Origin of the sequence: Thermobifida fusca YX, assembly GCF_000012405.1 — a bacterium.
GTDB classification, from domain to species: Bacteria; Actinomycetota; Actinomycetes; order Streptosporangiales; family Streptosporangiaceae; genus Thermobifida; species Thermobifida fusca.
Map to the genome: position 1 here is coordinate 2,705,590 of NC_007333.1, position 57,497 is coordinate 2,763,086.

Annotated in this window: 51 protein-coding genes and 2 tRNA genes (2 of these 53 only partly in view); 26 read left to right on the forward strand and 27 right to left on the reverse strand. The window is 67.7% G+C overall.

What is annotated here, in order from left to right:
- Together TFU_RS11380 and TFU_RS11385 are read left to right on the forward strand one after the other, a co-directional pair.
- Positions 1-55 carry the final stretch of a MarR family winged helix-turn-helix transcriptional regulator gene (locus TFU_RS11380; RefSeq protein ID WP_278360462.1) on the forward strand. The gene continues 332 nt to the left of window position 1, outside the view, so only the last 55 of its 387 coding nucleotides appear in the window; the start codon falls outside the window, past its left edge; its stop codon occupies positions 53-55.
- Positions 56-868, forward strand: a complete 813-nt coding sequence (locus tag TFU_RS11385; protein ID WP_041428143.1) for a (2Fe-2S)-binding protein — start codon at positions 56-58, stop codon at positions 866-868.
- On the opposite strand, the gene TFU_RS11390 is transcribed toward TFU_RS11385, so the two are convergent.
- Positions 865-1,212 (reverse strand): Cd(II)/Pb(II)-sensing metalloregulatory transcriptional regulator CmtR, encoded by a 348-nt coding sequence (locus TFU_RS11390; protein ID WP_011292722.1) that lies wholly within the window; start codon positions 1,210-1,212, stop codon positions 865-867. The genes TFU_RS11385 and TFU_RS11390 overlap by 4 nt on opposite strands.
- 101 nt (positions 1,213-1,313) lie before the next feature.
- On the opposite strand from TFU_RS11390, the gene TFU_RS11395 reads away from it, so the two are divergent.
- The 6 genes from TFU_RS11395 to TFU_RS11420 all read left to right on the forward strand — a co-directional run bounded on the left by TFU_RS11395 (position 1,314) and on the right by TFU_RS11420 (position 7,565).
- Positions 1,314-2,216 (forward strand): cation diffusion facilitator family transporter, encoded by a 903-nt coding sequence (locus TFU_RS11395; RefSeq protein WP_011292723.1) that lies wholly within the window; start codon positions 1,314-1,316, stop codon positions 2,214-2,216.
- Positions 2,217-2,528: 312 nt separating this feature from the next.
- Positions 2,529-3,773 (forward strand): Na+/H+ antiporter NhaA, encoded by a 1,245-nt coding sequence (nhaA, locus tag TFU_RS11400; RefSeq protein WP_011292724.1) that lies wholly within the window; start codon positions 2,529-2,531, stop codon positions 3,771-3,773.
- 142 nt (positions 3,774-3,915) lie between these two features.
- Positions 3,916-5,325 carry a TrkH family potassium uptake protein gene (locus TFU_RS11405; protein ID WP_011292725.1) on the forward strand — a complete coding sequence of 470 codons (1,410 nt, stop codon included), beginning with the start codon at positions 3,916-3,918 and terminating at the stop codon, positions 5,323-5,325.
- A gap of 17 nt (positions 5,326-5,342) precedes the next feature.
- Entirely contained in the window at positions 5,343-6,011 is a 669-nt protein-coding gene (locus TFU_RS11410) for a potassium channel family protein (protein ID WP_011292726.1), read from the forward strand.
- 86 nt (positions 6,012-6,097) lie between these two features.
- Positions 6,098-7,033, forward strand: a complete 936-nt coding sequence (locus TFU_RS11415; RefSeq protein WP_011292727.1) for a zinc ABC transporter substrate-binding protein — start codon at positions 6,098-6,100, stop codon at positions 7,031-7,033.
- A gap of 298 nt (positions 7,034-7,331) precedes the next feature.
- The gene (locus tag TFU_RS11420) at positions 7,332-7,565 is read left to right on the forward strand and encodes a DUF397 domain-containing protein (protein WP_011292728.1); all 234 of its coding nucleotides are present in this window, start codon (positions 7,332-7,334) and stop codon (positions 7,563-7,565) included.
- Between the two features lie 208 nt (positions 7,566-7,773).
- Here the strand turns inward: TFU_RS11420 and TFU_RS11425 are convergent, their stop codons facing one another.
- Positions 7,774-8,604: a helix-turn-helix domain-containing protein gene (locus TFU_RS11425; protein WP_016189075.1), complete on the reverse strand. Its 831-nt coding sequence runs from the start codon at positions 8,602-8,604 to the stop codon at positions 7,774-7,776.
- Between the two features lie 236 nt (positions 8,605-8,840).
- The gene (locus TFU_RS11430; protein WP_011292730.1) at positions 8,841-9,386 is read right to left on the reverse strand and encodes an ATP-binding protein; all 546 of its coding nucleotides are present in this window, start codon (positions 9,384-9,386) and stop codon (positions 8,841-8,843) included.
- A 419-nt stretch (positions 9,387-9,805) separates the two neighbouring features.
- Here TFU_RS11430 and TFU_RS11435 point away from each other — a divergent pair, with 419 nt between their 5' ends.
- The 3 genes from TFU_RS11435 to TFU_RS11445 all read left to right on the forward strand — a co-directional run bounded on the left by TFU_RS11435 (position 9,806) and on the right by TFU_RS11445 (position 13,046).
- On the forward strand, positions 9,806-10,564 hold the full coding sequence (locus TFU_RS11435) for a beta-ketoacyl-ACP reductase (RefSeq protein ID WP_011292731.1): 759 nt from the start codon (positions 9,806-9,808) through the stop codon (positions 10,562-10,564).
- 116 nt (positions 10,565-10,680) lie between these two features.
- A complete protein-coding gene (locus TFU_RS11440; protein ID WP_011292732.1) occupies positions 10,681-11,916 on the forward strand; it encodes an acyl-CoA dehydrogenase family protein in 1,236 nt (411 codons plus the stop codon).
- The gene (locus tag TFU_RS11445) at positions 11,913-13,046 is read left to right on the forward strand and encodes an acyl-CoA dehydrogenase family protein (protein WP_011292733.1); all 1,134 of its coding nucleotides are present in this window, start codon (positions 11,913-11,915) and stop codon (positions 13,044-13,046) included. The genes TFU_RS11440 and TFU_RS11445 overlap by 4 nt, the downstream gene beginning before the upstream one ends.
- Before the next feature lie 52 nt (positions 13,047-13,098).
- Here TFU_RS11445 and TFU_RS11450 read toward each other — a convergent pair whose 3' ends face one another.
- The 7 genes from TFU_RS11450 to hrpA all read right to left on the reverse strand — a co-directional run bounded on the left by TFU_RS11450 (position 13,099) and on the right by hrpA (position 22,245).
- Complete coding sequence (locus tag TFU_RS11450; RefSeq protein ID WP_011292734.1) at positions 13,099-14,049, reverse strand: serine hydrolase; 951 nt, start codon at positions 14,047-14,049, stop codon at positions 13,099-13,101.
- Between the two features lie 132 nt (positions 14,050-14,181).
- Entirely contained in the window at positions 14,182-14,778 is a 597-nt protein-coding gene (locus TFU_RS11455; protein ID WP_011292735.1) for an energy-coupling factor transporter transmembrane component T family protein, read from the reverse strand.
- Entirely contained in the window at positions 14,775-15,458 is a 684-nt protein-coding gene (locus TFU_RS11460) for an energy-coupling factor ABC transporter ATP-binding protein (RefSeq protein WP_011292736.1), read from the reverse strand. Before TFU_RS11460 ends, TFU_RS11455 begins: the two co-directional genes overlap by 4 nt.
- A complete protein-coding gene (locus TFU_RS11465) occupies positions 15,455-16,063 on the reverse strand; it encodes a biotin transporter BioY (protein WP_016189080.1) in 609 nt (202 codons plus the stop codon). Before TFU_RS11465 ends, TFU_RS11460 begins: the two co-directional genes overlap by 4 nt.
- A gap of 216 nt (positions 16,064-16,279) precedes the next feature.
- Complete coding sequence (locus TFU_RS11470) at positions 16,280-17,341, reverse strand: lactonase family protein (RefSeq protein WP_011292738.1); 1,062 nt, start codon at positions 17,339-17,341, stop codon at positions 16,280-16,282.
- 117 nt (positions 17,342-17,458) lie between these two features.
- A complete protein-coding gene (locus tag TFU_RS11475; RefSeq protein WP_011292739.1) occupies positions 17,459-18,187 on the reverse strand; it encodes a thioesterase II family protein in 729 nt (242 codons plus the stop codon).
- Positions 18,188-18,270: 83 nt separating this feature from the next.
- Positions 18,271-22,245 (reverse strand): ATP-dependent RNA helicase HrpA, encoded by a 3,975-nt coding sequence (hrpA, locus tag TFU_RS11480; protein WP_011292740.1) that lies wholly within the window; start codon positions 22,243-22,245, stop codon positions 18,271-18,273.
- 64 nt (positions 22,246-22,309) lie between these two features.
- Here hrpA and TFU_RS11485 point away from each other — a divergent pair, with 64 nt between their 5' ends.
- A complete protein-coding gene (locus TFU_RS11485) occupies positions 22,310-22,711 on the forward strand; it encodes a PPOX class F420-dependent oxidoreductase (RefSeq protein WP_011292741.1) in 402 nt (133 codons plus the stop codon).
- Positions 22,712-22,740: 29 nt separating this feature from the next.
- Here the strand turns inward: TFU_RS11485 and TFU_RS11490 are convergent, their stop codons facing one another.
- From TFU_RS11490 to TFU_RS11515, 6 genes are all read right to left on the reverse strand, one after another.
- On the reverse strand, positions 22,741-23,754 hold the full coding sequence (locus TFU_RS11490) for a hypothetical protein (protein ID WP_011292742.1): 1,014 nt from the start codon (positions 23,752-23,754) through the stop codon (positions 22,741-22,743).
- Between the two features lie 328 nt (positions 23,755-24,082).
- Positions 24,083-24,158 (reverse strand) — tRNA-Lys (locus tag TFU_RS11495).
- Between the two features lie 31 nt (positions 24,159-24,189).
- Positions 24,190-25,641, reverse strand: coding sequence for an MFS transporter (locus TFU_RS11500; protein WP_011292743.1), 1,452 nt, complete (start codon positions 25,639-25,641; stop codon positions 24,190-24,192).
- A gap of 337 nt (positions 25,642-25,978) precedes the next feature.
- Positions 25,979-26,054, reverse strand: a tRNA-Lys gene (locus TFU_RS11505).
- Between the two features lie 130 nt (positions 26,055-26,184).
- Positions 26,185-26,370: a hypothetical protein gene (locus TFU_RS11510; RefSeq protein ID WP_011292744.1), complete on the reverse strand. Its 186-nt coding sequence runs from the start codon at positions 26,368-26,370 to the stop codon at positions 26,185-26,187.
- Between the two features lie 96 nt (positions 26,371-26,466).
- A complete protein-coding gene (locus TFU_RS11515; RefSeq protein WP_011292745.1) occupies positions 26,467-27,441 on the reverse strand; it encodes an N-acetylglucosamine kinase in 975 nt (324 codons plus the stop codon).
- Positions 27,442-27,784: 343 nt separating this feature from the next.
- Between TFU_RS11515 and TFU_RS11520 the strand changes: the two genes are divergently transcribed.
- Together TFU_RS11520 and murQ are read left to right on the forward strand one after the other, a co-directional pair.
- The gene (locus TFU_RS11520; RefSeq protein WP_016189083.1) at positions 27,785-28,723 is read left to right on the forward strand and encodes a MurR/RpiR family transcriptional regulator; all 939 of its coding nucleotides are present in this window, start codon (positions 27,785-27,787) and stop codon (positions 28,721-28,723) included.
- A gap of 97 nt (positions 28,724-28,820) precedes the next feature.
- Positions 28,821-29,735: an N-acetylmuramic acid 6-phosphate etherase gene (murQ, locus tag TFU_RS11525; RefSeq protein WP_011292747.1), complete on the forward strand. Its 915-nt coding sequence runs from the start codon at positions 28,821-28,823 to the stop codon at positions 29,733-29,735.
- A 41-nt stretch (positions 29,736-29,776) separates the two neighbouring features.
- Here the strand turns inward: murQ and TFU_RS11530 are convergent, their stop codons facing one another.
- Positions 29,777-30,415 (reverse strand): SanA/YdcF family protein, encoded by a 639-nt coding sequence (locus tag TFU_RS11530; RefSeq protein WP_255266163.1) that lies wholly within the window; start codon positions 30,413-30,415, stop codon positions 29,777-29,779.
- A 294-nt stretch (positions 30,416-30,709) separates the two neighbouring features.
- On the opposite strand from TFU_RS11530, the gene TFU_RS11535 reads away from it, so the two are divergent.
- From TFU_RS11535 to TFU_RS11550, 4 genes are all read left to right on the forward strand, one after another.
- On the forward strand, positions 30,710-32,845 hold the full coding sequence (locus TFU_RS11535; protein ID WP_011292749.1) for a 3'-5' exonuclease: 2,136 nt from the start codon (positions 30,710-30,712) through the stop codon (positions 32,843-32,845).
- A gap of 223 nt (positions 32,846-33,068) precedes the next feature.
- Complete coding sequence (locus TFU_RS11540; RefSeq protein WP_016189085.1) at positions 33,069-33,773, forward strand: hypothetical protein; 705 nt, start codon at positions 33,069-33,071, stop codon at positions 33,771-33,773.
- Positions 33,774-34,226: 453 nt separating this feature from the next.
- Positions 34,227-35,294 (forward strand): hypothetical protein, encoded by a 1,068-nt coding sequence (locus tag TFU_RS11545; protein WP_016189086.1) that lies wholly within the window; start codon positions 34,227-34,229, stop codon positions 35,292-35,294.
- 552 nt (positions 35,295-35,846) lie between these two features.
- A complete protein-coding gene (locus TFU_RS11550) occupies positions 35,847-37,637 on the forward strand; it encodes a UvrD-helicase domain-containing protein (protein WP_016189087.1) in 1,791 nt (596 codons plus the stop codon).
- Between the two features lie 96 nt (positions 37,638-37,733).
- Here the strand turns inward: TFU_RS11550 and TFU_RS11555 are convergent, their stop codons facing one another.
- A complete protein-coding gene (locus tag TFU_RS11555; protein ID WP_011292753.1) occupies positions 37,734-39,089 on the reverse strand; it encodes a DUF6114 domain-containing protein in 1,356 nt (451 codons plus the stop codon).
- A 4-nt stretch (positions 39,090-39,093) separates the two neighbouring features.
- Positions 39,094-39,708, reverse strand: coding sequence for a DUF6230 family protein (locus TFU_RS11560; RefSeq protein WP_011292754.1), 615 nt, complete (start codon positions 39,706-39,708; stop codon positions 39,094-39,096).
- Between the two features lie 222 nt (positions 39,709-39,930).
- On the opposite strand from TFU_RS11560, the gene TFU_RS11565 reads away from it, so the two are divergent.
- On the forward strand, positions 39,931-41,799 hold the full coding sequence (locus tag TFU_RS11565; RefSeq protein WP_011292755.1) for a GMC oxidoreductase: 1,869 nt from the start codon (positions 39,931-39,933) through the stop codon (positions 41,797-41,799).
- Here TFU_RS11565 and TFU_RS11570 read toward each other — a convergent pair.
- Positions 41,768-42,529 (reverse strand): MerR family transcriptional regulator, encoded by a 762-nt coding sequence (locus TFU_RS11570; RefSeq protein WP_011292756.1) that lies wholly within the window; start codon positions 42,527-42,529, stop codon positions 41,768-41,770. The genes TFU_RS11565 and TFU_RS11570 overlap by 32 nt on opposite strands.
- Before the next feature lie 239 nt (positions 42,530-42,768).
- Here TFU_RS11570 and TFU_RS11575 point away from each other — a divergent pair, with 239 nt between their 5' ends.
- Entirely contained in the window at positions 42,769-43,680 is a 912-nt protein-coding gene (locus TFU_RS11575) for an AurF N-oxygenase family protein (protein WP_011292757.1), read from the forward strand.
- Entirely contained in the window at positions 43,677-44,000 is a 324-nt protein-coding gene (locus TFU_RS11580) for a DUF4873 domain-containing protein (RefSeq protein WP_011292758.1), read from the forward strand. Before TFU_RS11575 ends, TFU_RS11580 begins: the two co-directional genes overlap by 4 nt.
- A 210-nt stretch (positions 44,001-44,210) precedes the next feature.
- On the opposite strand, the gene TFU_RS11585 is transcribed toward TFU_RS11580, so the two are convergent.
- The gene (locus TFU_RS11585) at positions 44,211-45,557 is read right to left on the reverse strand and encodes a four-carbon acid sugar kinase family protein (protein ID WP_011292759.1); all 1,347 of its coding nucleotides are present in this window, start codon (positions 45,555-45,557) and stop codon (positions 44,211-44,213) included.
- A 636-nt stretch (positions 45,558-46,193) separates the two neighbouring features.
- Here TFU_RS11585 and TFU_RS11590 point away from each other — a divergent pair.
- The 3 genes from TFU_RS11590 to TFU_RS11600 all read left to right on the forward strand — a co-directional run bounded on the left by TFU_RS11590 (position 46,194) and on the right by TFU_RS11600 (position 49,639).
- Positions 46,194-47,540 (forward strand): ABC transporter substrate-binding protein, encoded by a 1,347-nt coding sequence (locus tag TFU_RS11590; RefSeq protein WP_011292760.1) that lies wholly within the window; start codon positions 46,194-46,196, stop codon positions 47,538-47,540.
- Between the two features lie 66 nt (positions 47,541-47,606).
- Entirely contained in the window at positions 47,607-48,593 is a 987-nt protein-coding gene (locus tag TFU_RS11595) for a carbohydrate ABC transporter permease (protein WP_011292761.1), read from the forward strand.
- Positions 48,590-49,639 (forward strand): carbohydrate ABC transporter permease, encoded by a 1,050-nt coding sequence (locus TFU_RS11600; protein WP_011292762.1) that lies wholly within the window; start codon positions 48,590-48,592, stop codon positions 49,637-49,639. The genes TFU_RS11595 and TFU_RS11600 overlap by 4 nt, the downstream gene beginning before the upstream one ends.
- Before the next feature lie 102 nt (positions 49,640-49,741).
- Here TFU_RS11600 and TFU_RS11605 read toward each other — a convergent pair whose 3' ends face one another.
- The 5 genes from TFU_RS11605 to TFU_RS11625 all read right to left on the reverse strand — a co-directional run bounded on the left by TFU_RS11605 (position 49,742) and on the right by TFU_RS11625 (position 54,537).
- Positions 49,742-50,605: a fructosamine kinase family protein gene (locus TFU_RS11605; RefSeq protein ID WP_011292763.1), complete on the reverse strand. Its 864-nt coding sequence runs from the start codon at positions 50,603-50,605 to the stop codon at positions 49,742-49,744.
- Between the two features lie 11 nt (positions 50,606-50,616).
- Entirely contained in the window at positions 50,617-51,132 is a 516-nt protein-coding gene (locus tag TFU_RS11610; RefSeq protein WP_011292764.1) for a low molecular weight protein-tyrosine-phosphatase, read from the reverse strand.
- A gap of 84 nt (positions 51,133-51,216) precedes the next feature.
- On the reverse strand, positions 51,217-51,648 hold the full coding sequence (locus TFU_RS11615; protein ID WP_011292765.1) for a response regulator: 432 nt from the start codon (positions 51,646-51,648) through the stop codon (positions 51,217-51,219).
- A gap of 28 nt (positions 51,649-51,676) precedes the next feature.
- Positions 51,677-53,338: a sensor histidine kinase gene (locus tag TFU_RS11620; protein ID WP_011292766.1), complete on the reverse strand. Its 1,662-nt coding sequence runs from the start codon at positions 53,336-53,338 to the stop codon at positions 51,677-51,679.
- A gap of 5 nt (positions 53,339-53,343) precedes the next feature.
- Entirely contained in the window at positions 53,344-54,537 is a 1,194-nt protein-coding gene (locus TFU_RS11625) for a PP2C family protein-serine/threonine phosphatase (protein ID WP_049754969.1), read from the reverse strand.
- 522 nt (positions 54,538-55,059) lie between these two features.
- Between TFU_RS11625 and TFU_RS11630 the strand changes: the two genes are divergently transcribed.
- Positions 55,060-55,752 carry a heme oxygenase (biliverdin-producing) gene (locus tag TFU_RS11630; protein WP_011292768.1) on the forward strand — a complete coding sequence of 231 codons (693 nt, stop codon included), beginning with the start codon at positions 55,060-55,062 and terminating at the stop codon, positions 55,750-55,752.
- Between the two features lie 46 nt (positions 55,753-55,798).
- Positions 55,799-56,452 (forward strand): TetR/AcrR family transcriptional regulator, encoded by a 654-nt coding sequence (locus TFU_RS11635; RefSeq protein WP_011292769.1) that lies wholly within the window; start codon positions 55,799-55,801, stop codon positions 56,450-56,452.
- A 163-nt stretch (positions 56,453-56,615) separates the two neighbouring features.
- On the opposite strand, the gene TFU_RS11640 is transcribed toward TFU_RS11635, so the two are convergent.
- Positions 56,616-57,497: the 3' portion of a 3'-5' exonuclease gene (locus TFU_RS11640; RefSeq protein WP_011292770.1), read on the reverse strand. The gene runs 60 nt beyond the window's last position; the window shows 882 of its 942 coding nt (coding positions 61-942); its start codon lies off the right edge, out of view; its stop codon occupies positions 56,616-56,618.

A 57,497-nucleotide genomic window follows, 5' to 3' on the forward strand; every position in this document is an offset into this window, starting at 1 on the left:
GTATGCGGCGCTGCTACGGTCTTCTCCGAGCACGTCAGCCGGCTGGGAGAGGTGAGTGAGGGTGTCCCCCGGAGAGCAGTCGGCCGCACAGGCGCGGGAACAGGAGGTGCTCGCCGCACTGGCCGCGCTGGGCGGCTACTTCGACCTGCGTCTCCTTACCGCGGATGCAGCCCCCGCCGGCTTGCGCTCTTTTGCCGAACTGTATGACTGCCCTGACGTGGTGGCGGCCCGGATGGCGTGGGTGGCGGACCGGTTCGGTCCGGTGGAACCGCGGGTGGCCGCTTCAGTGACCCACTTGGGTTTCGCTGCCCGTCTCGTCTCCCCAGCGCTGGCCGCGGCCTGTGCCGGGGTAGTGGTGGACATCCCACCGGCCTCGCTGCTGTGGGAGCCGAACACCGAGCAGGTCACCTCGTGGTTGTCCGGCCCCTACCGTTTCGCGGCTGCTCCGGCAGCAGCGGCGGAGGTCGCTCAAGCGTTGGCGGGGACTCTGCTCGAACGCCACTTGGTTCCGCTCGGTGCGGCCGTGCGCGACAGGACCCGGATCTCCCCTCGCCTGCTGTGGGGCAATGTGGCCGCGGCGGTCGGCGGCGCTGTGATGATGATCTCGCTGCACCGTCCAGAGTGGGCGGACCGTGCCGCTGCTGTTGCCGCAGCGCTTCTCGAACGGCCGCCGCTGGCGGGTTTGGGGCGGCTCGTCCAACCCGACGCGGGGCGGCCGCACCGGTTTTTTGTGCGCCGCTCGTGCTGCTTGTACTACCGGGCACCGGGCGGCAGCAAGTGCGGGGACTGTGCCTTGCTGGATGAGGACACCCGGGCCCGCCAGTGGCAGGAGATCCTGTCCGCGGGGGAAGGCTCCGCACAGGCCTAGTCGATCGGCACGGGAACCGTCTCGCCTGGGGGGACGTGGGCGACGGCGACGCCCCAGACCACGCGCAGCAGATCTTCGAGGGCGTGGCGCAGGGAGTCGTCCACCAGGGAGTAGCGGGTCTGCCTTCCTTGGGAGCTTGCCCGGACTAGTCCGCATTCCCGCAGGCACGACAGGTGGTTGGAGACGTTCTGCCGGGTGAGTCCTAGTTGCTCGGCGAGTTGTGCAGGGTATGCGGGACCGTCGAGCAGGACCAGCAGCAGGCGACATCGCGTGGGATCGGCGAGCGCCCGTCCCAGGCGCCGGATCGCGGAGAGACGCTGGTCGGATGTCAGCATAATCACCATATTACACTCTTTACTGTATAGACAGTGCAGACTGTATAAACAGTGATGGCTGAACTATCGCTGCCGCTTCGGCCCCACCAGACCGGAACGAAAGGGAAGGTATGGGTCACCACCACCATCACACCGCCGCGGGCGCCCACCGCGGGCGTCTCCTGCTGGTCCTCGCGCTGACCCTCAGCGTCATGGCGTTCCAGGTCGTCGGGGGCCTCGCTGCGGGCAGCCTGGCACTGCTCGGTGATGCCGGGCACATGGCGGTCGACGCCTTCGGGATCTTGGTGGCGCTGTTCGCGATCTGGATCGCCAACCAGCCGTCCACCGACGAACGCACGTTCGGTCTGAAACGGGCGGAAATCCTCGCGGCCGCGCTCAACGCCCTCCTCTTGTTCGCGCTCTGCGGCTTCATCGGCTACGAGGCTGTCCGCCGACTCCTGGACCCCCAACCGGTGAGCGCCTCCACGATGGTGGTTTTCTCGACCGTCGGCCTCCTCGCCAATCTCATCGCCCTCGGGCTGCTGCGACGCGGCCAGGCCGAGAGCCTGAACTTGCGCGGTGCCTACCTGGAAGTGCTGGGCGACCTCCTCTCCTCAGCGGGTGTCGTCGTCACCGCCCTCATCATCTGGCTCACCGGGTGGCACTGGGCGGACTCTGTGGTGTCGATCGCTATCGCCCTGTTCATCGCGCCGCGAGCCTGGCATCTGCTCAACGAGGCCCTTCGCATTCTGTTGGAAGCAACCCCCCGCGGCCTCGACCTCAGCGAAGTCCGCCGCCACTTGCAGACCCACCCCAATGTGGTCGACGTCCACGACCTTCACGCGTGGACCATCACCTCGGGCATGCCGGTGCTCTCCGCCCACGTCGTAGTCGAGGATTCCGCTCTGGCCGACAGCGGACGCCTCCTGGCCCGGCTCCACGACTGCCTGTCGACGCACTTCTCCATCGACCACTCCACCATCCAAGTGGAGCCGGTGGGGCACGCCCACCACGAGAACGCCTGCCGCGCCTGAGCCCCTGCTGCCCGAGCGCAGCGCCCCGCCGCAGCAGCGCACCCACCGGAAAGGCTCGCACAATGGCACGCTCGGACAGGGACAGCCGGAGCAGCCCGGCTCCGCTGCGGCGCACACCCCGGACTTTGAAGACCTCGTATTTCCGGGGGGACGGTCCACAGCCTGCGGGCCAGACCGGCATCATTCTGGACAGCCCGGCCACAGTCCTGGCATAGTTCCGTCCCAGCCCGAGGCAGCACGGCTGTAGCCTCGGCATGGGTGTGCCGGGAAGTCTGGTCGGCGTGGTGGTCAATCAACCTTGGGGGGACAGCCATGCCCACGCGTCCGGCCCGCAGCGGGCTGCACTCGCTTGCTCAACTGCTCCGCTCCGACGTGGTGGGCGGCTTTCTCCTCATCGGAGGCGCGCTTACCGCGCTGATCTGGGCCAATTCCCCGTTCGGGCACGTCTATGAGGCCCTGCGGAGCTTCTCCTTCGGACCGGAAGCACTCCACCTGCACCTCACCGTCGAAGCGTGGGTTGCCGACGGTCTGCTCGCCATCTTCTTCTTCGTCGTCGGCAACGAGCTCAAACAAGAGTTCGTCCACGGAGAGCTGCGCAACCCCCGCCGGGCGATGCTCCCTATCGTCGCTGCCGTGTGCGGGATGGCGGTTCCTGCCCTGATCTACGCGGCCTTCAACGCGGGTGATCCGGCCCGCCTCCCCGGGTGGGGAATCCCGATGGCCACCGACATCGCCTTCGCGGTCGCGATCCTGGCGGTGGTCGGCCGCCACCTGCCCTCCCCGCTCCGCACATTCCTGCTCACCTTGGCCATCGTGGACGACCTCGGTGCAATCATCGTCATCGCGGTCTTCTACACCGCTTCCCTCTCCTTCCTGCCCCTGATCGGTGCGGGGATGCTGCTCGCGGTCTTCGGCTACCTGCAGCGCGGGCGGGGCGTGGCGGCCCGCCTCAACTCCGCGGCCCTGCCCAACTGGGTGGTCTACCTTCCGCTCGCCGGCGTGATCTGGGCCCTCGTCCACGCCAGCGGAGTGCACGCCACGATCGCCGGGGTCGCCATGGGGCTGCTCATGCGCACGGTGCCGCTCGCCGGAGAAAAAGAGTCCCCCAGCCACCGTCTCGCCCACCTTCTCGGCCCGTGGTCGTCCGGGCTGGTGCTTCCGGTGTTCGCGGTGATGTCCGCAGGCGTCGTTTTTGCGGGCGGGCTCGGCGCGGTACTCGACGACACGGCCGCGCTCGGCATCATCGCCGGTCTCGTCGTCGGGAAAACAGTGGGTATCGCCGGCGGCTCCTGGGTGACCACCAAACTCACTGCCGCGGAACTGAGCCCGGCGCTGCGTTGGATCGACATCACCGGCATGGCCCTGCTGGCGGGGATCGGGTTCACCGTCTCCCTGCTGATTACCGACCTGTCTTTCCCCGACTATCCGGAGGCGCTGGTGCACGCGAAAGCCGGGGTGCTGTTGGCCTCGCTGCTGGCCACCGTGCTGGGGGCCGTGGTGCTGGCCGTGCGCAACGCCCACTACCGGAAGCTGCGCCAGGCGGTTTCCCCGCAATGACGACGGCCGTGCTAGCCCAAGAGGGCTCCTCTCCCCTGCGCAAGCGCACGTCGGCTCGCCCCACTGGAGGCGCAGCGCTAGGTTGGAACGTCACGGACCGGCCATAGTCGGCAATCACTGAGGTGGAAACGGCAGGCCAAGGATGGGGGAACGACTACGGGGTCTGCGCAGCAAGGCGGTACGCCTGTCGCACCGCCTCCCGTTCGGGGTGCTCTTCCCCCGTGCTTCCCGCATCCTGTGGGGCAAGCCCGCCCGGATCCTGGCGTCCCTGTTCGGCGCGGTGATCCTGCTCGGTACCGGGCTGCTCCTGCTCCCGGTAGCGCAGCAGACCCAGGTCTCCCCCGTGGAAGCCCTGTTCACCGCGACCAGTGCGCTGTGTGTGGCCGGGCTGAGCATCACCGATCCTGCTCACGACTGGTCGTTCTTCGGGCAACTGGTCATCCTCGGGCTGATCCAGGTCGGCGGCATCGGCATCATGACCCTGGCCTCGCTCCTGGGGATGGTGGTGATCCGCCGCTTCGGGCTGCGCATGCAGTTGTCGGTGCAGAGCGAGCAGCGCACGCTGAACGTGGGTGGCACCCGCGAAGTCGTGTGGCGTATTGCTGCGACCAGCGTGATCTGCGAGGCTGTCCTCGCGCTTCTCCTCATCCCCCGGATGTGGCTAGGCCACGGGCTGCCGTTGCCGGAGGCGGTCTACAGCGGTGTCTTCCACTCTGTGTCGGCCTTCAACAACGCTGGCCTGTCCCTCTACCCCGACAGCCTCACCCGGTTTGCGGGGGACCCGCTGGTCTTAGTCCCCATCATGGCGGCCACAGTGCTCGGCGGCCTGGGGTTCCCGGTCCTTTTGGAGCTGCGCAAGCATCTGCGCACCCCGCGGCGGTGGAGCCTGCACACGAAGATGACGGTGTGGACGTCGCTCCTCCTCTTTGTCGGTGGCATGGTCGTGGTGACCGCCTTGGAGTGGGGGAACCCCGCGACCCTGGGGCCGCTTCCCTGGCCGCACAAGCTGCTCGACGGCGCGTTCCACGGGGTGATGCCGCGCAGCGGCGGGTTCAACGTGGTGCCGGTGGACGCGATGGAGTCCCACACCCTCCTCGTCACGATCATGCTGATGTTCGTGGGCGGGGGAAGCGCGGGGACCGCCGGCGGGATCAAGGTCAGCACGTTCGCGGTGATCTGGCTCGTGGTGTGGGCGGAGATCCGGGGCCACCCGCAGGTGCACGCGTTCGGCCGCAGGCTGTCTGCCGGGGCGATCCGCCAGGCGCTGAGCCTCACGTTCCTGTCGATGACGGTGATCGCTCTTGCGACGGTCTATTTGACCGCGGTCTCCCCTTTCTCTTCCCAGGAGGTCCTGTTCGACGTGGTCTCGGCTTTCGGGGTGGTCGGCCTGTCGACGGGGGTCGCTGCCGGACTGCCCCAGCACGGCCAGGTCCTGTTGGTCATACTGATGTTCGCGGGACGGCTCGGTCCGATTACTTTTGCGTCTGCCCTCGCGCTGCGGGAGCGCACTCGGCGCTACGACCTGCCTGAGGGCCGTCCTGTCATCGGCTGACACCACGAGGAGCGGTAGTGCCACGCAGTTCAGCAGACGACCGGCGGGTGCTTGTCATCGGTCTTGGCCGGTTCGGTGGTTCATTGTCCGAGGCACTGGTGTCTCACGGCTGGGAAGTGCTGGGCGTGGACAACAATCCCCGCCGCGTGCAGTCCTATGCCGACATCCTCACGCACACCGTGGTCGCTGACACCACGGACGACGAGACGCTGCGCCAGATCGGCGCGCACGAGTTCTCCCGGGCAGTGGTGGCGATCGGCAGCCATCTCGAGGAGAGCATTCTCACCACGTCCTTGCTGGTGGACATGGGGGTGCCCCATATCTGGGCGAAGGCCGTCAGTCGGCGCCACGGCCGCATCCTCCAGCAGATCGGCGCCCACCACGTCGTCTTGCCCGAGCACGACATGGGAGAGCGGGTAGCCCACCTGCTGTCGGGGCGGATGCTCGACTACGTGGAGATTGAAGAGAACTTCGCGTTGGGGAAGACCCGGGCTCCGATGGAGATCGTCGGCCGCAGGCTCGGGGAGAGTGGGGTGCGGTCCAGCCACGGCATCACCGTGGTGTCGATCAAGCGGCATGGCGGGTCGTTCACCTATGCCACCGCGGACACCGTCCCGCAGAAGGGGGACATCATCATCGTCGCCGGGAGGACCGAGGACGTGGAGCGGTTCGCCGAGCTGCAGTAGTCCCGGCAAAGCAGACAAACCCCGAGATTGACAATGATTTTCACTTTCACGACAATGTTTTCATGCATTCTGGGATACCGACAAAAGTGCTCACGGCAGGGGTCGCGGGGACACTGCTCGCCAGCCTCACCGCGTGCGGAAGCGGCAGCGCGAGCGGCTCCGGGGTCCACATCGTCACCAGCGTCTACCCCCTAGAGTGGCTGGCCTCCCAGGTCGGCGGCGACGCTGTCACGGTCACCAACCTCACCGAGGCCGGAGCCGACCCGCACGAAGTAGAGCTGAGCCCGCGCCAGATCGGTACGGTCGCCGACGCCGACCTCGTCCTCCACATCCGGGGGTTGCAGCCTGCAGTCGACGACGCAGTGGACCAGCACGCCGCAGACCGCTTCCTGGACCCAGCGGACGTGGTGGACCTGCTTCCGGTATCCAGCGCAGACCACGAGCACGACGGCCATGCCGAGGAGCAGCACAGCGGAGCCGACTCCCACAGCCACGGTGGAAAGGACCCGCACCTGTGGCTGGACCCGGAGCGGTTAGCCGAGGTCTCCGCAGCGCTCGCCGACCGGCTGAGCGACATCGACCCCGACCATGCAGCGGCCTACCAGGAAAACCATGAGACGGTCGCCGGAGAGTTGAGCGACCTGAGCGCCGCCTACACCGAAAGCCTGGACACCTGCGCCCGGCGCGAGATCGTGGTCACCCACGCCGCCTTCGGCTACCTGGCTGAGATGCACGACTTGGAGCAGATCAGCGTTACGGGGATCGACTCCCACCACGAGGACCCCTCCCCCGCCCGGATCGCTGCGGTCGTGCGCGAAATCGACGAGCACGGCGTCACCACGGTGTTCACTTCTCCGCTCGCCGACCCCGCGATCGCTGAGACGATTGCGTCAGAGACCGGGGCTGAGATCGCGCTCCTGGACCCCCTCGAAAGCCTCACCGACGACTCCCCAGGTACCGATTACCTCTCGGTGATGCGGGCCAACCTCGACGCTCTGGTCTCCGCCTTGGGCTGCTCCTGACCCTTGTTCCGCTGCTGCCTTCCGCGCCCTCCCGCCCCTTTTCCGGAAAGATAACGATCGCGCCACAGCCACCCAATCTTTCATCCCTTTTGTCAGCTTTACACGCCTAAAATCCGAAAATTTCGGGCACGCATCCGCTCTTTCCTCCCGGCGGGAGGCGCCATCATCTCAGCGATTTCTCGGAGAACTCTCATACTCATGCGCTATCCTGAACGAAATCCAATGCGCGTGCACGTGCATTTGGCGGTGCATACGAACGGGTGTATTCCCGCACGAACGCTGACAGAGGGAGCGTGCAGTGAACGCTTACAATGGCATTTCCGCCGCTGAACTGGGCGATGTCACCTGGCAGAAGAGCCGCCGCAGCAACTCGATCGGCAACTGTGTGGAGATGGCCAGGCTGGCCGACGGCTCTATTGCCGTGCGCAACTCCCGCTTCCCCGACGGCCCCGCCCTGATTTACACCCAAGCCGAGATCAACGCCCTGATCCTGGGCATCAAGGACGGTGACTTCGACAACCTGCTCGGCTAGACGACGGGCATCGGCCCCGGCGTGAAAGCGCCGGGGCTTTTGCTGTTCTGCGCTTGACCTGCAGCACAGCCTGCCGGCGCACCCGCGGCGCAATCGGTCCGCGCGGGCGGGCTGCACACGGCGCTGCGGTCCCCGCCCGAGGACAGCTCAGCTTGCTGGCCCGCGGGACGCGGTCATGCCTCCCGCGGCCCCGGGCGTACGGACCGCTTTACTCCTCGAGCTCCTTGATCATCTTCTGGAGCATCTTGCGTGTCTGGTCCGGGCGCTCCGCAACCACCGCCAGCCACTCCAGAGTCATGGTGTACTGCTCGACGTCAGCGCGCTTCTCCTGGAAGAGACAGCTCGTCAACTGCTCCACGTAGACCACGTCGGGCAGGTCGTACTCCGGGTAGCGCAGGATCGTGAACGACCCGGTCTCCGCCGCGAACACGCCCTGGTGGAAGGGGACGATCTGCAGCGTGATGTTGGGGGCCATGCTGAGGTCGTACAGGTGCTCCAACTGGGCGCGCATCACCTCAGGCGTGCCCACTGGTCGCCGCACCGCGGGCTCATCGATGATCACCCACAGCTTGACATTGTGGTTCTTCCGGATGCGCTCCTGCCGGCGCATGCGTGTGGCGATCCGGTGCCGGGCCGCATCGTCCAGCTTCTTCCTACCGCCGCGGGTCACCACCGCGCGGGCGTAGTCCTCGGTCTGCAAAAGCCCTGGGACGAACTGGGTCTCATAGACCCGCAGTTGGGTGGCGGCTTCCTCCATGCCCACGTAGGACTGGAACCAGCTCGGCAGGGAGTCGCCGTACTGCTGCCACCAGCCAGGCTCGTTGGCTTCGCGCGCCAGCTTGAGGAATGAGTCGCGAACCGCCTCGTCCTCCACTCCGTAGAACGTCAGCAGGTCCTCGACGTCACGGGTTTTGAAACCGACGCGGCCCAGCTCGATGCGGCTGATCTTGGATTCGGAACCGCGGATTTTGTACGCGGCGTCAGCTCGGGAGATCCCTTTGGCTTCCCGCAGCCGGCGGAGCTGGGAACCGAGCAGCATGCGCCGTACTGTCGGGCCGCTCCCCGGCTCTGGCTGAGCCACATTCACCGCTGCTTCCTCCCCACCCAGTGGCTCGTCAAAAACCCATTCCCGCGGGACTCTCTCCCGTACCACGTTGTTCTAATGGTTACACGATATCGCCTAAGAGTCCGGGTTTTCCGTGGTTCTATGCCGCAATCACCTGAAAAAGCCCCACGGACCGGAAGGCTGCGGTTTCTCCGGCTCACTCCCCTGGGTCACCCGAAAAGCGCCCAGACGAACTTGCCGCCCGCCACGGTCGGGACCACGCCCCAGCGGCGGCTGAAACAGGAGATGAGCTGGAGCCCTCGCCCAGTTTCTGCCATAAAGTCCGGTTCTCTGCGCTGCGGTATTAAGTCGCTGCTATCGCGGACCGCGCAGATGAATTCTGCTCCGCGGCGCATCACGCTGAGCTGGATGATGTTCTCCTGCTCTTTCCCGATCCGGGGGACGGCGTGTCGCAGCGCATTGGTGACGAGTTCGGAGACCACGAGCTCGACGTCGCTGGCGTACCGGACCATTCCCCACTCACGCAGGGCTGCCATAGCGAGTTCGCGGGCGAGCTTCACGGCACCGTAATCCGGGGCCAAGCTCCACAGCAGGCTGTCGTAGCTGGCTGTCCCCGGGTAGGAGTTCCACCGTGACAGCCCATTGCGCAGCGGGGTAAGCCACCAAGCGCGCTCTGCCGCGACAAGAGTTGGTGTTGGCGCCGCTTCCTGTCCGGGCGTCCTCTTGACAAACCTCTGGGAAGAATGTCCGGTCACCGCGATCCCCTTGCCGTCGTCTCGAGCGCTCGCAGGTAAGAGGACTATGCAAATGCAAGGATCGTATGCACGTGCACGTGCCTCTCGGAAGGCATCCTAGAACATTCGCTCCGGTTATCTGTTGAAGAGCGAACAAAAAAGGCTGCGATTCTGCCGCACTTTCCAGGACAGCAGTGAACTTTCCTGGCACCACCTAATACGAACTGGGAAGACTCCACCCCGTGGCCCACACCGCGCCGGCGGTGCCTGCTCCGCTGAATGCTGTATCCCATCCCGCCTTGCGGGCGTTCCCACAGCAGGCGCACAGGAAACCACCCCTGACATACCATCCAGTCGGTACGACTGGTTAGGATCGCCTCAACCGTGCACTGGACGGCCGGGTCCGGACCGGTTCACCGACTGTCATTGGAGGAGACACCATGCCCCAGACCCCTCGTGTCGCAATCGTCACGGGTGCGGCCCGTGGAATCGGCGCCGCCACCGCGCAGCGCCTGGCCGCCGAAGGGCACGCGGTCGCAGTACTCGACCTCACCAAGGAGAGCGCGCAGGCCACGGTGGACGCGATCACCGAAGCCGGAGGCAAAGCGATCGCCCTCGGTGCGGACGTCAGCGACACCCAGCAGGTTGAAGCCGCGGTCAAGGAGACCGCAGAACGGCTCGGCCCGCCGACCATCCTGGTGAACAACGCCGGGGTGATCCGCGACAACCTGCTGTTCAAGATGACCGACGATGACTGGGACACCGTGATGCGGGTCCACCTGCGCGGTGCGTTCCTCATGTCGCGGGCAGCCCAGGCCTATATGACCGAGCAAGGCTGGGGCCGCATCATCAACCTGTCCAGCAGCTCGGCGCTAGGCAACCGCGGACAGGCCAACTACTCCGCAGCCAAAGCCGGCCTGCAGGGCTTCACCAAGACGCTGGCGATCGAACTCGGGAAATTCGGCGTCACCGCCAACGCGGTCGCTCCCGGATTCATCGTCACCGACATGACACGGGCCACCGCCCAGCGGATCGGCGTGGACTTCGAAGAATTCAAGGCGGCCCGCGCCGCCCAGATCCCGGTGCGCCGGGTCGGTGTGCCTGAGGACATCGCCGCCACCGTGGCTTTCCTCGCCAGTGAAGAAGCCGGCTACATCTCCGGACAGGTGATCTACGTCGCCGGCGGCCCGCTGGACTAGTTCCGCCCGCGGAGGACGGCAGCGCGGACCGCTTCGCCCCCGCGCGGCCAGTACCGCTGCCCCTCCCGTTTTGAGCCGCGCGGGGGACCGGGACGGCCCTGGTCCTCCCGCGCGGAATGCCCCTCCCGCTCCTCCAGGAAGGTTGTGACGTGACCCCGTCCTCTGAGGCTCCACCGGATGCCGCGGAACTACGCGCCCGCGTCGCCGCATTCGTCGCGGAACACGACCCCGCCACCACCGACCAGACCGAGTTCCTCGCCGCCCGGTACGACGCGGGCCTTGCCTGGGTGCACTTCCCCAAAGGCGCGGGCGGGCTCGGCGCTCCCTGCGCGTTGCAGAACGTCGTCGACGCGGAGTTCGAACGCTTCGGTTTCGTCCCCGTCGACCGGGAAGGCCTCGTGATCGGCCTGGGCATGGCGGCCCCCACCATCGCTGCCTTCGGCACCCCGGAGCAGCGTGACCGCTTCCTCAAACCGATCTACACCGGGGAAGAAGTCTGGTGTCAGTTGTTCAGCGAGCCCGGAGCCGGATCAGACCTGGCCGCCGTCGGCACCCGCGCGGTCCGCGACGGAACAGACTGGGTGATCGACGGCCACAAAGTGTGGACCTCGCTGGCGCACCGGGCCCAGTGGGCCATCCTGCTGGCCCGCACCGACCCGGACGTGCCGAAGCACCGCGGCCTGACCTACTTCCTCTGCGATATGACCGCCCCGGGGGTCACGGTGCGCCCGCTGCGCCAGATGACCGGGGAAGCCGAATTCAACGAGGTATACCTGGACGAGGTGCGGATCCCCGACAGCCTCCGGCTCGGCGGGGTCGGGGAAGGGTGGAAGGTCGCGCAGACCACGCTGATGAACGAGCGGGTCTCCATCGGCGGCCGCCCCGAACCCCGGGAAGGCGGGCTCATCGGCATAGTCAGCGACCTGTGGCGGAGCCGTCCCGACCTGCGCACCCGTGGACTCCACGAGGAGCTTCTGCGGCTGTGGGTCGCCGCGGAAGCCGCCCGGTTGACCAAGGAGCGGCTGCGCCAGCAGCTCGCCGCGGGCCAGCCCGGCCCTGAAGGATCGGCGACCAAACTCTCCTTCGCTGAACTCAACCAGCGCATCAGCGGTCTGGAACTGGAGCTCCGCGGGGTGGAAGGACTCACCTACGACGACTGGACCTTCCGCCGCCCGGAGAAACCGGACCTGCTGGGTCGGGGCCCCGGCTTCCGCTACCTGCGCGCCAAAGGCAACTCGATCGAGGGCGGAACCTCAGAGATCTTGCGCACCATCATCGCCGAACGCGTCCTGGGACTGCCCCCGGAACCCCGGGCCGACAAAGACCTCGCCTGGAAGGACCTGCCCCGTTGAGCGAATCCGAGCTGAATCTGCTGTACAGCGAGATCGAGCAGGAGCTGCGCGCCAGCGTCCGGGAGCTGCTGGCCCACCGGTGCCCATGGCAGTCCGTCCTCGACCGTGTCTCGCACCATGCTCCGGCAGAGGTCACCGACCGTGCCCTGTGGCAGGAACTGGCGGAGCTGGACGTCCTCGGCCTCTTCGTTCCCGAAACGCTCGGGGGCGCCGGCGCTACGGCACGGGAGGCGTCGTCCGTCGCTGAAGAGCTGGGCCGGGCCGTAGCCCCGGTCCCGTTCCTCGGCAGCGCCGTGCTGGCCACCGGTGCCCTGGTGGCGCTGGGCACTGCAGAGGAGCAGGTGCGCGCCCTGCTCACGGACCTGGCAGCCGGGCAGCGCTGCGCCACACTGGTAGTGCCGCTACCCACGGCCCCCGGGTCTGGCTTCCCCTCCCAGGTCCGCGCGGACGGCTCCCAGTTGACGGGCACGGTTCCCGGCGTGGTGGACGCGCTCAGCGCGGACGTGCTGGTCGTGCCCGCTCTCGGCGCGGAGGGACCCGGCCTGTACCTGCTCCCCGCCGACCAGGCGACCCTGAGTCCTGTGGTGAGCCTGGACCAGACCCGGCCGCTCGCCGAAGTGACCCTCACCGGTGCCGAAGCGACCAGGGTGGCCGTCGGCCAGCAGGCGGTCGACGCAGTGGAGGCCGCACTGCTCACCGGCGCGGTCCTGTTGGCCGCAGAGCAGCTCGGCACTGCTGAGTGGGCGTTCGACACGACCGTGGCCTACCTGAAGGAGCGCGTGCAGTTCGCCCGCCCGATCGGTTCTTTCCAAGCGCTCAAGCATCGGGTTGCCGACCTGTGGGTACTGCTCGCCCAAGCCAGAGCCGTGGTGCGGCATGCGGCGAGTGCGCTCGCCGCTGACTCGGAGGACCTCCCGCTTGCTGCGGCGCTCGCTCAAGCCTTTGTGTCCGAGGTCGCGGTGAAGGTCACGGAGGAAGCAGTGCAGTTGCACGGGGGGATCGGCTTCACCTGGGAGCATCCGGTCCACCTGTACCTGAAGCGCGCCAAGAGCGCGTCGCTCAGCCTGGGGACGGCGGACCGGCACCGGGCGCGGATCGCGGATCTCGTGGGTCTTCCTCCCGCCCCGTGACGGGGGTGCCGGGGCCTGAGGGGGGCGGTCCCGGCACTTTTCCTCGGCCGGGTCACTGTCTCGTTGCGTCGCTGAGCGCGGCGGCCACCTCGGCAACGACGTGTTCGATGCGGGCGATGCCGCCGGCGTAGTCGCGGTGGCGGTCGGAGAGCACGACGATCAGGTATTCGTGTTCTGCCCCCGCGACTCGGCCCGCGCTGGTGAGCACCCACCGGTCTCCGTCGCTGCTCCGGGGCACCCAGCCGTTCTTCAGTTCCACGGTGTCGCCTTCGCTTGCCGCCGCGGAGATCCCCCAGGCTTGCTCCGGTGCCACGGTGCCGAGCAGTTGACTGGCGTAGTCGCGGCTGCGTTCGGAGAGCGGGCTGTCCCCGGTGAAGACGATGCGGAGCAGCCGCAACTGGTCGGCGGCGGTGGTCTCGGTAGCGCCCCAGACACCGCGCCCGCTGGGCCTGGTGGCGTGCAGGCCGAGCCGCTCGTTGCCGCGGGCGAACCCTGCGTCGAAGCCGATCCGCGCATAGAGGTCGTTGGTGGCGTCGTTGTCGCTGTAGCGGATCATCTCGGCAGCCAGCCGCTCCTCTTCAGCGGACAGTTCCCGGCCTTCATCTTCGGCGCGGAGCAGGAGCAGCACGAGGATGTTGAGCTTGACCAGGCTCGCTGTGGTGTAGGTTTCCCCGGCCCGGTAGGAGTAGGTGGCGCCGCTCGCCAGGTCGTGGAGGGCGAGGGAGAGCCGGCAGTCCTCTCCGGCGAGGTAGTCGTCGATGACGCGGGTGAGGCGGTCGTATTCGGCGGGGCTCAGCGGCGGTGGCTGCGGGGTTTCGGTGGGGGGCGGGCTCGGCCGTGGGGTGGGGGCCGGTGCCGGGACGGGCGGCTGCGCGGGCGGTCCGCTGGCATGCCGCGGGGTGAGCAGCGCGAGCACGGTGACGGCGGCTAGGAAGGCCAAGGTGAGGAGGAAAGCCCTGCGCGCTGGGGCAGAGTGGGCGGGTGCCGCTGAATGCTCTCGCATGCCGACCGCCTTCGCCGAGAAGACCGGACTCCGCGATCGCGGACTCGTGCCCCCAACCTTGCCACAATCTGCCCGAATTCATCACCTTTGCTCCCCATAGTCGGGGGCGAGGAGGACCCAAGGCGAGGGCTGCTAGTCGAGCCCTCGGGCGCTCAACGCCAATCCGAGCGCTTCAGCAGAGCGGATCAGGTTCACGATGACCGGGACCACCATGCGGTGCGCCCCGCCACGCAGCCCACGCGCCACATACGCTTCGCGGGAGGCCCGCCACGCCTCCGCCACCATGGGGATGCAGCGGATGGTCAGTGCGAGGACCAGTCCCACCCGTTCCGGCCGCACCCCCACGTGCTGCAGCGGACGGGCCAGCCTGGTGAACAGGTCGAGCATTGCGCTGACCGGGGTCGTGCGGGTGACCAGTCCGGCCAGCAGGATGACCGCGGTGAGCTGGGAGCACACCCGCACCGCGGTGTGCACGTCGGTGAAGACAGCGTGGAAGACCGCGATGGCGACCAGGAACAGCAGCACCGGCCGGAACGCGTGCCACAGGTGGGCGGCCAGTCCCCACAGGATGTAGAGCAGGACCACTGCGAGCACGGCGCCTAGCGACACCCACGGGTCGGCGAGGACCACCAGCACGGTGACCGTGCCCAGCAGGGCGAGGAGTTTCACGCCTGCCGGGATCCGGTAGGGCAGCGAGGTGCCCGGCACGTAGAGCCCGACAGTGTTCACGGCCGCTGCTCCATCAACGCGACGTAGTAGGCGACGGCGTCCTCGGGTGCCCCGTCGAACACGATCTTCCCGGCGTCCATGACCAGCACCCGGTCGAAGCCGCTGAGCGTGTCGAGGTGGTGGGTGAGCAGGATGACCTGCTGGGGCAGGGTGCGCAGGGTCTCCGTGATGATCCGCACGTTGCGCAGGTCCAGCAGGGTGGTGGGTTCGTCGCAGACGAGGATCTGCGGCTCGGTGACCAGGACCGAGGCCAGGGCCAGCATCTGCTTCTGCCCGCTGGACAGCAGGTGGGCGGGGTGGTCGCGATGTTCGAGCAGTCCGTGCCGGGCGAGGGCCTCATCGACCCGGGCCTCGATCTCGTCGCGGCTGAGCCCGCTGTCCCGCAGTCCGATCCGCACGTCCTCGGCGACCGTCGGCATGATGATCTGGGTGTCTGCGTCGGGGAAGACGAAGCCGACCCGGCGCCGGATCTCCTTGACGTGGTCGCGCGTGTCCAGGCCGTCGACCAGGACCCGACCCGTATCGGGCACGATCAGGCCGTTGACCATGCGGGCCAGAGTTGATTTACCTGAGCCGTTGGCGCCGATCAGCCCGATACGGTGCTCCCGCAGGTCAAGGGAGACGTCGTCGACGACGACGCGGTCGCCGTAGGCGTGGGTCACATGCTCTATCCGGATCATGAGCGCGGTCCTGCAGCGGAGACCCGGTGCCCGGCGGGAGGAACCGGGTAGGCGCGGTGCACGCTGGCCGCGATCAGCGTGGCGACGACCGCTTTGATGACGTCGCCGGGAACGAAAGCGGCGAGCGCGATCAGCGCGGCCGTGGCGTCCAGCCCGGCGACGACAGCCATCCACGGGCCGCCGATCAGGTAGCACACGCCGATCCCGCCGACCAGGTTGATGAGCAGGCCCGGCCAGAACCGGTATGCGGGCAGCATGCGGTCGGTCAACAGCCCGATGACCAGGGCCACGAAGATCCAGCTGATGAGGAATCCGCCGGACGGTCCGGCGAAGGAGGCCAGTCCTCCCCCGCCTCCAGACAGGATGGGGAGTCCGGCGAGGGCCAGCGCGAGGAAGGTGGCGATCGCCAGCACCCCGCGTTTGGCGCCGAGAATGGCGGGGGCGAGCATGACGATCAAGGTCTGGAGAGTGATCGGCACACTGCCCACCGGGATTCCGGGTACCAGGCTCATCGCGGCGAGCAGTGCGGCGAACAACGCGATCAGTGCGAGGTCGCGCGCTGTCAGCCCGCGGTAACGGGGGGACGACGATGGGGAGACAGTCATAGTCCAAGTCCTTGGTCCGTATACGGTTTTGGAGGAAATCTCCAAGCCCATTGTGGCCACCCGATCTTGAGCAGCAGATATGCGGCCTAGAACAGCTTTCTACAATCGGGCCTTATGGGGTTCCTCCAAAAAATTCCGCTTTTCCGTTCCTCGCCGTGTGGTGGGCCACACGGAGGTATGGCGCACCGCACGGCGCGAAGACGGACCGTGGACGGGTCATTCGACCGCGGCAGGCAGGACGCACACCGGCGTCGGCAGGTCCAGGGTGGAACACGCCGGTCCAGGAATCCCGCTCTCCGCGTCGATGGGGAGGACGGTCAACGTCTCAGAGTTCTGGTTGGCGACGACAAGGTAGCCGTCGACCAGGGCGAAGTGGCGGGGCCACGCGCCCCCGGTGGGGGTGTCAGCTAGGCGGCGGATCCGCGTACCGTCCGCGGACACTTCGAAGGTGGCGATCGTGTCCGCTCCCCGGTTGGCGACGTAGAGGCGACGCTCGTCCGCAGAAAGCGCGATCTCAGCTGGATAGTTGTCGTCGGCGGCCCCGGTGGCGGGCACCGCGTCGAGGATCTCGGCCTGGGCCGTGGCAGGGTCGAACCGCAGCACGTAGACCCGCGAATCCAGTTCTCCGGCCACATACAGGTGCCCGGAGGAGTGGATCGCTAGATGGCGCGGTCCGCTGCCCGGTTCCAGGCGGGCCGCGATGTGCTGAGGGCCGGCAGGCTGGTCCGCCTCCGGGGCGAAGGGGAAGCACCGCAGTTCGTCGGTGCCGAGGTCGACGACCAGCAGGTGGGTGCCACCCGGGGCCACGTAGACGCTGTGGGCGTGCGGACCTTCCTGCCGGTCGGTGCGGGGGCCCGCCCCGGTGTGGGTCAACCGCTGCACTGGTGCAGTGGGGACGCCGGCCGGGTCGAGGGCATGCACGCTCACGCTGCCGTCCCCGTAGTTGGCGACGATCAGGTGTCGCCCCGCGGGGTGGTACAGCAGGTGGCAGGGGTAGGAGCCGCCGGTGATGGCGCTGCCTGCCTCGGTGAGCTGCTGGGTGTCGTGGACTGCGAAGGCGGTGACCCGTCCCGCGGCGAGCTCGTTGACGGCGTAGACCATCGTCTGGTCCGTGGCGGGGACGACAAAGGAAGGCCCGCTGGCGGGCGCCGCCAGTTCCGCTTTGCTCAAGGCTGCGGTGTCCGTGTCGAACCAGACACGCTGCACCCCCGCCGCGTGACCCGCGATACCGGAGTCAGGGGTGTAGGAGCCGATCCACAGCAGTCGGCGTCGTGTCATCGAGGGGATCCTCCTGAGTGTCGTCAACCCCGGCTCTCGGGGCCAGCGCCACTCTAGTTCCCCGGTTCTTTGACTGACAGTGGCCGCCCGTAACCGTAGGAAACCTCCGGAGGGGGTTCACGGCAACAGCGCGTGGAGACGGCGGCGCTCCTCAGCGGTGAAGAAGTGCCCGCCGGGCAGCCGCTCCAACCGGAACGGGCCGGTGGTGTGCTGCTGCCAGGCACGCAGTCCAGCGTCGGTGACGACCGGGTCGTCGAGGCCGCCAACCACCGTGAGCCGCACGTCGAGCGGCGGACCGGGCTGCCAGACATAGGCGTCGGCCGCGGCGAACCCGGCCCGCATCTCGGTGCCGAACACGTAGGCCAGCTCGTCGTCGTGGAGGAGCTCTTCGGGAATCCCGCCGAAGCAGGCGGCGGCCGCGTGCACGAGGGCCACCGGGTCGTCCGGGAAGGTGATCTCCGGTTTCAGGTGTGGGGCGTCCCTCCCGCTGACCACCAGGTGGGTGATTTCGCGCCCTCTCCGCCGCAGCTCCCGTGCGGTCTCGTAGGCGGAGAGGGCGCCCAGGCTGTGCCCGTAGAGGGTCAGGGGTCCCCGCAGGCTGGCCACGGCGTCAGCCTGCCGCTGGGCGTAGACGTCCCACATCGGCGCGGTGCCGGCTGCACAGTCGCGGTGGTCCACGGTGGCGACCCACACGGTGAACCGGTCGCCGACTTCCGCGGCCCACGGCTGGTAGGCGGTGGGCAGGCCGCCCGCGTGCAGGAAGCAGACGAGGTGGGCGCCGGGGGAGGACCTCGAGAAACGGTGGAGGCCGGGGCGTCCCGTCGCAGCGGTCCGTGCGTGGTTCACCGGGCTTGCTGCCCTCTGGGACGGGGTTGCCCCGCCATCTCCGGTCCCTGGGGTAGAGGGGCTACCGGGCCCCGGGTGTGCCCTCACGACCGTGCCCCTTCGCGCATGCGGGCTTCGACCTCGCTGATCGCTTTGAGGACGCGTTTCTCGGAGACGCTGTAGGCGGTGCCGACCTCCTGGGCGAAATAGCTGATCCGCAGTTCTTCCAGCATCCAGCGGATGTTCTCGTGTGCTGGGCCGGGCGGCACTCCCGGGGGGAGCCGGTCGAGCAGTTGCTGGTAGGCCTGGCGCAGCTGCTCGATCTTGGCCATGTTCACCTGGTCGCGGCGGGGGTTGCGGGGCAGCCGCTCCAGGCGCACCTCGATCGCTTTGAGGTAGCGGGTCAGATCCCGGAGCCGCTGGTAGCCGGCGGCGGTGACGAACCCGGGGCCGATGAGCGCGCCGAGCTGGTTCTGGATGTCGGTGATGGACGGCAGGACTGCCAGGCTCGTGACGCTCTTGAGCTGTTTCTCCACCCGCTGTGCCGTGGCGAGGATCTTCTCCACGACCGGGAGGAGCTCCATGACCCGCTCCACCAGGTTCACCCGCACGTGCTCGCGGAGCTTCGCGAACGACTCCGGGTCCCACACCGGTCCGCCCGCCTCGGCGACCAGCGAGTCCACTGCGCAGCCGATGCAGTCGTCGAAGAGGGCGGCGACTGAGCCGTGCGGGCTGCGACTGAACACCAGTGTGGTCTGGTTGCTCAGATGCCCTCGGAGGAACTTGGCCGGGGAGGGCACGGTGAGCATGAGCAGCCGCCGGGTTCCTGCGACCATGGCCTGCTGCTGGGCTGCCGCATTGTCGAAGATGCGCACCCCAACGGTGGTCCCCTCGTCCACGAGGGCCGGATAGCCGCGGACTATGTGCCCGGCAGTGCGGCGTTCGAACGTCCGGGGCAGCGGACCGAAGTCCCAGGAGGTCAGCCCGGTGCGTTCGATGCTCGCGGCCTCCGCCGAGATCGCTTTGCGAAGCCGGGGCTGCAGCCGGCGTCGCAGCTCCTCCAAGTCTTTCGCTTCGGCGAGCGTGCGGCCTTTGTCGTCGACCGCGCGGAACGTCATCCGCAGATAGTCGGGGACCCGGTCGAGCTGCCAGTCGTCCACGGTGACCCGGGGGCCGCCCATCGCGGTGAGCTCCCGCGACAGCGCTTCCAGCAGCGGCTCAGAGTAGGGTTTCAGCCGTTTCAGCACGTCGGCGGCGTAGTTGGGCACGGGAACGAAGCTGCGCCGGATCGCTTTGGGCAGTGACCGCATCAAGGCCACCACCAGTTCTTCCCGCAGGCCGGGGATCTGCCAGTCGAACCCTTCCGGGCTGACCTGGTTGAGGACGTTCAACGGGATGTGGACGGTCACCCCGTCGGCCGCGTCCCCCGGTTCGAACTGGTAGGTGAGCCGGAAGCGGTGCTCGCCTTGCTGCCAGAAGTCCGGGTAGGCCTCTTCGATGCCTTCGCCGGCGTCCTCAGCGACGAGCATCGACTTGTCGAAGTCGAGCAGGCGCGGCTGCTGTTGGCGCACCCGCTTCCACCAGCTGTCGAAGTGCCGGACGGAGACCACTTCAGCGCCGACCCGCTGGTCGTAGAAGTCGAAGAGGACGTCGTCGTCGACGAGGATGTCACGGCGGCGCACCCGGTGCTCGAGTTCTTCGACCTCCTGCAGCAGCTTCTGGTTGCGGCGGAAGAACGCGTGGCGGGTATCCCATTCCCCTTGGACGAGGGCGTGCCGGATGAACAGCTCCCGCGCGGTCTTCGGGTCGATGCGGCCGTAGTCGACTTTGCGCTGAGTGACGATCGGCACGCCGTAGAGGGTCACCCGCTCGTACGCCATGACCGCGCCCCGCTTCTTCTCCCAGTGCGGTTCGCTGTATGTGCGTTTCACGAGGTGGCCGGCGAGCTCTTCCACCCATTCGGGTTCGATGCGGGCATTGACGCGCGCCCACAGCCGCGACGTCTCTACCAGCTCGGCTGACATCACCCAGCGCGGCTGTTTCTTGAACAGCGCCGAGCCGGGAAAGATCGCAAACCGGGCGCCCCGCGCCCCCAGGTACTCGTGTTTCTCCGGGTCTTTGAGCCCGATGTGGGAGAGGAGCCCGGCAAGCAGGGACAGGTGGATGCGCTTGGCGTCGGCAGGGGCGGTGTTGACCTTCATCCCCAAGGACTGCACGATCTGGCGGAGCTGCGCATAGATGTCCTGCCACTCCCGCACCCGCAGGTAGTTGAGGAACTCTTCGCGGCACATTTTGCGGAACTGGTTGCCGGACAGTTCCTGCTGCCGCTCGTTCAGGTAGTTCCACAGGTTCAGGTAGGCCAGGAAGTCCGAGTCGGGGACGGCGAAACGGGCGTGCTTCTGGGCTGCGGCCTGCTGCTGTTCCACCGGGCGTTCGCGGGGGTCTTGGATGGACAGCGCAGCAGCGATCACCATGACCTCGTGGAGGCAGCCGTTGCGGTCGGCTTCCACCACCATGCGGCCCAGGCGCGGGTCGATGGGCAACTGGGCCAGGGTGCGCCCCAGCGCGGTGAGGCGGTGCCGTCCGTCCTTCGCGGGCTGGAGGGCGCCGAGCTCGGTGAGGAGTGCGACACCGTCTTTGACCTGGCGCCGGTCGGGGCCGTCGACGAACGGGAATTCTTCGACATCCCCGAGGCCGAGCGCGGCCATTTGCAGGATGACGGAGGCCAGGTTGGTGCGCAGGATCTCCGGTTCGGTGAACTCCGGCCGGGAGAGGAAGTCTTCTTCCGAGTACAGCCGGATGCAGATGCCTTCGGCGACCCGGCCGCAGCGTCCCTTGCGCTGGTTGGCGGAGGCCTGCGAGATCCGTTCGATCGGCAGGCGCTGCACTTTGGTGCGGTGGCTGTACCGGGAGATTCGCGCGGTGCCCGGGTCGACCACGTACCGGATTCCGGGCACGGTCAGCGAGGTTTCTGCGACGTTGGTGGCCAGGACGATCCGCCGTTTGCCGCGCGGTTGGAACACGCGTTGCTGTTCGGCTGCGGACAGCCGCGCATACAGCGGCAGGATCTCCACGGCCTGCGGGCTGCCTTCGGGGTAGCGGCGGGCCAGGTGTTTCCCCAAGGCCTCCGCGGTGTCGCGGATCTCGCGTTCCCCGCTCAGGAAGACGAGGATGTCGCCGGGGCCTTCAGCGCAGAGTTCGTCCACGGCATCGCAGATGCCTTGGATCTGGTCGCGGTCGTCGGTGGCTGCGACGGTGTCCTCGTCGTCTACCACCTGTTCGGCGGTGAGCGGCCGGTACCGCACTTCGACCGGGTAGGTGCGACCGGACACTTCGACGATGGGCGCGTTGTCGAAGTGTCGGGAGAACCGTTCCGGGTCGATGGTGGCTGAGGTGATGATTACCTTCAGGTCGGGGCGGCGGGGCAGCAGCCGTTTGAGGTAGCCGAGGATGAAGTCGATGTTGAGGCTGCGCTCGTGCGCCTCGTCGATGATGAGCGTGTCGTAGGCGCGCAGCATCCGGTCCTGCTGGATCTCGGCCAGCAGGATGCCGTCAGTCATCAACTTGACCAGGGTGTCGTCGCTGGAGACGTCGGTGAACCGGACTTTGTAGCCGACCCACTCCCCCAGAGTCGTGCCTAGTTCCTCAGCGATGCGGGCAGCGACGGTGCGGGCGGCCAGCCGACGCGGCTGGGTGTGGCCGATCTGTCCGAGCACTCCCCGGCCCAGTTCCAGGCAGATCTTCGGCAACTGGGTGGTCTTCCCGGAACCGGTCTCACCAGCCACGATCACGACTTGGTGGTCGCGGATCGCGGCGAGAATCTCGTCTTTTTTCTGACTGACCGGCAGCTCTGCTGGGTAGTCGATCGCCGGAAAAGCCGAGCGGCGCCGTTCGACTCTGGCTTCGCAGGTGTCGATGTCGGCGCTGATCTCCGCGGCGACAGCGCGGCGCCGGTCGGGGTCGCGGATTTTTTCCGCGCCGTCGATCCGGCGGCGCAGGCGGTGGCGGTCGCGCGGCATGAGTCCGGGCAGGCGGCGCCGCAGGTCAGCGAACGGGGATTTCACGGACGGCGTTTTCATCGCACAGTCAGCATAGGCATCGTGGCCACCGGTTGGTCCTCCGGTGGTTGGAAGGGGGACAACGATGACGAAGACGGCGGTAGTTCCCGAGGACCGGGAGGACATCCTCACGAAGCGCTCGTTTGCTCATGTGGCGACGATCGGCCCGCATGGGGAGCCCCAGTCCAACCCGGTGTGGTTCGAATGGGACGGCGAGTACATCAAGTTCAGCCAGACCACGACCCGGCAGAAGTACCGCAACCTGAAGCGGGACAGCCGGATCGCCCTGTCCGTGCACGACCCGGACGAGCCGCACCGCTACATCGAGATCCGCGGGCGGGCCGAGAAGATCGAGCCGGACCCTAACCGCTCGTTCATCAACAAGATGTCGAAGAAGTATCTGGGCCAGGAGACGTACCCGCCGGAGTCCCCGGGCGAGGAGCGGGTGGTCGTCTACGTCCGGCCGGAGCACACCACTAAGCAGTAAGCTACGGAGTGCAGGGTGGGTCCCGCCCGTTACCGGGCGGGGCCTTCTGCGTTTCCGGCGGGGGGTTCAGCTGCCTGCTGGGCGGGCTGCTTGTCGGTTTTCCGGTGCAGCATGATGCCCACTCCGCTGGCGGCCAGCAGGACGAGTCCGACGATGAGCATGAGGAGTGCGCCGCTGACCGCTCCGTCGGTCCAGTCCCAGATCGCTTCCGGTGCCGCGATCGTGATGCCGAGCACGCCGGTGACGAGGAACACCCATCTCCGCTGCCACTGGTAGAGCACGAGGCTCAGCACGGCGATCGCCGCCGTCAGCGTGTAGGCGAGAACGGGGTGGTCGCCGAGGTGGATCTGTGCCCCGCCCAAGGCGAAGATCGCGGCCATGACGAGTCCGGTCCGCGGGTTGGGCAGTCGCAGGGACACCACGCCCCACACGAGGCCCACCGCGACCACGGACAGGGCGTAGGGCCGGATATCGGTGTCGAGCAGGTCGAACTTCGCCAGGATCGTCCACAGGGCCCACAGGCTGGTGCCTCCGGCGACGAGCAGGCCCACCGCGGTGGGTGCTGCCGTGTAGGCGAGCACGGCGAGTGCCAGGTAGAGGAGGCCGAGAGCGGCGGCGGTCGTGGGGTTGACGGGCTCGAGCGCCACGGTCAAGGCTGTGGGTACGGCGAGCGCGGCGATGACGAATAGGGTGCCGCCCACTCGGCGGCGGGTGGGGGGAAGCGCAGCCCGGTTGCGGAATCGTCCGCCTGTCGCGAAGAGGCCGCCGCCGGCCGCGAGGGCTGCCACGGTGAGCAGCAGGACGGCCTGGCCTAGCTTTTCCAGGTCGACCCAGGTGTACAGCAGGCTGACCATGCCGACGAAGACCAGGCCTCCGCCGATGAAGCCGATGATTTCGGCCCAGCGGACTGGCGTGTCGGGTTCTTCCGCTTCCTGTAGCGCCTGCGCCACTGCTTCGGCCTGCTCCGCGGAGAGGGTTCCCTGTGCTACCAGAGCGTGCAGCGCTTTGCTGCGTGACTCCGCCGTGTTCCGACCGTTGCCCACCGCGGCCCCTCTCTGTGCCACTCCCCGCGGCCTTCGTGATGAGGATCACTGATAGATGCGACAAATACCGCTCTATATTCGCACCAGTGGTGGCGGTTTGCTACTTATTTCACGAATTGTGCACTGGGTAGGCGGAGGGCGACGGAGCGCTGCGGATTCTGCCCAGCCAGGTCAGCGCCGGCATGCCTCGCAGGCCATCGTGGCCAGGAGGCGCCCGGTGCGGCTGGCATACCCGTATGCGAGTGGTCTACGGGAGACGACAGTGTTTCACCGACAAAGCACAACCCCGGCGGACCACCACTGAAGGCGTGTCCCACCGGGGTTTCCATGGTGCGCCATCAGGGACTCGAACCCCGAACCCGCTGATTAAGAGTCAGCTGCTCTGCCAGTTGAGCTAATGGCGCCCGCCCAGGTTTCCTGGGCTCTGAGAAAACTCTACCTGATCTGAGGAGTGGTCGGTGCCGCCGCATCATGCTCCCCCACCGGATCGGGCGCGGCGGTCTGCCGCGGACGCAGTAGACCGATGGGGATGAGGGCCAGGGCAGCCAGGACCGCGGCCGCGCCGTAGTTGGCTGTGAACGCCCACCACTGCGGGTACGGGGAGCTTGCGGGGATGCTGGAGACCACGAGGGCCGCCGCCAGTTGGGCGGAGACCGCCATGGACACGTGGCGCACGATGGTGTTGACTCCGTTGGCGCTCCCCAGGTCGGTGAGGGGCACGGAGTCGGCGATGAGCATGGGAAGCGTCGCGTAGGTGACGCCGCCCGCCAAGCCGAGGACCGCTCCGCCGGTGAGCAGCGCCACGGGCTGGCTGCTCCCTGCGGCCAGGATGACCAGCCCAGCGCACCCAAGCGCCACCCCGAGAGCCAGCGGCAGCCGCGTGCCGAACCGGGCGACCAGCCGCCCGGTGAGCGGCCCCGCGAAGATGAGCAGCACCGCGCCGGGGAGCAGGAAGAGCCCGGAGTGGTCCACGTCCACCCCCAGTCCCACTCCGCTGCTCTTCGGCAACTGCACGATCTGCGGGACGAGGAAGAACATGACTCCGTGGCCAGTGGTCGCCAGCAGGGTGACCAGGTTGGCTGCCCAGACGTTGCGGCGGCGCATCACGTCGAGGTCCACAAGCGGGTGGGAGACCTTGCGTTCCACGACGAGGAACACCGCGAACGCCACGGCGCCCAGGGCGAGCAGGCCCAGGGTCCACGGCGCAGCCCAGCCCCATTCTTCGGCCCGGCTGACAGCGGTGAGCGGCCCGCCCAGCGCAAGGGTGAGCAGGATCGCTCCCAGCCAGTCGACGGTACCGGTCCGTTCTCCGCGGTCTGAGGGGATGGCGCCCGCCACGGTAGCCAGGGCGAGCAGGGCGACCGCGGCAGTAGCCCAGAACAGGCCTTTGTGGCCGAAGTGTCCCGCGACGAGCCCGCCTAGCGGCAGGCCGAGCGCGCCACCCACCCCGAACATGGAGCTGATGAGTCCCATGCCGAACGCGGCACGATCCCGGGGCAGGTGTGCGCTGAGGATCGCATAGGCGAGCGGGAACACGCCGCCGCCCACGCCCATGACGACTCTGCCCGCGATGATGGGGGCGAGCGAGTTACCGAGTGCCGCGATCGCGGCCCCGCCGCCGAAGATAGCGAGGATCGCGCAGAGCACCCGTTTGCGGCCGAAGAGGTCGCCAAGGCGTCCCGTCAGCACGGTGAGTCCGGCCGAGGAGACGAAGAACCCGGTGATCATCCAGGCCACCTGGCTGGCGCTGCTGCCCGTGGCTTCCTGCACCTGCGGGATCACCGGAACGATGGTGTTCTGTGCGGTGGCGTAGGCGAAGGAGGACACCACGAGCGGCGCGGTGATCCGCCACGGGGAAGCGGGGGTAGTCCTGGACGATCGCGCCATGCAGAGCTCCCGGGGGAAATGTTGTCTAGAACACACATCTGATGACAGGACGATAGAGGATGCGGGTGTGCGCGCATGGCCCGGCCTCGGGCTTCCCGGGAGGGCTGTGCCCGCGGATCGATACGGAATCGCGACCGTGCCGGGCCGTGAGCAGCCCAGCGGACAGGGAGCGGGCCATAGCAAGGGCGAGCGTTGTCGGCATTGGTTGCCCGCACAACGAGAAGCACGAGCAGCAGGGGCGCCTGCCCTGGGGGTCCTGGGAGATCCGGTGCAGGGTGCATACCGCGCAGAAAAGCCAGCACCCCGGTACCGCGGTGCTCGCGATACCGGGGTTTCGTGGTGCGCCATCAGGGACTCGAACCCCGAACCCGCTGATTAAGAGTCAGCTGCTCTGCCAGTTGAGCTAATGGCGCGTGCCGGATGCGCCGGTTTGTGCGTTCCGACGTCGGTAACTTTAGCAGGCCCTGCGGATCGCCGCGAACGGATTCGTCCCGTTCGTCGCCCGGCGTCCACCAGGGACGGCGGACGCCGGGCGACATGTGGTCATGACCATGTCAAAACCACGGTGAGGATGATGCCGATTGCCAGAATGACGCTGAGACCGACGAAGACGTACGGCAGGATCGGCCGTCGGGGTTCGGTCTCCTCCTCTCTGTTCTCGGCGACGAAACGCTGGAACTTCTGGGTCGAACCAGCCGGGTCGAGCTGCTCCTCGTTGTTGTACGACATGCATCTGACCCTAGCGATTTCCCGGGGGTGCGCATCCCCCTCCGACGGGTTTTTTCTCGCGGGGTTTCCGTAGGAAGACCGCTCCGGGAGCACCAGTCACCGTCCCCCAGCAGGAGGGGACGGGGCATAGCGCGCCTGGGCAAGCAACTGGGCGTGGAGCTGGGCGGAACGTCCGGTCCGCCGCAGGGCCAGCGCCGCGGCACCGTACTCGCCCGGGGCCGCAGTCACCGGCCGCACCCCGTAGCGTTCGCGGAGCGCGGTGCGCACCCGTTCGGCCACGGGGCCTTCGCGCAGCACTGAACCGGCCAGCACTACCGGGGTCTGCACCGGCGGGGCGAGGACCGCGGCCAGGCTTTCCAGCAGCCGGGAAGCCGCGGTGGAGACGATCTCCACGGCAGCGGCGTCTCCTTCTTCAGCCGCGGCGCACACTCGGGGGGCTAACGAGCCGAGTTCTGCAGGGAGCATGGAGTAGGCGGCTCCGATGAGCGCCTGCCGGCTCCCGGCGGGGACGTGGAGCGCGGCGGCCAGGCGCTCAGTGAGGACCGTGGCGCGGCCGCGCCCGTCCAAGGCGGCGAGTGCCGCGCGCAGGCCGGCGATGCCCAGCCACACGGCTGATCCTTCATCGCCCAGCAGCCAGCCGTATCCGTCGCAGCGGCGTTCGATCCGGCCGTCCCGGATGGTGGCGGCGACCGCTCCAGTCCCGGCGATGAGGACTGCGCCGCTGGGCTCCGCGGTACCGGCGGCGAACGCCACGACGATGTCGTCGCCGACCTCGGGGCGTCCGGGGAGTCCGAGCGTCCGCCAGGCCCGCAGCACGGTCTGCTCCGTGGTGGCCAGGCCCGCTGCCCCGGCACCGGCTACCCCGAATACCGCTGCTGCCACGCTGACCGGCCCGGCCTCGCGGAGTGACGCGGACACCGCGTTGATGAAGGACACCGCGGGGTCCGCGCTGGAGCGCTGATTGGCCCCTCCGGCACGGCCGCGGCCGCGGATGGTGCCGTCGAGGCCGACCAGGAGGCAGCGAGTGTGGGTGCCACCCGCGTCCACCCCGAGGACGACTTCTTCGTTCATGTTCCGCACCTTATAGACACCCGCCCCACCTCCAGCGACGCTCAGTGATACACCACACACTTTCAGTGCCGGTCGAATGTGGTCACTTCTTGGAGCAGCAACGAGGGATCTGTCACAGCGCCCGCCGCGGGGACGTACGCTTCTTTCTCCCGGTCACTGCCACCCGATTTCTTCGCACTGAGACGGACGACCTCGGGTAGAGGCGACTCCGATGGTCCGTCGCCTGGGATACCACCGGGGCGAACTCCGGATCACACTTATGTAGCAACCAAAATTGGCCTTTGCTCCCTTCCGCCCGTTGACGGGAGCTTTCGAAAGAAAGAAACTTTCCAACATGAATCAGATGGCGAAGAGAAGCGACAACGACGGTGTTCTCCCGCCCAAGGAGGGCGGCGCCACACCCAGCACGGTGCTGAAGATCCGCTCGTTGTTGCCCTCCCTGGCGCCCGCCGAACAACGCGTTGCCCAGCGGATCATCGACGATCCCGAAGGGGTGGCCAACTCTTCCATCACCCAGCTCGCTCGGGACTGCGACACCTCGGAAGCCACCGTCATCCGGTTCTGCCGCACCATCGACTTCGCCGGCTACCGGGAACTGCGGCTCCGCCTGGCATCCGAGGCAGGCCAGGCCCGGGGGGCGCGCGGCAGCGTCCAAGAGCTCACCGGCGACATCAACCCGGACGACACGCTCGTCACCGTGGTCCAGAAAATCGCCTACGCTGATGCGCGCGCCGTAGAAGACACCGGCTCCCAACTCGACATAGAAACCCTGCAGCGCGTTATCGAGCTCCTCGACGGAGCCCGCCGTATCGACATCTACGGTGTCGGCGCCAGCGCCTTCGTCGCTTCTGACTTCCAGCAGAAGCTGCACCGGATCGGCATGATCTCCCACGCCTGGACCGACGCCCACGCCATGCTGACCAGTGCCGCGGTGCTGCGCCCCGGGGATGTGGCCGTCGGCATCTCCCACAGCGGCTCCACCAGCGACACCGTCGGGGCACTCGCAGAAGCCCGCCGCAAAGGCGCCTCCACCATCGCCATCACGAACTTCCCGCGCTCACCCATCAGCGAGGTCAGCGACCACATCCTCACCACCGCAGCCCGCGAGACCACGTTCCGCTCCGGAGCGACTGCCAGCCGTCTCGCCCAGTTGACGGTGATCGACTGCGTGTTCGTCGGCCTTGCCCAACTGCGCTACGCCGACACCCGGGAAGCGCTGGAAGCCACCTACGAGGCGGTGCGTGGCCTCCGCATCTCCAGAGAGGAGCGGCGCCGGTCCTAAGCGCGCGTACTCCACCGCGGAGGGCCCCACCAGCACGGACATGAGACAGCGGTAGGCGGCGACCGAAGCACGGTCGCCACTGGCGAAGGAGATTGACATGCACACCGCACCGGTAGAGATCGTGCGCGCCCCCACAGAGGCGCGCAACAGCAGCACCAAAGACATCGACCTGCTGCCGACCGCGGACATCCTGCGGTTGATCAATGCCGAGGATGCGACCGTGCCCCGTGCCGTAGCGGAGGTTCTCCCCGAACTCGCCAAGGCTGTCGACCTCGGGGTGTCAGTGCTCCGCCACGGCGGACGGATCCACTACTTCGGGGCCGGCACCTCGGGCCGCCTTGCCACCATGGACGCTGCCGAACTTCCCCCCACCTTCGGCATCGCCCGGGACCGGGTGGTCGCCCACCATGCTGGCGGCCCCTCCGCGCTGATCCACGCCTGCGAAGGCATCGAAGACGACTTCTCCAGCGGGCGCGCCGACGCCGCCACGGTGACCTCTGCTGACCTCGCCATAGGCCTGACAGCGAGCGGCCGCACCCCCTACGTGGCCGGGGCTCTGGACCGTGCCCGCGAAGCAGGGGCCCGCACCGTCCTGGTCACCGCGGACCCCCACTCCGCGCTCGCCGCTGACGTGGACGTGCACATCGGCGTAGCGACCGGCGCCGAAGTCATCGCCGGCTCCACCCGGATGAAAGCGGGAACCGCGCAGAAGCTCATCCTCAACGCTTTCTCCACCGCGGTCATGGTCCGCCTCGGCTACACCTATTCCAACCTGATGGTCGGAGTGGTAGCCACCAACGCCAAACTGCGGGGACGGATGGTCACCATCCTCACCGAGGCCACCGGCCTGTCCGAAGAGGACTGCGCTGAAGCGCTCCACCGCGCCGACGGAGACACGCGGATCGCCCTGGTCTGCCTGCTCACCGGCGTGGACGTTCCCACTGCGGCCCACGCCCTGCACGCCGCGCACGGCTCAGTGCGCGCCGCGCTCCGGGAGCTCGCCCGCACCTAGCCCGGAGCGACGGCAGTGGTGCCGGCCCAGGCGTGGCTGGACTATCCCGCCTCGTCGGACCGTTCTGCGGCCAGCGCCTCCTCCACCGCGGTCTCCTGGGGCCCGAGGAACGTTGGCTCCGGCTGCACCGCCATGTCGAACAGCGCTTTGACGGAAGCAGGAACCTCCCGCGCGTACCCGTACAGCATGGCCGGGGCACGATCCTCCCACGCTGGATCGCCGACACCGACCACTTCGAGCCCTGCTGCCCGGCACAGCGCCACCGCACGAGGCAGATGGAAGGTCTGTGTGACGACAGTGACCGACTCCACGCCGAACACTGCGCGCGCCCGCACACACGACTCCCAGGTGCTGAACCCGGCGTAGTCGCGCGCGATCTTCACCGCGGGCACTCCGGCAGCGACCAGGTAGTCGTACATCACCTCGGTCTCGTTGTAGTGCTCCTGGCTGTTGTCCCCGCTCACCAGCAGAGCTTCGACCCGGCCTGAGCGGTAGAGTTCCGCGGCTGTCTCCAGCCGGCGCTCCAACAGCCGGGTGGGCTCCCCTTCCGGGGTCACCCCAGCTCCCAGCACCAAGGCCACTGGACGCTCCGGGGCCTCCCCGAGGGTGTAGCGGTCAGCCGCGGTGGTCAGGTGCAGCCACCCGATCGGTGCGGCTAGTGCTGCGCACAGGAGCAGCATGGCCCCCGCCACCACCCAGCCGCGTCGCACCGCGATTCCTCCGTTGTCGGTCGTGCGTTGCTGTTCCACCGTAGTCACGACCGGTGTGATGCGCAGAAAAGCCCCGATGTTCCGCTCCTCTGGCGGTGTGCCCCGTCCCCGCCCTGCAGCGCCCCGAGTTCCCTTCGTCCTCACCGAGACGATTGCCAGTTTCTGTCACTCTCTGCTGCTAATGATCAGAAAAGTACTCGGGTGGGAACGATCACCGTGGTGTCCCCACCGCACTGACGCACACGGGTGTAAGGAGGGAGGCTCATGCCGCGGCTCGCCATCGACGCGACGTGCCTTCCACAGTACGACCGCTTAGACCGCCCCACCCGAGAACGGCTGGCCGCGATCACCCGCAAGTTCCGGGAACTGCCTCTGCCCGCGCTGTTGTCCCACCCGGATCTGCGGATCCGGGAACTTCCGGAAGGACAGGATCCCCGTATCCGCACCTTCCGGATCAGCGACTCGTGGACCGGGGTCCTCCTCGCTCCCGAATCCGGAGAGACCTTCCTGCTGGTCCACCTGCTGCCCCGGGAGAACGCCGAGCAGTGGGCGGCCGACCAGCGCCACGACGTCAACAGGGTGATGGGCACGCTGGAGCGGCGCAACGCCACCGCGCTCGCCCAGCACACCGCAGCTCCGGCTACTCCCCCGGCGCCGACGCGGCCCGCCCTGTTCTCCGACATCAGTGACGAGGCCCTGCGCCAGCTCGGCGTGGACTCCGAAACCATCGCGTTCTGCCGCACCCTCACCTCGCGTGAGGAACTCGTCGACTGGAGCCCGGCGATCCCGCAGGACCAGTACGAGGTGCTGCTCCACCTGCTGGACGGCATGCCCGTCGACCAGGTGATGCGCGAAGTGGTGCAGCCGCGCCGTGCGCTCTCGGGCGGCTCCGTTGCCTCGGACGACTACGACACCGCTATCCGCAACACCCGGCACCGGGTGATGCTGGTCGACGACGATGCCGACATTGAAGAGGTGCTGGGCCGCGAATTCGACGCGTGGCGGGTCTTCCTCCACCCCACCCAGCGCACCCTGGCCTACCGGCCGGTGTTCAACGGCCCGGTCCTGGTCCACGGCGGCCCTGGCACCGGGAAGACGGTGGTGGCCTTGCACCGCGTCAAATACCTGGCGGAACACCTGCCGCTGGGCGGCCGGATCCTCCTGACCAGCTTCACCAACGCCCTGGTGGAAGCGGTGCGGCGGGATCTGGCCCTGCTCCTCGACGAGGAGCTGCGCGCCGACGTGGACGTCATCACCGCGGACAAGCTCGCGCTGGATATCGTCCGCGAAGAGTGGCCCGAAGTCAGCCTGCGCCCGGAGTCGGATACGCGCGGCCTGTTCGCCAACGTGGTCAGCAAGCACTCCCTGCCCTGGTCGGCTGATTTCGTGTTCCAGGAGTACCGGCATGTCGTGATGGCCCAGGACATCACCACCGTCGACGGCTACCTGGACCCGGATGCCCGGCGCGGCCGGTCCCGGCCGCTGACCGTGGACGAGCGGCGGGAAGTGTGGCACGCCATCGCGACAGCACGTGCGTTGATGCGGCGGACCAAGCAGCTGTCGGCCCTGGAACTGCACGCGGAGGCGACCCGGATCCTCAACGCACGCACGGAGAAGCCGTACACCAACGTTGTCGTCGACGAGGGCCAGGACCTGCACCCAGCGCAGTGGCGGACGTTGCGGGCCGCGGTCGCGCCCGGCCCCAACGACATGTTCATCGCCGGGGACAACCGACAGCGCATCTACGACAACACCGTGTCTTTCCGCCAGTTGGGGATCAACGTGGTGGGCCGCTCGTACCCGTTGCGGATGAACTACCGCACCACCACTGAGATCCTGACCTGGGCTGAGCAGATCATGCAGGGGGAGGATGCCGGGCTGGGCATGGATGCCGCGGAGCCGGCCGGGGTGACCCGGTCGCTGCTGCAGGGTGCCCCGCCTGTGCTCTACGGGGCGCCGGATGCCGCCGCTGAACTGGTGGCGCTCGCCCGCCAGGTCCGTTCGTGGCTGGCCAAGGGGATCGCTCCCGGGGATATCTGTGTGACGGCACGCACCCGCCGCGGGGTCACGGAGGTGGTGAGCGCGCTGCGCCGCCACGGCATCCCCGCCGCACGGTTCAACCCGCAGCAGCACACCGTGGACGACTCCGCGGACGCGGTCCGGGTCACCACCATGCACGGGGTGAAAGGTCTGGAGTTCCGCGCGGTCGCGGTGACCGGGGTGACCGCGACCGCGCTGCCGTTGATGGACCACGTCACCAGTCCGGACCTGGATGAAAACCAGCACCGCTCCGATCTGGCCGCGCAGCGCAGTCTGCTGTACGTGGCCTGCACTCGGGCGCGTGAGGCGCTGTATGTGAGCTGGCACGGCGATCCCAGCCCGTTCCTTCCCCTCCGGTGATCCGGGCCGGGGTGCCGCTGCCACGGCAGGCCCGGGCGCCGCGGAGAGCCGGGACGTGCTGCAAGACGGGCGGTCTCGCCGCCGACCCCGGAGTTATCCACAGGTTCCTGGTGAGGGCTGTTGCCGCAGGGCTGGGCTTCCTAGGGTGACTTTCGCCGCGTCACCCACCGGGTGGTTCTCCTTGCCTACGCGGCACGCATCTCGACTGTCCGGGGAGGCTGAGATGGACGTTCGGGAACTGGTGTGGGCGGTCCGTGGGGCGCCTCTGGTGCTGCGGATCCAAGAATTCTTGGGGTGGTTGGGCGACCAGCGGCGCCTGTCGCGCATTCCGCTTCCCGCACCTCAAGGGCACCGCCGCTACACGTACGTGAGCCTGGGCTCGTGGGTGCGGGTCCGGGACGAATCCCGGCGGCGCAGCGTACCTTCGCTGGGCGAGGAAGCCGCGCTGCTGGACCTCTTAGTCACCGCTCGGATGCTGGAAGTGGTGGTGGACCAGCGGGAACGGATCCCTGGCGAGGTGGTGCGGGAGCATGCGTGGGTCCTGCCTGGACCGGCCTATCCGCTCCTGCCCGACGATGCCGCACGGGTGTGGCGGGCGGGGGTGGAGCTGCTTCCGCTGCTGTGGGAGCACTCTGTTTCCCACGCTCCGGCGGGCTGTCCGCTTCCCGCGCAGTGGCTGGACCGGCTGGACGCCGCCGAGGGAGGCATGCTCCCCCGCCGCATTCTCTGCGGTGAGAAGCGGCAGGGTGACGCTGCAGCCGCGACTCGGTTGCTGGAGTCGCTGAGCCTGGTGCGTTTCCGCTACGACCTGGACCTGGGCGAGTGCTGTGTGCTCACCCCGCTGGGACGGCATGCGGCGACGCTGCTGCGCCGTGTCGGGGTTGTGGCGGAATCACAGGACGCCCTGCCCGAGGTGGCGTCGAGCTGACCGTAAATGCTGCACCTCCTCCGGGTGCTCCCGTATCCGCGGGCACCCGGAGGAAAGCCCCTCGGTTCCCACGCTGGGAGGATGTCGAGCAAGCCAGCGGCAGCCGGGTCGGCGCGGATGCGTTCCACGAGCACTGGCGGGGAGGCCTGGCCATCACCGGTTTCGGGTGCAGTTCTCCGCACGGCGGGCCCGCTCGGGCCCGGGGTTCGCGGTGCGGTTCTGTGTCGGGTCGGGCTTTCTGGTGGGTGTTGAGCGGTATAAGTCTTTCCGGAGCACTGCGCTCACGGAACTTGCGCGGGTGAGAAATCCCCTCCCCTGTGGATAGGGGAAAGAGTCAATATGCTCCGTTCCGGTCAGCGGGCTGGTGAGGACCCGAGCAGAGTACGGGACCGTACGCGGCGGGTCTTGGGCCATGCTCTAATTCCGTCTATCGAGCCGCGTTGGGAGCCTTCTTTGGAATACCGCATCACCGCCGAGCTGACACTTCCTGTCGGTGCGACCGGGCTCGACGGCCTCCAGCAGCAGGGAGCCGCCGCGCTGCTCTCCGAGTGGCTTGACCGAGTGGCGACGGTGGAGGGTCCTGAAGGAGTGGAGATCACCCCCTACGACCACCGGTTGAAAGTCAGTTCCACCGGGGCGGTGGTCGAACTGCTGGTGGACGCTCCCGCGTTGAGTTTCGCGGAGAACGGCGCGGAAGCTCTGCTCCACGAGATCCTGGAACGCACCGAGCTGCTCGCCGACTGGCAAGTGGGCAAGTGCGAAGTCACGGTCAGCGACGCCGAACTCGCCGAAGCTTTGGAGGGGCGGCCCGAGGAGGAGCCGGTGGCTACCAGGGTCGGTCTGCCGATTGAGGATGTCACCGCGCAGCGCCGCCGCCTCCTGGCCCTCAGTTCCCGGTTGCGTGCGTTCGAGCTCGAATCCTTCGGTCCCCCCACCGAGGATCCGGACAGCCGGTTCCTCGCCGCGGGCGCTCTCATCGATCGGGCGTCCGTGCTGACTGAGGAGCTGCTCCTGGACATCATGACGTTGGACGAGGAGGCGGAGTCCCTCGACAAGGACGAGGCGCACTGGACGGCTGACGACTCCGAAGGCCTGTTCGTTCTCCACGACCTCCCGGTCCGCTATCGGCACCACTACGACCTCAGCTTCGCGAAGAAGTTCCTCATCACCGCGTCCGTGGTCTACTCCCGGTTGACCGCTTCGCCGTGGGTGCCCCCCGCGTCCACTGCTGAGTCGTTGGCGCTGTATTTGCTCGTGGAGAACGCTAAAGAACTGCTGGTGTCGTTTGCCGCGGTGGATCCGGACGAGGTCACCGCGATGTTCGCGGTGTTCGAAAGCCACGCCTACCGACACCACGACCATGAATGGCTCTACCTGGAGGACTTGGACACCGCGGACCCGGAGGACTCTGCTGCCGACCCTTTGGGGTTCCTCGCGCAGGACGCCCACTCCTGGTTCGTCCCGTATCCGGACGTGGAGAACCCTGCTCTGCACCCCTATGTGATCGAGGACGACGACTGATCCGGTCCGCGACATCGCGCGGGTGAGGCCCGGGTCTGGGCGCGACCGAAAATACGGGGCGGTTTCGGCCGCGGCGCGGGGTGGGGCTTGCAGCGGTGCGGCGGTCTGCTGCGGGAGACGGACGGCCGCCCACACCGGGTGGGCACCGGGTGTGAGCAGCGCTCCTTGTGGTGTGGGACGGCCGGTATCGGGAAGCGGACGTGCAGGGCAGTCTGCGGGTTTGCGCGGCGTTCGGCGGGCAGCACACCTCGGACTCCGCGGTTATGGACAGTCCATAACTGTGTTTGAGGTCACTAGAGCGCCGTGCAAACCCGCAGGTCGCACTCCGCCCGCGAAAAATCTTCGGACATACATTCGAAAATCCTGGAATTAACCGCTCTGACCTGGTGTTTTACCAAGGTAAGAGGCCGTGTTCCCGCTCCCGTTTTCTCATGCTTCGCGGTGGTTTGCCGAAATTCCCCGAAGCGCAGATTCCCAGAAGAAGCGGTGGCCGCCCGTCTTCTCCTCACGCGATGTCCCACGTCAAACACGGTGACCGGAGGGAAACAGCCCGTGCCGCAACTCGCGATCGCCCCGACGTTCCTCAACGACTTCTCCCGCTTGGACAGCGGGGTCCAGCACACGGTCCTGACCGCGGTGCGGTCCTACCTGGCCGGTGACAGCGGGCGCCTGCAGGCTGTCACGGACGCCTCCGACCCGCGAGTGCGGGTACTGCAGATCAGCCCGGACTGGTCCGGTATCGTCGCCCCCTCCCAGGAAGGCTCCTACTGCCTGGTGGGGGTCCGCCGCCACGACGAAGCAATCTCCTATGCCCGCACCTACCGGGCTCCTGGCGGTCTGGAACTGGACCTCGTGGAAATGCCTGCGCCGCCCGAGCCCGCCGAGGCCGCGGCTCCGGTGCGCGGCCCCGCAGACCTGGCCGACGCTCTCGCACTGCCTTTCGCGGAGTGGCGGCTGAGCCTCGACCCGGACCACCAGCGCCTGGCCACCGCACATTTCGCCGGTTCGGCCCAGGTCACCGGCGGCCCCGGCACGGGGAAGACCGTGCTCGCCCTGCACCGTGCCGCGTACCTGGCTGAGCGGGACGCGGTGGAGTATGGCCCGGCAGCCCGGCCGAGCGTGCTGCTCACCACGGGAAGCCGCACCCTCGCGCAGACGCTCAGCGCCCAGTTGGACCGGTTGGTGTCCGCTCCGGATGTACGCCGCCGGATCGAGGTCGTCACCGTGGACAGCCTGGCCCGCGGGGTGCTGAGCGAGAGCACGGGCATCCCGCCGGAGATCCTCAGCGATGAGGAGCTCGCGGAGCGGTGGCGCACCGCAGCGCGGATCGACGGCCTGCCGTTCTCCGGCCGTTTCCTCGTCGACGAATGGCAGCAGGTGATCCTGGCCCAGGACCTCACCTCGCTGGCCGACTACATCCGCTGCGAGCGCAACGGACGGATGCTGCACCTGGCACCTGAGTTCCGGCCCCACGTCTGGGAGGCGATCCAGCGGTACACCGGGGCCATGCGCGCCGCAGGGGAATGGTCCTATCCCCAGGTGGCGCACGAAGCAGCACGGGCGCTGCGCACCCAAGGGCCGCGTTACCGGCACATCGTCGTCACCGAATCCCAAGACCTGCACCCGGCGCACTGGCGGCTGCTGCGCGCCGCGGTCCCCGAGGGGCCCGACGACCTGTTCCTCCTCGGTGATCCGGCGCAGCGGCTCGTCGACACCCGGGTCTCGCTGGCGTCGCTGGGCATCAATGTCCGAGGCCGCGGCCACCGGCTGCGGACCAGCTACCGGGTCAGCCAGGAGATCCTCGACTGGGCACTGCCGATTTTGGGCCGCAGCACAGGCCCGGCCGCCGAAGGGTACGCCTCCGTGCTGCACGGACCCGAACCGGTGGTGCAGGGCTGCGCGAGCCGCGCGGAGGAGTGGACCGCGCTGAGCGAGTGGCTCCAGGCGCAGTTGGCGGCGGGCGCCCAGCCCGAGTCGATCGCGGTCGCCGGACGCAACCAGTGGGTGGTGCGCATCATCACGAAAGAACTCCATGCGAACGGGATCGCGACCGCCCCGCTGAACTCTTCCGCCGACGTGGATGCGGTGCGGGTGGGCACGCTGCACGGGCTGAAGGGGCAGGAGTTCCGTTACGTGGCCCTGGTGGGGCTGAGCGAACCGCTGCTGCCGCCCAAGGCCGCCATCAGCGCCGCCGAAGGGGACCCGGTGGCCATGGAGCAGGTCTACCAGGAGGAACGCCACCTGCTCTTCACGGCGTGCACGCGCGCCCGGGACGCCCTGTACGTCTCCTACGTGGGAGCGCCCAGCCAGTTGCTCCCGGAGTCGGTGCACCTGGCCCGTTGAGGGCGCGGGCGGCCTGCCTGGCGGTTCCCGCTGGGCAGGCCCGCCTGCCCGCCGGCCGCAGCCTGGTGAGGCGGGCTCCGAATGCCGCGCTGGGCATCACGACCCGGCGCGGACTTCGATGTTGTCCACGGTGAGCACGTTGCTGTGCGCGACTGGGCGGGACACGTCGACGTCGGTGACGATCATGAAGGGCAAGAGCAGCGGGGGCGGAAAGTCAGGGGTGAAGACCAGGGGGATGCCGAGGATCCGCACTTTCATGCGGGTGACGTACATGACGACATCGCCCTGCATGGTCATGTCGGGCAGGTCGATAGAGACCTTCTCCTCCCCGTCCATCCACCACAGCACGGCGTTGTCGAAGTCGGCGCGGCTCATCCCGAGTTTGAGGTAGCGGTCCGTGCCGGCGGACGTGGGGTATTCCACGACTCCGGCAAAGTAGGAGCCGCTCATGATGATGCGGTCCGCGGTGAGGCCGCTGGTGGTTGGGGAGGCGGGGAAGCGGTCGTCGGCTTGCAGCGTCTGGACCTCGGGGAGGTCTCCGGTCTCTGCGGCGTGCTGGCAGGCTTCGACCGCGTCAAGGAATTCTTCTTCGGTGACCTCCTCGTCGACGGGGCCAGTCCGGATCTCGCATTCGGTGTCGGGTTCGGACTCTTCGTCGTCCGTCTCCTCGTCGTCCTCGCCGTCGGCCGCTTCGTCGCCGGGCTCGGGGTTCTCCGGGTCTTCCTCGGCGGGCTCTGTGCCCGGTTCCGGCGGGTCTGCTGGCTGCGCCGAGGGGGCGGGGGTTGGCGTTCCGGGGGTGTCTTGCGGCTCGCTTTGTTCGTTTCCTCCGCGGTTGAACCATTGGTCCCACGGCCACCACCAGTCGGCGGGGGCGGAGGCGAGGACGAGGGTGAGGGCGAGCGGGGCGGCGACGAGCGCGTGTGTGGTGCTGCCGCGCTGCCCGCCGCGGTCGGGCGTGGTGGTGTCGGGTTCGCGGTCTTCGTCGTGGTCTTCGTCGTCGGCTGGTTCTGTCTCTGCGGTAGGAGAGGACTCCGCGGGGGCTGTCTCGGTGTCGGTCCGGTCGCGCTGGCGGCGTTTGGGGGGACGGTGGGGCTCCCACGCGAAGATGAGTGCACCGCCGATGATGCCGAGCAGCATGCCGATGACGAAGCCGCCGAAATTGGAGGTGAGGAAGGAGGCCAGGGAGAGGAGGACCGCCACGATGCCGTAGAAGGCGCGTTGCGCGGGGTGCAGCCAAGCCAGGACACCGAGTGCGACCAGCGCGGCTCCGATGAGGTAGCCGGAGATTCCCGCGATTCCCTGGTAGACGAGGAACGGCAGGGGGGCGAGGGGCGCCGCTACGATCTCGGCCCCGGCGAGGATCGTCAGGAGTCCTCCCCACAGCGGTCGGGAGCGGCGCCACCTTGCGAACGGCCCCACCGCGCGGTGGGAGGTCCGTGCATGCTGAGTCATCGGATCAGAAGCATTCGTGGGTGCCGGGCTTCACGTTGAGTTTGAGTCCAGACAGCCGCAGGGTTCCGGAGCTGACCGCCCAGGAGACCATGGTGAGGTCGTTGATGGTCACGGTGTCGGATTGCAGGGCGAAGGCTCCGGAGTCGCCTTGGGGACCGGACACCTTGTTCAGGGTGCTGGCGTCGTGGCCGATCTCGATAGCGGAGAAGTGGGCGTTGCCGTTGAGCTGTTCGACGTCGACGACCATGTTGGTCGCGGTGACGGGGGTTTTCTCCCCGGCGCGGATGAGGAGTGTCGCTTTTCCGATGGGCAGGTCGAGCAGTGCCGACATGCACATGTCGGAGAGTTCGGCTTCTTCGATGATGGAGAGTCCTACTGGGCGGGAGGTCTTGTCGACCGAGGTTGCGACGTCCCCGTACTGGGCGAACCCGGTGCCTTCCAGGTGGGATGCGGAGATCTTGAAGTTGTCTCCGGACACCGCGAAGGAGGCGGCGAGCAGTCCTTGGGTGGTGGCCGCGCCAAGGACCCCCGCTGCGACTAGTCCGGGCAGGGCGACGTAGGCGAATTTGCGCCACGCAGTGCCGCCGTTGGGGGATTCGGTGAGAGTCTCGTCGGCCATGGGCTTCCTCCTGGTCCCGTGCTCGACGTGGGGGGTGGCGTGGGGTGGGAGGTTGGGGGCTTGTGCCCGCCTCCGCTTGGTGTGTTACATAGACCACATCTACTGGTCAGTAGGGTCGAACATTACAATAGCCAATGTCACATTGCCAAGTGTCTTAGTTCACATTACAGACACGTGAGCGTGTGACAACCACCCCTCCACCCGACCGCCAGGGGGCACTTGATGACCCACGAGCAGCACTCCACCCTTCCCACCGGGGACGACGACCGGTTCGACTACGACGTCATCGTCGTCGGTTCAGGATTCGGCGGCTCAGTCAGCGCGCTGCGCCTTACCGAGAAGGGCTACCGGGTCGGAGTCCTCGAGGCCGGACGCCGCTTCACCCCCGAGACCCTGCCGAAGAACTCCTGGGACCTGCGCAACTTCCTCTGGGCGCCTCGGCTGGGGTTCTTCGGCATCCAGCGCATCCACCTGCTGCGCGACGTCATGATCCTGGCTGGGGCCGGGGTCGGCGGCGGCTCCCTCAACTACGCCAACACCCTCTACGAACCACTGGACGACTTCTACAACGACCCGCAGTGGCGGGACATCACCGACTGGCGAGAAGAACTCGCCCCCTTCTACGACCAAGCCAAACGCATGCTCGGGGTGCGGACCAACCCCACCGTCACCCCTGCGGACGTCCACCTGCGCCACGCCGCCGAGGCCATGGGGGTCGGCTCCACCTTCCACCTCGCCCCGGTCGGCGTCTTCTTTGGCGACGGCAAGGACGGGGCGGCCACCCAACCGGTCTCCCCCGGCGAAGCCTGCCGCGACCCCTACTTCGGGGGTGCCGGCCCGACCCGGCGCGCCTGCCTGGAGTGCGGGGAGTGCATGACCGGTTGTCGGCACGGCGCAAAAAACATGCTCACCGAGAACTACCTGTACTTCGCGGAGCGCCATGGCGCCGTCATCCACCCCATGACCACCGTGGTAGCGATCCGCGAACGCCCTGCCTCCCTCGGCGGCGGCTATGCGGTCGACACCGTAGCCACCGGTGCTTTCCGCACCCGGCGCGCCACCCGCACGTTCACCGCCCGCTACATCGTGCTCGCTGCTGGCACCTACGGCACGCAGCGCCTCCTGCACGCCATGCGCGACTCCGGGCTCCTGCCCCGCATCTCCCCCAAGCTCGGCACGCTCACCCGCACCAATTCCGAAGCCCTCGTCGGCGCGATGACCAAGGCGATACGCCCGCCCCAGGACTTCACGCAGGGCGTGGCGATCACCTCCTCCATGCACCCTGACGCGCACACGCACATCGAGCCGGTCCGCTACGGCAAAGGCTCCAACGCGATGGGGCTGCTCACCACCATGCAAGTCCCCGGCGGGGGACGCATCCCCCGCTGGCTGCGCTTCCTCGGCGTAATCGCCGCCCACCCCTACCTCTTCATGCGCAGCCTGTCCGTGCGCCGCTGGTCGCAGCGGACCATCATCGGCCTGGTCATGCAGTCCCTGGACAACTCGCTGACCACCTACACCCGGCGGGGACTGTTCGGCCGGCGGGTGCTGACCTCTCGGCAGGGCCACGGCGCTCCCAACCCCACGTGGATCCCGGTGGCCCAGCAGTTCGCCGCCCAGATCGCCAAACAGATCGACGGCTACCCGGGCAGTTGCGTCAGCGAAATCTTCGACATCCCGTTGACCGCGCACTTCCTGGGCGGCTGCCCGATCGGCGCCTCCCCCGAGGAAGGTGTAATCGACCCCTACCACCGGCTCTACGGCCATCCCGGCATCCACGTGGTGGACGGGTCAGCCGTCACCGCCAATCTGGGCGTCAACCCGTCGTTGACGATCACCGCCCAAGCGGAACGCGCCATGGCGATGTGGCCCAACAAGGGGGAGCCTGACCCGCGGCCCGCTCCGGGCTCCCCCTACCAGCGGGTGGAGCCGGTCTACCCGGTCCGTCCAGCAGTGCCGGCAGGCGCCTACGCGGAGCTGCGGTTCACCCGCCGCATTGCGCTCCCCTTGGACGTGAGCCGACCGCAGCGCACCCCGGGAGGCACCGGCACGGACACGGTCAGGCGGACCGATGCTCCGCCCGCTCCTTGAGGTGGTCGATGATCTGCGCGAAGTGATCACCCAGCGTCTCGTGCATGTGCCGGGACATGGCCTGGGCGAGGATCGCGTCGACCGCGATCTGCGCGAGAGGGCGGACACGGCGGATCACGTCGGCGACCTTGCCCAGGTCCTCGCTGTGGATGATCCCTTCCGGGGCGTAGGTAGCGATGATGTGCTCCGAAACCTGCCGGTTGAGTGCTTCCGCGGCAGCGTCGATCCGGTCGCGGAGTTCTTGGGCGAGGTCCAGGACCGCGTCGAGGGACATGCCGATTTCGACGAGCTCCGCACCAGCGTGGAGCAGGCGCGGGCTGGGCACGCGGTACCGTTTCCCTTCCGGTTCGAGCAGGCCGAGTTCAACCGCCCGGGCCACCCGCTCAGGGGTGACCTGGTCGCCGAAGAGGTCGGTGAGCTCCTCCAGGGTCATGTAGCCGGGGATTTCGTCGGACCAGGGGTCGCCCACCGCGGATTCGAACCCGAGCACTTCGGACAGGTTGCCGCCCCGCTCCCATACGCTGACTAGTTCGGCGATGTTGGCGAAGGTATAGCCGCGTTTGAGGAGTTGACCGATGAGTCGCAGCCGGGCGAGGTGGACCTCGGTATAAATCCCTACCCGTCCTTCCCGGCGCGGCGGGGAGAGCAGTCCGCGGTCCTGGTAGACGCGGACGTTGCGGACGGTGGTGTTCGCCAGCCGGGCCAGCTCGTCGATGCGGTATTCGGCCATGCCCCCACTCTAGGGAGTCCGCGCGTTCGGCTCCGATGCGCAGGGCGTTTCGGCACTGACGCCGGGTGGCGCTTCCCGGGTTGACCAGCCGCCTTTTTACCCCATTGAATTGTGACAATAGTCATTGTAACGTTCATCGTAGGAAACATGGGGTGTCCGCGCTCCACCCTGTGCGACCCCTGGGGACGGTTCCGTCCCCAGGAACCCACCGGCTCCACCACTTCCGGAGGAGAACCGCGATGACCGCACCCGCCAAGGCCATCACTGACCGCGAGGACATCGCCCAACGGCTCCTGCGTTCCTCGGCTAAAGCCTCCTTCGACCCGCTCGTCGAAATCGACTGGGACGCCCCCATCGACCCCGACCGCTACGCCATCCGCCCCGAACGGGTCTCGCTGTACGGCACCGAACTGTGGGAGCAGCTCAGCGAAGCCCAGCGCAAAGAACTGAGCAGGCACGAGACCGCCAGCATCGCCAGCATCGGCATCTGGTTCGAAACGATCCTGATGCAGATGCTCGTCCGCCACGCCTACGACCGCGACCCCACCAGCAACCACATCCAGTACGCCTACACCGAGATCGGCGACGAATGCCGCCACTCGGTGATGTTCGCCAAGATGGTGGGCAAGCTCGGTGCCCGCTACTACCGTGTGGACGGCCTCACCCAGTTCCTCGGCCGGGTCTTCAAAACCATCTCCAACACGCCTCTGACCTTCAGCGCCGCACTGTACGTCGAAGAGATCCTCGACCAGCTCCAGCGCGAGACCATGGTGGACGAAGAACTCGAACCGCTGGTCCGCGCTGTCTCCCGGATCCACGTGGTGGAAGAAGCCCGGCACATGCGCTACGCGCGCGAAGAGTTCCTGCGCTCCTGGCAGCACCGCAGCTGGCTGTCCAAGGCCTACAGCCGCCTGGTCCTCGGCCTGGTGGTCTACTTCGCCACCACGCGGCTCATCCACCCGGACTGCTACGCAGCAGTAGGACTCGACCCGAAGGCCGCCCGCCGCGCCGCGCGCCGCAACCCCCACTGGCGCAAGAGCCTGACCTGGATGGCCAGCAAGGCCGTGGCGACTTTCGCTGAGGCAGGAATGATCCAAGGGCCCGCGAAGAAGCTGTGGCGCCGGGCCGGAGTACTGGAGGAGACCGCATGAGCGGAATGGGCGACGACGAAGAGGAATACCACGGCACCGTCACCGCTGTCTTCGACGAGACCGAAGTCACCGTCACCGCGCACCTCGCCGGGCACTTCGACCCGCTCAGCGGAGAGTACCGGTGGACCGGACGGCTCGTCGCCGATCCGGAGCTGGACCGGCTCTTCCGCCAGGGCCAGCGCGCAGTCCTGCTGCGCACCCCGGAAGGCTATGCGGGCAAAGGAGAGCTCGTTGAAGTCAACGTCTGGGGCGGCTACCGGGTGCGGGGACGCGGCCGACCCCCCTTCGCGGTCCCTGAACTCAGCGCTGAAGAGATCTGACCCTCTGGTCCCACCCGCCAGCGGTGGGGCGCCGGGACCACCGCCGACGCCCCACCGCCCCTGTCGTCCCCAGGCAGGAGCGGCGCACCGGCGCTGCACACCGCAGCCGTCCTCCTCGTCGTTCTCCACGCCCGGATGCCCTGCGCCGCTGTCCCGCTGACAGCCGCCGTGCACGGCCGGACGGCTCCGGTTCGACTTGCCCGATGCAGGCTAGGCGCCCGCCGTGAACGGGAAATGCTCCACCACTTCCGCGCGGACCGTCCGCAGCCGGGTCTGCACAGCCCGGCGGAGCCGCCCCAGGCAGTCGGCGATTGCGGAACTGTCGCCCACCAACCCGCTCTTCGCGATCAGCGGGACACCGTCCAGCACTCCCCCGCCAAGCACACCGTGCACGGTCAGCGGGAGCATCTCCCCACCGATGTCGAAAGTCTGAACCCCCAGCACATCCAGCACGGCCGAAGTGAGATCGCCGCCGGCGATCAACATCCCGCTCGGACGTCCCAGCGCCCCGTCCTGCTCGTGCGCATCGGTCACCGCCGTGGCGATCACTTCCGCCAGCCGCTCCGGAATCAGGCGGCGCTGTGGCAGCGGCAACGCTGCGATCTCCGCCGCGGTCGCCCGCAACCGGAACACCACCACGTCGGGGAAGGCGTGGCTGGCCAGCGCATCAGCCAGGGTGTGGGCAAGCTTCTCCCGGCTGTCCTCGCGCTCCACGTCCTCGGGGGCGGCATCGACCCAGCGCACCGGTCCGGAGCGCACGACCGCGTCGAGCTGCCGCGCGGTCAGCTCGGTGACGCTGCCTACCGCGGCCAACAGCGGCCCGGCGGTGATGCCTTCGCCGTGCAAGTGCAGGGCCTCGGCCAACAGCACGCCGAACGGTCCCGGGTCAGCGGCCAGCCACACGATGCCGTGCTCCCGGTGCGCCCGGGCAGCCGCCTCGGCTAGTTCCGCCAGGTAGGTGGTGGTGTCGGCGTCGCACAGCACCACCGGTTCATCTCCGGCGGCGAGCTCTGCTGTCAACAGCTCCGGGGTGACCTGGCGCACCGGGATACGGCGGACCCGCAGCGAGCTCTGCTGCGCCACCACTTCGGCGACATCGGCAGCAGCGGTGGGGCTGAGCGGGTCGAGTGCCGCCTCGGTGCGGTCCACCGGGGTGCCGTCCAGCAACTGTACTCCGTCGACGGTCGTCCGGCCCGCGGCGGGGAAAGCGGGAACCACGATGACGCGCAGCCGGGTCTGCGGCGGACAGCGCTCCCGGACTTCCGTCCACGCGGCTTCGACTTCCGCGCCGAGGTTGCCGCGCAAGGTGGTGTCGATCCGCTTGATCACCAAGCCCACCGGCCATACCGCTTCGACGACGTCGGCGACGAGGTCGGTGGCCTGGTGGGGCGGCATGTGCCGGCTGTCGAGGTTGGCAACGATCACGTCGTGGTCTTCGGCCACCCGGGCGACCTGCTCGGGGGCGACCATGGTCACGCGCTGTCCGGCACGCGCAAAACGCGCAGCGGTCGCAGCCGCGCCGATGAGATCGTCTGCGATGACGAGTACCTGTGCCACTTCACCATTTTCTCGTGCACCACCGCTGGATCACGCGTCTGATCCGGCGGTGCTCCTGTTCTCTGCTGCGCCTGCTGCCTGCAGGCCTGCGCCTCTCAAGTCCACGATGGCCCTCTGGTCCGCTTCCGCGGTCCGGTGGTGGCGGGGTGCGATGGCCGCTACCGCGGTCCGCGGCCACCGGTGCTGTCAGGGCAGGCAGGCGGGGACGGCTCCGGCGGCCTGTCCCGGCTCAGTCGCACGCACCCCAATGATCAGCAATGCTCCCCTCATCGCCTCTTCTGCCTGATACGACGGGCTCAGCGCAGCCGCAGGACGCACAGACGAGGGACAGCCGCACCCCACTCACGGCATATCGCCTGATATCTCCGCTACCTCCCGTTTTATCCTTCTGCCTAAGCCCACAAGGCTCAAGAAAGGGAAGCCTCCGGTGTTTGCCAAGTTTTGTTCACTTATAGCGATCACACCGCTAATCTCCGGCGACCGCGGCAATCCGTTCCTAACTGGAACGCTTTCCACGTGACAAAACCGTTACGGCAGGCATCGGCCAAATGTGTGGACTTTCACGGACAGAACTACTTGCATCGGATGTCTATGGAGCAGGTCACACGATGACCGGGCGGTACTGGAGGTACATGAATGCCCAAGTTCCCTGATCCGCGCGTCACAATCGCCGCGACACTCTCCCTCGTGCTGCTGACCGGAGGCTGCGCCTACCTGTCCGGTGGCGGAGGGTCGGCGGGGGCCGACCCGGACTCGCCGGAATGCGAACCCTACAAGCAGTGGCAGGACATCGGCGGCACCGTCTCGATCTACGCTTCCATCCGGGACGTCGAGGCCGAACGGCTGGAACGTGCCTGGCAGAAGTTCGTCGACTGCACCGGAATCAAGATCCAGTACGAGGGCAGTGGTGAGTTCGAAGCCCAAGTCCAGGTGAAAGTGGACGGCGGCAACGCGCCCGACATTGCTTTCTTCCCCCAGCCCGGTCTGCTTGAGCGCTTCGCCAAGTCCGGTGACCTGGTCGCGGCCCCCGAGAGCGTCCAGAAGCTGGCCGAAGAAGGCTGGAGTGAGGACTGGCTGGACTACGCCACGTTCGACGGCGAGTTGTACGGCACCCCGCTGGGCGCCAACTTCAAGTCCTTCGTCTGGTACTCGCCCACGTTCTTCTCCGAGAACGGGTACGAAGTCCCACAGACCTGGGACGAGCTGATCGAACTTAGCGACACCATCGCTGACGACGGAGTGAAGCCCTGGTGCGTCGGCTTCGAATCCGGTGACGCCACGGGCTGGCCCGGCACCGACTGGATCGAAAACGTCGTCCTGCGGGAAAACGGCCCCGACGTCTACGACCAGTGGGTCAACCACGACATCCCGTTCAACGACTCCAAGATCGCGGACGCGTTCGACCGGGCCGACACCATTCTGCGGAACCCTGACTACGTCAACGGCGGCTTCGGCAACGTGCAGAGCATCGCCATCACCTCGTTCCAGGAAGGCGGCCTGCCCATCCTGGACGGCCAGTGCGCCATGTACCTCATGGGCTCTTTCTACTCCGCCCAGTGGCCGGAAGGCACCGAGGTCGCCGAGGACGGCGATGTGTACGCGTTCAACCTGCCGCCGATCAACCCGGATCAGGGCACCCCGGTCATGGGCGGTGGCGAATTCGTCGGCGCGTTCAGCGACCGTCCCGAGGTGGTCGCGGTCCGCGAGTACCTGGCTACCGCGGAGTTCGCGAACAGCCGGGCCGCGGAAGGCGCCTGGTTCTCCGCACACAAGGGCCTTGACCTCGACCTTCTGGAAGTTCCGACCGACCGTCTGGGCGCGGAGATCCTGCGCGACCCCGAAACCGTGTTCCGCTTCGACGGAAGCGACCTGATGCCGGCTGAAGTGGGAGCCGGAACGTTCTGGCGGGGAATGGTCAACTGGATCAACGGCGAGGACACCGACGCCACGCTCGACTACATCGAGAACTCCTGGTCTTCCTGACACAGTCCGCTGCTTCGGGACCGGCATCTGCCGGTCCCGAACCACCCCGATCGGAAGAGGACGGGAATGGGTTTCTCCCTTGTCGACGAGCTTCCCAAGCTCCTGTGGTTGGTGATCGGTGTCGCGGGCTTCCTGGCTGTCATCGGCGCCCTGCTGCTCCTCGTGGATGCCGGACCCAGAAAGACCAGGACCGAATGGTGGCAGGCCACGCTCTTCCTGGCGCCCGCACTGATCCTGCTGATCCTGGGCCTGGTCTACCCGGTCATCCGTACCACGCTGCTGTCGTTCATGGACAGCAAAGGTGCGGCCTGGGTCGGCCTGGACAACTACATTGCGATGTTCACGCAGCCTGAAATCCTGGTGGTCCTCCGCAACACGTTCCTGTGGGTACTGTTCGGGCCGGTGCTGGCCACCGCGATCGGGCTGTTCTACGCGCTGCTGGTCGACCGCAAACGGTTCGAATCAGTGGCCAAGTCGCTGATCTTCATGCCGATGGCGATCTCGTTCGTCGGCGCGAGCATCATCTGGAAATTCATCTACGCCTACCGTCCCGCGGAAGCCGAGCAGATCGGTCTGCTCAACCAGATCATCGTGTGGTTCGGCGGTGAACCGCGGCTGTGGCTCCTGGACGCCCCGATCAACACGCTGCTGCTGATCGTGGTGCTGATCTGGGTCCAAGCCGGCTTCGCGATGGTCGTGCTCTCCGCCGCAATCAAAGCCATCCCTGACGAGATCATCGAAGCGGCCCGCATCGACGGCACCGGGGTGTGGACCCACTTCTGGAACATCACCCTGCCCTCGGTGTGGCCGACGCTCATGGTCGTGCTGATCACTATCTCGGTGCAGACACTGAAAGTGTTCGACATCGTGCGCACCATGACCGGTGGCCAGTACGAGACGAGCGTCATCGCCAACGAGATGTACGCGCAGGCGTTCCGCTACGACAACCTGGGTATGGGATCGGCGCTTGCGGTGTTCCTGTTCATTCTGGTCATCCCGCTGATCATCCTGCAGATGCGCACCAATCGACGGCTGAGGGAGGAGCAGCGATGAGCACGTCCCCACAGTCCCCGCCCGCCGAGGAAGAAGGGGGCGGCGGCGTGCGCAAGCCCTCCTCGCCTCGCGCGGCGCGTGACGACTACGCCACGCATGTCCCACCGCTGCGGGCGAAGGAGAACCCGGCCCACAGCCGCGAGTCGGCCGCGGCCCGCGTGCGGAAACGCCTGACCAGCACCGCCGCGAGTGCCATCGCGATCATCATCGCTGTCCTGTGGACACTGCCCACCGCCAGCCTGTTCCTCTCCTCCTTCCGTCCCGAGTTGGAGATCAAGACCACTGGCTGGTGGACGATGTTCTCCGACCCGCAGCTCACCTTGAACAACTACCGCGAGGTGTTGTTCTCCCCCGGCCAGGGGCAGCTTGCCAGCTACTTCGTGAACTCTTTCGTCATCACGGTGCCGTCCACGGTATTCGTGGTGGTCCTCGCCGCACTGGCCGCCTACGCCCTGGCCTGGGTCAACTTCCCCGGCCGGGACTGGGTGTTCCTGGGGGTCTTCGCCCTGCAGATCGTGCCCCTGCAAATGGCCCTGGTGCCGTTGCTGCGGTTCTTCTCCCAGGGGGTGACGATCGGCGGATACCAGATCCTGCCCGCCTGGGATCTGCCGGGCGCGTTCGCGTTCACCAACGTGTGGGTGGCCCACACCATCTTCGGCCTGCCGCTGGGGATCTTCCTGCTGCACAACTTCATCTCCCAGCTGCCGACCACCCTCTTTGAGGCGGCCCGGGTGGACGGCGCCGGACACGGCGTGCTGTTCCGCAAGGTGGTGCTCCCGCTCACCGTCCCCGCCCTGGTGTCGCTGGCGATCTTCCAGTTCCTGTGGGTGTGGAACGACCTGCTGGTGGCGCTGATCTTCGCGGGCGGCGACGTGTCCACGGCACCGCTCACGGTCCGGCTCGCGGAACTGGCGGGCACCCGGGGCAACGAGTGGCAGCGGCTCACCGCGGGTGCTTTCGTCTCCATGGTGATTCCGCTGCTCGTGTTCTTCACTTTGCAGCGCTACTTCGTCCGCGGCCTGCTCGCGGGCAGCGTGAAAGGCTGAGCCGTACGGACGTGAGTCCACGGTGCGGCCCCGGCAGGGCTCTTCCCTGGCCGGGGCCGCAGCCGTCAGCGTCTCATTCCCCGCGGTCCACGGCAGGGTTGGTCAGGCGCGGAGCGCGGCGCGAGCCGTGTCCACCAGTGTGGTGCGGTAGGCCGCCCCGAACAGGCACACGTGCACCAGCAGCGGATGCAACTGGTGCAGCGGAATCCGGGCCCGCCAGCCCTCGGCGAGCGGCGCGACCTCGTTGTAGGCGTCGCGGACCCGGTCCAGGTAGGGCAGGCCGAACAGCGCCAGCATGGCGAGGTCTGCTTCCCGGTGGCCACCGTGGGCCGCGGGGTCGATGACGACCGCGCCGTCGTCCTGCCACAGCACGTTGCCGTTCCACAGGTCGCCGTGGATCCGCGCCGGGGGTTCCGGGTCGCCCGCCAGGTGGTCAAGCGCGTCGAGCACTTTCTCCACGAGGCGGACGTCGCCCGGGGTGAGCGCGCCCCGGTCGGCGGCGCGGCGCAAGTAGGGCAGGATCCGCTGCTCGGCGTAGAACTCCGGCCACGTCGAACGCGGGGTGTTGTCCATGGGCAGCGGGCCGATGTAGCCGTCCCAGGTGGCACCGAAGGATTCGGCGCCCGCCAAGTGCATCGCGGCGAGCTGGTGGCCGAACCGTTCCGCTGCTTCGGGAGTGGGCGGCCGCTCGTCCACCCACTCCATGGCGAGGGTGCGGTCGTCCCACCCCGCTACCTGGGGTACCGGGGAGCCGAACGACCGCCCCAACCAGTCCAGGCCTAGCGCCTCGGCACGGAAAAGTCCGTCCAGTGCCGGGGCGTCGTCGGGAAGCGCTTTGACGAAGAGCGGGGTCCCGTCAGCCAGTTCCACGCGGTAGAGATGCCACCGGTGGCTGTGTCCTCGCTCGGCAACGGCGGCAACCTCGCGACCGGTCAGTTCGGTCACTCTGGCAGCGACGGAATTCACCCGTTCCCCTTTCAGCGCGCGCTGAACAGCGCGGTGAGTTCTCCGACGAGCCCTTTCGATGCGGCCTCGATCATGGTGAGCACGGTGATGAAGCCGTCTTCACCTCCGTAGTACGGGTCAGGCACCTCCGGGTTGGGTCCTACACCGGGAGCAAAAGAGCGGAACAGGCGGATCCGGTCCTTGGTCTCCTCGTCCGGGGCGAGCCGGACCAGGTCCGCGAGGTTGTCGGTGTCCATCGCCAGGATCAGGTCCCGCTCCGGGAACCAGGAGGGGGAGAACTGGCGGGCGACATGCCCCGTCGGGTAGCCGTACTTCCGCAGCGTGGAGGCGGCACGCCGGTCCATGTCCGCCCCGACATGCCAGTTGCCGGTACCTGCGCTATCTACCTGGACCCGGTCGGCGAGCCCAGCGCGGGCCAGGTCGGTGAGCAGGATCTTCTCCGCCATCGGAGAACGGCAGATGTTGCCGAGGCACACCACGCAGATGCGGTACGGACCAGAGGGGTTACGGGGTTCGGGCAGGCTCATGGCACCAACCGTAGTCGAGAACCCGGCACTGCGCTCGGCCGTCCCGCATTCCGGGCGCAGCACGGTCCGCCCGCAGCGGCAGCCTCACCGGCTCGGCAGCCGCACCACCGTGACGAAGAAGTCGTCGATCTGCTGGACCACCTTGATGAACTGGTCGAAGTCGACCGGCTTGGTCACATAGGCGTTGGCGTGCAACTGGTAGCTGCGGATGACGTCCTCTTCAGCTTCCGAAGTGGTGAGGACGACGACGGGGATGCGGGCCAGGTCCTCGTCCTGCTTGATCTCTTGCAGGACCTCGCGCCCGTCTTTGCGGGGCAGGTTGAGGTCGAGCAGGACCAGGTGCGGCCGGGGCGCCTGAGCGTACTCGCCCTCACGGCGGAGGAAACGCAAGGCTTCCACCCCGTCAGAGACCACGTGCAGACGGTTGCCGACTTTGTGCTCCGCGAATGCCTCCCGCGTCATGAGGGCATCGCCAGGGTCGTCCTCGACCAGCAGCACCTCGATAGGTTGCACCATGCGGACCTCGTTCAATCCCCCAACCTTCTCATCTGTCGGCGCCAGCGGAGTCCGGTTCGGACCACGCGGTCAGCGGTGATGGCTCTTCGTCGGACTGGTCGTCGTCCTTGTCCGTGTCTACCGGCAGCGACCAGCAGATCCGGGTTCCAGGCTCGTCGGAGTCCACGTCCAGCCAGATGCGTCCGCCGTGGAACTCCACGATCTTCTTGCACATGGCCAGACCGATCCCTGTGCCGCCGTACTTCTCGCGGGTGTGCAGCCGTTGGAAGATCACGAAGATCCGCTCGGCGTACTGCGGCTCGATGCCGATTCCATTATCGGCGCAACAGAACACCCACTCGTTCCCTTCGCGGCGGACACTGATGTGCACCCGGGCCGGATTGTCCCCGCGGAACTTCACGGCATTGCTGATCAGGTTGAAAAAGACCTGGGTGAGCAGGGTCTGATCGCCCTGCACTTCCGGGAGCGGATCCCCGGTGACCACGGCCTCGGCTTCCTCGAGCGCCGGTTCGAGGCTGGCGAGCGCGTCGTTGAGCGCGCTGTTGAGGTCCACGGTGGTGAAGTTCTTGGTCCGCCCCACCCGGGAGAACGCCAGCAGGTCGTTGATGAGGACCTGCATGCGTTTGGCTCCTTCGACCGCGAAGTCGATGTAGGCGTCGGCGCGTTCGTCCAGCTTCCCGTGGTAGCGGCGCTGGAGCAACTGGCAGAAGCTGGCGACCTTGCGCAGCGGCTCCTGGAGGTCGTGGGAGGCGACGTAAGCGAACTGCTCCAGCTCCAGGTTGGAGCGGCGCAGTTCTTCGGTTTGGCGTTCCAGCAGCTCCGACTGTTCTTGGAGGGCGCGCCGCGCGGTGCCGACTTCGTCGAGTTCGTGCACGATGCGCTCCCGCATGGCGTCCACGTTGCAGGCGACCCGTTCGATCTCGGGGGGTGCCTCCACTTCGATGCGGTGCGCGTAGTAGCCGTCCGAGACCTGCTGCAGGTGGCGGCCGAGCTCGTCGAGCGGGCGGAGCACCCAGTGCTGCAGCATCACCCACAGGAAGCCGCACAGCACGATGATGACCACGACCACGAGGGTCAGCAGAGCGGCGAGCTGCTGGGTGGCGGAGTCCAGGTCTTTTTGGGCTTCGTCCAGTTCGACGCTGATGCGCCCCTGGGCGCTGCTGGACGCTTCCCGCAGATAGTTGAAGCGTTCTTCACCGCGTTGGACGTCGGCGTGGGTGAGTTCCTCACCGTTGCGCACCTTGTCCAGGACTGGCTCGGCGAACTCGCTGCTCCAGGACTCCCCGGCAGCGAGCAGGGCTTCGATGTCGGAGTCGATGGCGGGGTTGTCTTGGGCGGCCTTCTCCAACTGGGGGAGGCTCGCCTCCAAGGTACGGCGGCCCTGCTCGTAGGGCTCCAGCGAGTCGAGTGTTCCGGTGGCCGCGTAGCTGCGGATGCCGTTGTCCTGGTTGTAGTAGGCGGCCATGGTCTGGTGCAGAGCGCTCTGTGCGGGAGTGAGCTGCTCTACCTGGCGGACCACCGCCTCGCGTGCTTCCAGCGCGGTGATGATGATGGTGGCGACCGAGGCGATGAGGACAATGCCTACGGAGCACAGCAGTACGATGACGCGCCGACGCAGGGACCAGGGGCGGGTGAGGATGCCGCCCGTGGCCGACGTCTCTCCGCTCCCCGGTGCGGTGTCGGAGTTCACGTGAGTCATTTCCCGTAAGTGATGAGCAGCATGGCAACGTCGTCCTGGAGCGGACCGCCGTTGTGCTGTTCGGCCTCGTCTACGAGACGTTCCGGCAGCTCCCCGATGGGGGTGCCCGAGGCGAGGATGTCTTCGACGATGCGGGCGAGCCCGGTGACGCCGAGCCGGTCGGAGCTGTTGCCGTCGTAGGCGTCTACCAGGCCGTCGGTGTAGAGCATGAGGGTGGAGCCGCGGCAGAAGGAGAACCGCTCCACTTCTGCGGTGACGTCAAACAGCATGCCCAGCGGCGGCCCGGGCTCGGCTCGCACTTCAGTGACGCGCTGGTCGGGGCCAAGGACCAGCGGCGGGGGGTGGCCGAACAGCCGGAGCCGCGCTTCTTCGGTGTCCCGGTCGATGCTGACCTGGCAGAGGGTGGCGTACATCTCGTCTTGGGCGCGTTCGGTGACGAGGATCTTCTCCAGCGCGGTCAGCAACTGGTCTTCCGCGACCCCGCCCATCACCAAGGCGCGCCAGGCGATCCGGAGGTTGACGCCCAGCGCGGCTTCGTCCGGTCCGTGGCCGCTGACGTCGCCCACGATGAGGTGGGTGGTGCCGTCGCGGTCGACTGCGTCGAAGAAGTCGCCGCCGACCAGGGCGCGTTTGCGGCCTGGCCGGTAGAAGGACCGGGGCACCATCCGGGACTCGTCGAGTAACAGTTGCGGGAGGAGGCCTCGTTCCAGGCGCATGTTCTCCCGGGCGTGCAGTTCGGCCTCCCGTAACTGCCGCGCGTTTTCGTCGGCGCGCTGGCGTTCCACCGAATAGCGCAGGCTGCGAGCGAGCAGCGAGCCGTCGACTTGCCCTTTGACCAGGTAGTCCTGGGCTCCGGCAGCGACCGCGGCGATGCCTTCGTGCTCGTCGTCCAGTCCGGTCAGGACGACCACTGCGGCTGATTTCGCGGCGTCAAGGACCTCGCGCAGCAGGTCCATCCCGCGCGCATCAGGCAGGTTGAGGTCCAGAAGCACGCAACCGCGGAAAGAGGCCAGGTGCGGTCGGGCCTCGGCCAATGTGGTGAACCAGGTGATCTTGGCGTTGAGTGCGGTGTCCGCGAGGAACTCCTCGACGAGGAGCTTATCTGCGGGATCGTCCTCGATCAGGAGGATGTCTACTGATTCCACGGCGCCTCGGAGGGGTGCGCTTCGTGTACCTGGGGGTGGGGGCACGTTCGGCGGCCCGTGCCCTGCTTGTCCAATGTCCACATACCGCCTCTACGTCGACTGTCTCTTCAGCACCCGGGAGCAGATCGTGCGGGGTTCGGTGTCATGGCTCCCCTCCACTTCCGACACCGGAGTGCCGAGCGCCTGGCGGGGCGAGCGCACCGGGCGCAGTCGTCCAGCCCGGCTCCGTCCTCCCTCCAGGCTGGCTCGCGAAAGGTTCATGCCAGTCAAACGATAATGGCCCGGCTCTGCACGCCGCCAGCAGTGCAGGCCGGAAACGTCCCCCACCCCGCCTAAGAGCGGTGCGTGGTGAGGTCTGGACCGTTAGTAGGTCGTTCTTCGTGACCAGGATAGCTCCCGGCTCCCCAGCGTACCCGCGCCGCGGGAGTGCGGGTAGCGATGTGGACAATTTCATGACGACATGTCGTCATGAAATATTGTGCTCGTGGACTTTAAACGACATGATGTCATCAAGATTGTCACCTTCCCACCCTCTTTCCTAAAACGGACACAAAGGAAGTAATCCCCATGAGCACGGCACAGGCAACCCAGGAGCGGTCCGACTCCCTCACCTTCTCTGAACGGCTCAAAGCGGGCACCCGGTCCTCCCACGACGCGGCTGAAGCCCACGACTTCTCCCAAGCGCTCGTCTCCGGCACCCTGCCCCGCCACGGCTACGTCGCCCTCGCCGCCCAGCACTACTTCATCTACTCCGCCCTGGAAGAGGTCGCCGAAACCCTCGCCGACCATCCTGTCGGCGGTGCCGTGTACTTCCCGGAACTCCACCGCGTCCCCGCCCTGGAGCGCGACCTCGCCTTCCTGTGCGGCCCGGACTGGCGGGACACGATCACCCCGCTGCCGACCACCCGGGCCTACACCGACCGCATCCGGTGGACCGTCCACTGGCCCGCCGGCTTCATCGCCCACCACTACACCCGCTACCTCGGCGACCTGTCGGGCGGGCAGGTCATCAAGCGCGTCGTCCAACGCGCCTACGGGTTCACCGACGGCGCAGGCTTCGAGTTCTACATCTTCGACCGTCTGGACAGCCTGCCCCGGTTCAAGAAGAACTACCGGGCGGTCCTCGACGCCCTCGACCTGGACGAAGCAGAGCAGACACGGGTCGTCGACGAGGTCCGGCAGGCCTACCAGTTCAACAGCGAACTGATGGCCGAGCTGAACCGCTCCCTGGCGCTGGCCTCATCCAGCGACCTTGGATGACGGCGAACCCCGGCCGGTCAGTGGTGAGGCATGCCACGATAGGGGTATGCCTAAGATCTCGGCCCCCACCATCGCCGCGCACCGCGCCCAAGTGCTCGACCGCATCCTGGACGCGGTGGCCGTGCTCACCCGTGACCAGGGGATCGACGAGATCTCCATGACCGACGTGGCCGCGGTGTCCGGGATCACCCGCACCGCGCTGTACAACTACTTTCCCGACAAGCCCGCGCTGCTCTTGGCGTTCACCGAACGGGTGACCGCCAACTTCGTACAGCGCTGTGCAGAGGAGCTCCCCCAGGACGCTCCCGCGATCCAGCGGCTGGCCGGATTCATCAGCTTCCAACTGGAAGCCATCGTCGAACACCAGCACCCGGCCGCCGCTGAACTCAGCGCCAGTCTGGGACCGCAGGCCTACCAGCAGCTCGCCGACCATGTCGCGCCGATGCAGCATCTGCTCGTGGAGATCTTGCGCCAAGGCACGGAGAACGGGGAATTCGAACCGGTTCCCCTGGAGCACACCGCCAAACTCCTGCTCGCACTCATCGGCTCCCAGCGCCTCCCCCTAGTCCGTGGGGAGATCGCCCTGGACGAGGCGCGCATCCTCGTCACCGAGTTCGCGCTGCGCGCCCTCGGTGTCGACCGGGACCACGCCGCAGCCGCGGCCCGCACCCGTCCGACCGAGCAGGCAAACGACCAGTAGCCTCCGCGTCCCAGCCCTTACGGCAGCACCCGGACAGCAGGCAGCCGCCCTGCGGCACCCCACTGCTCCAGACCGGGCTCCACCCCATCTTCCCCCCGGGCAGAGCCGGCTGGCTGAACGGGACGACCCGCTCCGCGCTGCCGCGTCCCTGGGCGCCTGCCGACTAGCTGCTCGACCGGGCAGCCTTCGGCTGGCAGAGCGCCGCCGCCAGCAACGCGGCCGCGGTCATCCCCGCGGCCGCGGCCCCGATCCGCAGCGCGGTGCGGACCCGCGCCCGGGTTCGCGCCCGCGCCACCGCATACGCCCGCTCCGCTTCGTCGAACCGGCCGGTGCACAGCCCCGGATCCAACTCCAGCTCCCGCCACACCCGCGGCCATGCCCGCAGCTCCCGGACCGGCACCGCACGGGGACGCGGCCCTGCCAGCCGCACTGACCCCGCAGCAGAACGCCGCGGCTTGAGCTGCGCCTGCTGCGGACGCTCTTCCAGCACCACCGGTTCCGGCCCCACGTAGAACAGCGGCCCCGGAGCGTTGTGCAGCAGCTCCGCGAGCAACTGCGCGCAGGCCCGCGCATCCCCCAAAGCGGTGTGCTGCCCGGTCGGCCAGTCTCCCCCGAGCGCGTGGCTGGCCCGGGCCAGCGAATACCGCTCCAAATGCACCTGCGACCGCAGCGTGCGCAGCGTGCACAGGCCGGGCAGCCCATCCGGCAGCCCTGCCGGGACGAACTCGCTGGTCAGAAACGCGTTTTCGAAGTCGAGGTTGTGTCCCACCACGACCGCACCAGAGAACAGCGCGCAAAGCTCCGCCACGAGCTCCGCCGCACGGGGAGCTCCCACCACATCGCCCTGGGCAATACCGTGGAACTCCTGTCCGGTGACCTTGATCCGCGGGTCGACGAGCGTGGTGAACTCCCGGAGCACAGTGCCGTCCCCGCGCATCCGCACCACGGCGATCTCACAGACCCGGGCTCCCCCCTCAGGCCGGAGCCCGGTGGTCTCGACATCGACCACCGCGTACTCCAAGTCCCGCGCGCGGTACCTGCCCCG

Bases quoted from the DNA above. Each gene is read 5' to 3' on its own strand.
- TFU_RS11390 (WP_011292722.1), bottom strand. From the start codon at position 1,212: ATGGTGATTATGCTGACATCCGACCAGCGTCTCTCCGCGATCCGGCGC.
- TFU_RS11395 (WP_011292723.1), top strand. From the start codon at position 1,314: ATGGGTCACCACCACCATCACACCGCCGCGGGCGCCCACCGCGGGCGT.
- nhaA (WP_011292724.1), top strand. From the start codon at position 2,529: ATGCCCACGCGTCCGGCCCGCAGCGGGCTGCACTCGCTTGCTCAACTG.
- TFU_RS11405 (WP_011292725.1), top strand. From the start codon at position 3,916: ATGGGGGAACGACTACGGGGTCTGCGCAGCAAGGCGGTACGCCTGTCG.
- TFU_RS11425 (WP_016189075.1), bottom strand. From the start codon at position 8,604: ATGCTGCTCGGTTCCCAGCTCCGCCGGCTGCGGGAAGCCAAAGGGATC.
- TFU_RS11435 (WP_011292731.1), top strand. From the start codon at position 9,806: ATGCCCCAGACCCCTCGTGTCGCAATCGTCACGGGTGCGGCCCGTGGA.
- TFU_RS11440 (WP_011292732.1), top strand. From the start codon at position 10,681: ATGCCCCTCCCGCTCCTCCAGGAAGGTTGTGACGTGACCCCGTCCTCT.
- TFU_RS11450 (WP_011292734.1), bottom strand. From the start codon at position 14,049: ATGCGAGAGCATTCAGCGGCACCCGCCCACTCTGCCCCAGCGCGCAGG.
- TFU_RS11460 (WP_011292736.1), bottom strand. From the start codon at position 15,458: ATGATCCGGATAGAGCATGTGACCCACGCCTACGGCGACCGCGTCGTC.
- TFU_RS11465 (WP_016189080.1), bottom strand. From the start codon at position 16,063: ATGACTGTCTCCCCATCGTCGTCCCCCCGTTACCGCGGGCTGACAGCG.
- TFU_RS11470 (WP_011292738.1), bottom strand. From the start codon at position 17,341: ATGACACGACGCCGACTGCTGTGGATCGGCTCCTACACCCCTGACTCC.
- hrpA (WP_011292740.1), bottom strand. From the start codon at position 22,245: ATGAAAACGCCGTCCGTGAAATCCCCGTTCGCTGACCTGCGGCGCCGC.
- TFU_RS11485 (WP_011292741.1), top strand. From the start codon at position 22,310: ATGACGAAGACGGCGGTAGTTCCCGAGGACCGGGAGGACATCCTCACG.
- TFU_RS11500 (WP_011292743.1), bottom strand. From the start codon at position 25,641: ATGGCGCGATCGTCCAGGACTACCCCCGCTTCCCCGTGGCGGATCACC.
- TFU_RS11510 (WP_011292744.1), bottom strand. From the start codon at position 26,370: ATGTCGTACAACAACGAGGAGCAGCTCGACCCGGCTGGTTCGACCCAG.
- TFU_RS11515 (WP_011292745.1), bottom strand. From the start codon at position 27,441: ATGAACGAAGAAGTCGTCCTCGGGGTGGACGCGGGTGGCACCCACACT.
- TFU_RS11520 (WP_016189083.1), top strand. From the start codon at position 27,785: ATGGCGAAGAGAAGCGACAACGACGGTGTTCTCCCGCCCAAGGAGGGC.
- murQ (WP_011292747.1), top strand. From the start codon at position 28,821: ATGCACACCGCACCGGTAGAGATCGTGCGCGCCCCCACAGAGGCGCGC.
- TFU_RS11530 (WP_255266163.1), bottom strand. From the start codon at position 30,415: ATGCTGCTCCTGTGCGCAGCACTAGCCGCACCGATCGGGTGGCTGCAC.
- TFU_RS11535 (WP_011292749.1), top strand. From the start codon at position 30,710: ATGCCGCGGCTCGCCATCGACGCGACGTGCCTTCCACAGTACGACCGC.
- TFU_RS11540 (WP_016189085.1), top strand. From the start codon at position 33,069: ATGGACGTTCGGGAACTGGTGTGGGCGGTCCGTGGGGCGCCTCTGGTG.
- TFU_RS11555 (WP_011292753.1), bottom strand. From the start codon at position 39,089: ATGACTCAGCATGCACGGACCTCCCACCGCGCGGTGGGGCCGTTCGCA.
- TFU_RS11560 (WP_011292754.1), bottom strand. From the start codon at position 39,708: ATGGCCGACGAGACTCTCACCGAATCCCCCAACGGCGGCACTGCGTGG.
- TFU_RS11565 (WP_011292755.1), top strand. From the start codon at position 39,931: ATGACCCACGAGCAGCACTCCACCCTTCCCACCGGGGACGACGACCGG.
- TFU_RS11570 (WP_011292756.1), bottom strand. From the start codon at position 42,529: ATGGCCGAATACCGCATCGACGAGCTGGCCCGGCTGGCGAACACCACC.
- TFU_RS11575 (WP_011292757.1), top strand. From the start codon at position 42,769: ATGACCGCACCCGCCAAGGCCATCACTGACCGCGAGGACATCGCCCAA.
- TFU_RS11580 (WP_011292758.1), top strand. From the start codon at position 43,677: ATGAGCGGAATGGGCGACGACGAAGAGGAATACCACGGCACCGTCACC.
- TFU_RS11590 (WP_011292760.1), top strand. From the start codon at position 46,194: ATGCCCAAGTTCCCTGATCCGCGCGTCACAATCGCCGCGACACTCTCC.
- TFU_RS11595 (WP_011292761.1), top strand. From the start codon at position 47,607: ATGGGTTTCTCCCTTGTCGACGAGCTTCCCAAGCTCCTGTGGTTGGTG.
- TFU_RS11600 (WP_011292762.1), top strand. From the start codon at position 48,590: ATGAGCACGTCCCCACAGTCCCCGCCCGCCGAGGAAGAAGGGGGCGGC.
- TFU_RS11610 (WP_011292764.1), bottom strand. From the start codon at position 51,132: ATGAGCCTGCCCGAACCCCGTAACCCCTCTGGTCCGTACCGCATCTGC.
- TFU_RS11615 (WP_011292765.1), bottom strand. From the start codon at position 51,648: ATGGTGCAACCTATCGAGGTGCTGCTGGTCGAGGACGACCCTGGCGAT.
- TFU_RS11630 (WP_011292768.1), top strand. From the start codon at position 55,060: ATGAGCACGGCACAGGCAACCCAGGAGCGGTCCGACTCCCTCACCTTC.
- TFU_RS11635 (WP_011292769.1), top strand. From the start codon at position 55,799: ATGCCTAAGATCTCGGCCCCCACCATCGCCGCGCACCGCGCCCAAGTG.